Here is a 57,671-nt window from a genome sequence, read left to right on the forward strand (position 1 = left end):
GGAAACAAAGGCAGAGATGTCACGCTTTAGAGCCTTTCAAACCCGCATAAATCAAGGCTTTTTTCGTGGGTGTCAAAGGGTACGCGATACATTTATCCTTTTCCCCCGGAAACGGCGTTCTAAATGCGTACAAACACCCCAAATCCACCCAAAGGAGGAACCATGTCAGACAACCGAAAATACTACTACCTCAAGCTGAAAGAGAATTACTTTGACGAGGACGCCATTGTGCTGCTGGAAAGTATGCAGGACGGTATCCTCTATTCCAACATCCTCTTGAAACTGTACCTGAAATCGCTGAAAAACGGCGGGAAGTTGCAGCTTGATGAAAATATCCCCTACACCGCGCAGATGATTGCCACCATTACCCGTCAGCAAGTCGGCACCGTAGAACGGGCCTTGCAGATTTTTATGAAGCTGGGGCTTGTGGAGCCGTTACAGAACGGCGCACTGTATATGAGCAACATTGAACTACTGATCGGCCAATCCTCTACCGAGGGGGAGCGAAAACGGCGGGCAAGGCTGGCTTTGCAGGAGCAGAAAGCCTTGCCAAAGGCCGGGGCGGACAAATGTCCACCATATCAAGCGGACATTTGTCCGCCAGAGATAGAGATAGAGAAAGAGATAGAAAAAGAGAGAGAGCGAGAGTTAGATACGGGACAACCCGCCCGCGCCGCCTATGGCCGGTATGAAAATGTTTTTCTTTCGCAATCGGAACTGGACGGGCTGAAAGCAGACCTGCCCGGCAAATGGGACTATTACATTGACCGGCTATCCTGCCATATCGCGTCCAGCGGCAAGCGATACAAGAGCCATGCCGCCACCATCTACAAATGGGCGCAGGAGGACGCAACTAAGAAAGCCCCGAAAAAGGGCATACCAGACTACTCATGCAAGGAGGGCGAGAGTTTATGAAGAACGAAATCAACGCTGTTTTGGAGAATATGACGGCCACCACCCCGGAGCCGGAGGACTACACCGGCGAGGACGGTTTGCTGTACTGCGGCAAGTGCCGCAAGCCGAAAGAAGCCTATTTTGCGCCGGATAAGGCCGCTATCTTCGGGCGCGACCGCCACCCGGCAGAGTGCGACTGCCAGAAAACCGCCCGCGAGGAACGGGAAGCCGCCGAAAAGCGGCGCAGGCACCTTGACACCGTGGAAGAACTGAAACGCCGGGGCTTTACCGACCCCGCCATGCGGGACTGGACTTTCGAGAATGACAACGGCAGGAACCCGCAGGCCGGGCTTGCCCGCCGGTATGTGGAGCATTGGGAGGATATGCGGACAGACAATATCGGCTGCCTGTTCTGGGGCGGCGTAGGAACCGGGAAAAGCTACCTTGCGGGCTGTATCGCAAACGCCCTCATGGAGAAAGAAATCCCCGTCCACATGACGAACTTTGCCCTGATCCTCAATGACCTTGCCGCCAGCTTTGAGGGGCGCAACGAGTACATTTCCCGCCTTTGCCGCTATCCGCTGCTGATCCTTGACGACTTTGGCATGGAACGCGGCACCGACTACGGGCTGGAACAGGTTTTCAATGTGATTGACAGCCGTTACCGCAGCGGCAAGCCGCTGATCGTCACGACCAACCTCACGCTGGACGACCTGCGAAACCCGGAGGACACCGCCCATTCCCGGATTTATGACCGGCTGCTTTCCATGTGCGTCCCGGTACGCTTTACCGGCGACAACTTCCGGCAGGAAACCGCCAAGCGGAAAATGGAGAGCATGAAGAAACTGATTACCGACTGAAAGGAGTATTGCCTATGGCAGATAACAAGCAGCACGACACCCGCACCGCCCGCCGCCCCGACTGCGTGACGGAAATCCGCATGGGCAATTCCGTCCTTGTCGTGTCCGGCTATTTCAAGAAAGATACCACGACCACCGCCGCCGACAAAATGGCGCGGGTACTGGAAGCGGAAGCCGCTGCTACGCAAAAACCGGCAATTTGACCGACTGTAAAGAAGCAAATTTAACGCTTTTGCCGCTGTACAGCCCCCGCTGTTCCGTGGTACAATGAAACCACGGAATAGTGGGGCTGGCTGTCGGAAACGGAGGATTTTATGTTAAGACAAGCCACCCAAAACCTCATTACCGCCCTTTATCCGAGATTGTCCCATGAGGACGAGCTGCAAGGCGAGAGTAATTCCATATCGAACCAAAAAAGGATACTCGAAACCTACGCAAAACAGAACGGCTTTACCAATCTGCGCTGGTACACCGACGACGGTTATTCCGGCGCGAACTTCCAGCGGCCCGGATTTCAAGCCATGCTTGCGGACATTGAAGCCGGGAAAGTTGGTACGGTCATTGTCAAGGACATGAGCCGGTTAGGGCGAAACTACTTGCAGGTAGGGTTTTACACGGAAATGCTGTTCCCTCAAAAGGGCGTGCGTTTTATCGCTGTCAACGACAATGTGGACAGCGCAAACGGCGGCATGGACAATGATTTTACCCCTCTGCGAAATCTGTTCAACGAATGGCTGGTGAGAGATACGAGCAAGAAAATCAAGGCAGTTAAAAGAGCAAAAGGCATGAGCGGCAAGCCCGTTACCAGCAAGCCGGTGTATGGCTACCTCATGGACGAGGACGAGAACTATATCGTTGACGAGGAAACCGCGCCGGTTGTCCAGCAGATTTACCAGCTTTGCCTTGCGGGGAACGGCCCGACCAAGATTGCCCGTATGCTGACGGAACAGCAAATCCCCACGCCGGGGACGCTGGAATACCGCAGGACAGGCAGCACACGCCGCTACCACCCCGGCTATGAGTGTAAATGGGCGACGAACACCGTCGTTCATATCCTCGAAAACCGGGAGTACACCGGCTGTCTGGTAAACTTCAAGACGGAAAAGCCCTCTTACAAGACCAAGCACAGCGTAGAAAATCCCATTGAGAAGCAGGCCATTTTTGAGAACCACCATGAGCCGATTATTGACACGGAAACATGGGAGCGTGTGCAGGAGTTACGCAAGCAGCGCAAACGCCCGAACCGCTATGACGAAGTGGGGCTGTTCTCTGGTATGCTGTTCTGCGCCGACTGCGGCCATGTGATGTACCAGCAGCGGTATCAGAACAAGAACCGCAAGCAGGACTGTTACATCTGCGGCAGCTACAAGAAGCGCACCCGCGACTGTACGGCGCACTTTATCCGCACCGACCTGCTGACCGCCGGTGTCCTCTCCAATCTCCGGCAAGTGACGGAGTATGCTGCCAGGCACGAGAGCCGTTTTGTAAAGCTGCTGATCCAGCAGAACGAAATCGGCGGCAAGAGAAAGACCGCCGCAGCCACCAAGCAGCTTGAACAGGCGCAGGAGCGGATTGCCGAAGTGAGCCGCATTATCAAGCGGCTGTATGAGGACAATGTGAACGGCAAAATCAGCGACGAGCGTTTCATGGAACTGTCGGCAGACTATGAGCAGGAGCAGCGGGAACTGAAAGACCGCACCGCCGCATTGCAGGCGGAACTGGACAAGTCGCAGGCGGCCACCGTTAACGCCGAGAAATTCATGGGGATTGTCCGCAAGCACCTTGCCTTTGAGGAATTGACACCCACCCTCTTGCGGGAAATGATTGAGAAAATCGTCGTGCATGAGTGCAGCTATGACGAGAACGGCACCCGCAGGCAGGACATTGAGATTTATTACAGCTTTGTCGGCAAAATTGACTTGCCCGAAGCCTAACGCCCGACCTATCCGACACAATGGCCAAGTGCCGGATAGGAACGGCAAAATTTTTTACACTTCTATTACTTCTTTATCGCACATCAGCAAAAGTGGAAGTGATGTAGCATTTGGTTTCATTTTTAGTAAAGAATATATTTCTAAACGCCCAGCCAGTCATGATTTTATTCGAGTGTTATATACTACTTTGCTAAACCGGCAGCCAAACATTAACGAAATTACTTATTGGCAACAGCAGATTTCTCAAGGAATGAGCTACTATGGAATTTTTTCCGGTTTTTCAAATTCCGTTGAATTCCGCGGACTTTGTCAGCAGTTTGGCATCGACGCAGGAAATTATATTTCACCTGAGGTTGTAGACCAGAATCCACCTGTTACGGCTTTTGTTGTGCGAATGTACACAATATGCCTAGACAGAAATTTTGACTCAATCGGATTATATGACTGGACGAATCGTTTGATTAATCAGGGCGAGAAGGGAAAAAATATTGTCCGTGGATTCTTTCTTAGTCAGGAATTTCTGGCGAAGCAACATTCGAACGAGGAATATGTAACATTATTGTACCGTACAATATTTAACCGTATGCCTGACGAGATTGGATTTCAAGACTGGTGTCATCGCTTGGCTGATGGATATAGCCGGGAAAAAGTTTTGGATGGATTTCTTTACAGTAGTGAATTTTCGGAACTCTGCCAACACTATGGTATCCTAAGCTAATTTGATGATGTTGGATTGGGGAAGTGTTAATAAATCTGAGATCGTTCCAAAATTTATGTTTTTAAACATTGAAATAATATAGTTTAGTCGTTGTGAAGGTCATAACCCGTTTTTCCAGTTTTGACCTTCACATATATTATAATTCCGCTTTTGCTAGTATCAAGCAAGGCCACCAAGGTGTAACCATCTAACAAAACCGTACATAGAAAAATCTACAGCCGATATTATAGGTAATCAGCAACCATTCTTGAAACAGTGTAAAACCACCGCAATGTCCAACTACGACATAAGTGATTCCTATTACAAGCAAGACATCAAATTGTTTATTCCGCTCCATCGCGTTTTTCTTCCCTTTTCTCTAGATTAATCATTTCCAACAATCAATAAATGGTTCTATCTTTAAGTGATGTGTATATAAAAGCACGTTTTGTATTAATGTCTCACGTAATAATTGGATATACCGATGCGGTGGGATCTTCCGCAATTATCCGTTTTTTCCTTGTCTCATATCGCATAGTTTTGCTTCCAGCAATTCTCTAATACATTTACCGTACATAGTACGTTTTACCATTTCGAGTCTGCTGTTGATTCCCTTTACAAAACCATAGCTATAATCATAGGCTACCGCATTTTCAACGGCGTCCATACCGTTTTCCAAACCTTTAGCAAAACTGCGTAATTCTTTTATCTTACTCTTTTTATACTTATCAATGAAACAGGCATGTCTGCTTACACAGACATTACCATGAATGAAAGTCGATGTATATTACGGTAAAAATGTACTCCTGTTCCGGAGAAACGGATACCGGAAGTCCGGAACTATGCTACCGTGAGTTCGGAACAGGAATACTGCACTTAATTGATTGTTACCTGCGAATTTACTCGCTTAATGTCGGATCCACCCCATATACTTCCCGCATGGATCTGTAATTCGTAGGATCTGTCGGGATAATGTTGATCTTGTATGCATCATGTTTGATGCGATCCAGTATTGCTTCCGAGAGGGGGCTGTCATCACCTCCAAGCTGATCATACCAGCCATTACAATCATACTGGAAACAGAAGATGGTAGATGATTTCCTATGTCTCCTATGGAGGAGTTCCAGAATGTCATGCTGCTCGGATTCAGTGGGCTTCAGCAGAAGCCATTCATCGATGATCAACAGAACCGGGTTGGCATATTTCCCCTGGATCTTCTTGTATGTGCCATCATTACGTGCCATCTCAAGTTCCAAAAGCAGATCCGGAAGCCGGACATATTTCGTCTTGTAACGCTGCTTGCAGGCTTCCATCCCAAATGCACAGGCCAGGTAGGTCTTTCCACTTCCGGTAGCACCGGTAATAAAGAGGTTCCTGTGTTCTGTGATATATTCACAAGTTGCAAGTCGTTCGATCAAAGAACGGTTCAACCTGCGCCCAGAAGTATAGTTGATATCCCCAATGTATGCGTCCGGCTGGTCGAACCCGGCATTGTGGATCAGTCGTTTCAGGCTGTTGCTCTTACGGTTGCTGTATTCAATATCCACCAGCATCCCGAAGCGATCCTCAAAGGAGAGCTCCTTCATCCTGGGATCCTCCATCTGGGTGAGAAATGCATCTGACATAGAGGTCAGGCGCATTTCAATACGTTTATCTATGGTGCTTTGTGTAGTCATGATTCCTTACCTCCTGTAGTAATCAGCGCCTCTTGTAAGCGCGTGGCTGCTTTTCCCTGAATCCGTATGTCTATCGGTTGCCACCCCTCTGTCCGGCATCTCTGCCTGGTCGTTTCCGGTATCAAGGATGTTCTTGATACTCTTATAGCTGGGAGTGGCCGTAAAGGAGAGTGCTTTTCGGCAGGTAGCTTCCAACCGATCGACAGAATACTTGTCGGCCAGTTTCAAAAACCCCATACAGCTGCGGTAGGACCGTTGTTCTACACATTTGGAGGTAAGGATCGCATCTACTACCTGACAGGTACTGGAACCGATCCGCTCCACCCATTTGCAGAATCGGTCGCCGTTCCATTCAAGGTACTGCTGGTGGGAAGGCGGCATATGCTCTGTAATTGTGCTGTACTGCCCCTTGCGCCCATAAAGGCGACGGTGGGATGCAATCCGGTTGTGGTTGTAAAAAATTTCAATGGTTTTATCTGTAACTCTCACATCAACTTTGTGCTTTATATATTCATGTGGAACTGAATATAGCATTCCGGCAAAGGATATGTGATAATTGAACTGAACGGTGGCTTGTTTCCATTCCGCCAGTTCATATGGGGGGCAGGTAAAGGTGCCAGCAATGGCATTTCTTCATCGCGGAAGATCTCGTACCGGCTACCCTGTTTCTTTTGGAAAGGGCGGTGACTGAAATCTTCCAGTTTTTGTCGGATCGCCCGGTTTAACTCACTGAGCGAGAAGAACTGCTCATTACGCAGGGCTGCAGTGATTCATGTGGAGATATTACCTACACTGCCCTCGGCATTGGGCTTGTCCTTTGGAGCCCGGACGCGTGCTGGAATGATCGCAGTTCCATAGTGTTCGGCCATCTCCTGATAGACGGCAGTTATCCGGCATGAGAATCCTGGCGACACCGCCAAAGTACTCGTACATATGCACATGTGCAGCGATCCATGATGGCTGCTTTTCATCCATGAATGCCTCTACGTATGAATACTGGCTGTAGGTCATAACTCCTACGAAAATGTGCGTATCCATGATTTGGCCGGTATCCGGATCTATGATATGTGCCGGATCAACAGCCCAATCTACCTCAACCTGTTCCGCAGGCTTACGATTGATAGGCATGGTGGCACGACGCTTCTGCTCGTCCTACTGGATGTAAAAGCAGAACTGAGAGCACATAAGTGGCTCGTCTCCGGAGAGGCGGCATTCCTCAAAGGACTCTGTCCAAAGGAGCTTCTTGTTCACCCCATTGCGGAGAAGTTCTCTGCGGATATGCTCGTAGTCAGGCATCCGCTTTGCTGTGGCAGGTTTTGTTTTTGAATCTGGAAAAAGCAGCTTACCCAGAACTGGATCTGTTAGTTTAGGATCCAGAGGCCATAAAAGATTCTGCTCCCTTGCTGCCTTCAGCACCTTGTTGACGGTTGTCTTAGACGCATTGCAGCTAAGGGCGATGTTGGCTTGGCTGAGACCTAATCCGGATAACCGGATGATCTCTCGGTACTTGGTCATAAATGGTGACCTCCTCCTATAATGTATTTACGCTTCAAAACGCATGGATACATTATAAAGGAAATAGGTATCATTTAGCCGGAATCCCGGTATCCGATGCCCGGAATTGCGGTATCCATCAAAACGGATTTATGGTACTGCGCTTCCGGAACAGCAGTTCAGAATCGCCCGGAATACTCATACTCACACATGACATGCTCGACGGCTCAGAAATCAAAAATTGAATTATATGGTGAGAATTACATCTTCATAAACAATTTAGGGTATTCACTTTATTTTTCCAACAGTTTTTCTAATTATAAAACAGTATATTAACATAACCCCCATTATACCTCCAAAATAAATACCCAAATCACAAAATGAATTATTAACTCTTGGCAATAAAACAAACAATTTCCCTTCAATCAAATATATTGGATAAGAATAGGTTCCTAACTTTGAAAGAAATCCGTATTTCAAGTCAAATCTTATAATCAACTTTACAACAATTATCATAAGTAAAACTAGCAAAAGATTTTGCAATTGAAAAGAAACCTTGGCAAATACGGCACAGCCGTAAATTATCAAAACAGGCAATATCAAAAATATATAAGTACATTTGCGAACTCTCACACGATCATTACAATAATGTATGATCATTGCCGCAACAACACCTAGGGGAAAAGAAAAAGCATTTTGTTGAAATTGCCAAGAACAGCTGTCAAAATAGGAACTATTCTCCAAAATAAAGCTAGCCAGTAGCAACATAAAAAAGCATCTAATTATGTTGTTAACTTCAAATTTAAATAGAATATAAAATATAAAATACCATATAATAAGCAGACTCATATACCACATGGTTGCATCCATGTCTCTGTTAAAATCTACCATCAAAAGATTTTTCAATAATATACTGGTATCCTTTCCTTTTATTAAGATAAAATAACAAATAGTAACAATCCAGTATGGAGTAAAAATCTTTGCAATTTTATCATTCCAATAATTCTGATGAATTCCTTTTTCATTAAAGGACATAAAAAGACCATAACCAGATAAAAACAAAAAAAATACAGACACCACCTGTCCCCAAAATATTACGAATATACTCGTTAATATTAAAATAATTGCCTAGTATATGGGTTAATAGGATACAAAAAATAGAAAATCCTTTAAGTAAATTTGATTCCGCTTTTGATATTAGCATAATAACCTCTTACGTCCATCAATTTCTTTTTTCTAAGAATGCATTCCTAGCTTAAGTTATCTAATACAGTTCTTTAACAATATTAATTCTGAATTATTCATGAGGATATAATCCCCATCATATAATTCAATTTTTGATTTTTGAACCGTCGAGCATGACATGTGAAGGCAAGTTTTTATGATAAAGGGTATAGTATCCCTGTATTCATCAAATTCACATGTTCTGCTATCAAGGTTCGGTGTAACTGTTATTCCAGCTTTGGCTGCCCCCCCCTGACATTCTCCAGTGTTTCGTATAATTCACCTTTATAAGGGCAACTGCTACAAAGCTTGAATGTTATATTTCTTGCTGAATGTACTACCTTAGCGGCAATCTTCAGCAATTTTAAGCGAATGGTATTTATCTGCTGTTTTCTCATGGATGCTGATAAGGCCAGTCGTTTAAACCAATTAAATATTGTTGTATACCAGTGCATGGATCTGGAGACGGTTTGCATTTACGATTTTTGATGAGCTGCTTGCCGCCGCGAAATCAAAACCGTTCTTGCTTTCCTTGATATAGTTTGCCATTATGCCACGCTTACAGTAGAACTTGACTACTTTTTCTGGTTCAGAATCCATGTTTGCTACGATAAATGTGTACATGTGGACCACCTACTCCGTAGGTTTTTCGACCTTGCATACAACGCGGCATGGGTATTCCCAAGATTTTACCTGAAAAAGGAACTCACCATAACAGACCATATATGAGACCATATCCTTTTGAGTGATTTCTGTAAGCTGCTCATCTATACAAGAGGCAAGTTCACGCAGGATGCTATTTTCTTTCAGATGGATCGCATAGAAAACACTATTTGTTTCACATTGATGACAAAGCTCCGGTTTTGTAAATCCGCTGTCTCCTCTCATCAGCAGGGGAAGGTCCGGGTAATCAGTACCAAATTCATTAAGTAGGGGCTGCAAGAATTCCATAACACCAGTTAATGAGTAATCAGTTCCATTACGAAATTTTATTTTCAGAAGATCGCCGTTAATTCCATCATAACAGACCAATGGATGGTATCCATGATTCTGATAGTAGAAGTTAAACCCTTCGCCTTCCTGATGACCATAAGTATTTAAGAGTGTAGAATCCGATCAAGAAAAAGCTTTTCTGGTTTCTTGACAGAATATACAACTTTTCTAAAACGTCGCATCAGATCATAGAACTGCTGCAAAGTGGATTCATCCATCCGGTTGAAAAATCTCGACAGAGTCGGCTGTGAAGCAAATGCTTTCTTTGCCAGAATAGCCGTCAGTATTGGATCATTGGTAAGCTCATCGGCACAGTCATTGGTTTTGAACTCCTTTTTTATAATATCACAAAGCCAAGTTTGAAAGCAAACTCTTTTATCAGGAGTAGACCTGCATCGGAGGATTAATCACCTCCTTCAAAATTTATTTTCAAATATTTATTGCTTACTAATGCAGTGTCGTTTAAACTAGTCATAAAGAACTTCTTCTTTGTTTTTATTTGGCTTAGATACCTAAATTTTAACAAACTTGAAGTTCTGTTTCTCTGGAAATATCTTCACCCGTTAAGTGAAAGTATAAAAAAAATAAGTAACTATTTGGCATTGACCTTAGTAAATGAATTGACCTGAATAATTCAGGTTAATTAATATAAAATATCTTTAATCGTAAACAGAAAGTATTTCAACAAAAAATTATAAATATTGTCAAGTTTTTTTATTTGCGATTTTTGCAATTATCATTTTTTTATAATATTGAAATTCTTTTCTCTTCCAAAAGCATATAACCATTACTATATTCGGTATTATCAAGCAAACTATTATTTTTACAATAAATGATTTTATTCCCGATCCGTTTATAAAATCAGTAATTTGAATTGTAATCAACCCATTTATAATAAATACTATCGTGTTTATTATATATTTGATAAAATATCCTTTTATTGGTTGCTCAAATCCATATTTATATAAAATGTATGGTTCTATCCAAAAGGCAACAGCCAGCGTGCTTACCATCGTCCCTAAAAACACACCAACAATACCGAATATACGTGCTAAAAGTATAGAGACAACCAAATTCACAAAGGATTCTACCAATGCTTTATAACGATCATACCAAAACAATCCTAATGCATCCCTAAATCGAAGAACAACTTGACGCATTCCGGATAGGTAAAAATTCACCAATAAAATCAATACCATTTGTTTATTCAAAAGATATTCTTTTCCGAAACAAAGCTCTATAAAGGGATTGATTAACCCCCCCAGGCAAATCGATGAAAATGAAAAAATCCAAAAATTTGCAAAATCTAGTAACTGGAATACGCGAAATACTTTTCCTTTATCCTCAGTAGCGCCTAGATTTCCTATACTAGATGTAATAGAGGAAAGCACTTGTCCAATTACCTGTGTAAGAGTGTTGATCACCATACGATAATTGGAATAGATTCCTGTACTTGTTAATCCACCAAAAACAGTCAACAAAATATTATCGGTTCCATTAACAATTGCTCCCCCTAATCGATGCATAAACATCGCTTTAATATTTCGAAAAATTTCTATTCGTTCTTCTCGCGGCAGTTCTTCTTTCATCACCTCCCTAATATGTGGAAACATCCTGTCTGCTTTCCGTGCCAACCCCCAATTCACTAAAAATGTTATGCTAACCTGTACGCACAAATAAATTATAAAATTATGACAAACGATCAGTACAATAATCTGTACCAAACTCTGAACACAAGAAAATCCATACTGGTAAATCGAACAAATATAATTCAATTGATTTGCTTCAATAATAGCTCTTTTATAAGAAAAGAAATAATTCAACACCAAATTCAATACATATAGTACATAAATCAATTGGACATTTTGGAAACCATCTGGAATATCCCCTATCAAGTATTGCACAAACGGGGCCAAGCCAAATCCTACAACGGCTACAAAAATCCCTATTTTTTTATATAAGCCTTGATAAAGTTTCATTAACTGTTTTTGCTTCTTTATGTCATTTCTGGCAACGGGCTCATACATGAAAAATATTATTGCCCCTCCAATACCCAGCTCAGACAGTGACAATAAAGTTAAAATATCGCCAAACAGCCCGCTGGCCCCTAAATATGCTTTATCCAAGGTTCTAGTAAAAACCATCCGGCACAAAAATGTGAGTAACGTGCTGGCCGTTTGCCCGCCTAAACTTACAGCCGCATTTCGAATCGAGTTTTCTGTACGCATTTTCATTCCTTTTCTGCTATATAAAGTCCCCTGCATTTCCTTTTATATTAACATTTAATTCAGGTTCTCTGATTTTAACATAGCTTCATATTTAGGAGACTCCAAAAATTGTTGCACTAGCTGTTCACGCGATACTCCAGACCCTAGAGCTTCTATTTCCTCTTTAATATCGCCTTGATCTTCTATATCCTGATTCCAACATACCTGGTAAAGCATTGAAAGGAACTGTTCATCACTCAAATTGCGAGCCTTTGCTTCATCACTGTCCATAAATTGTCTTAACATTTCAGCAGCAGAGACTCTGTTTTCCTGCCAGTATTGGTACCAATGTTTTATCCCGTTCAAATCTGCCTGTCGGCCAAGCACCTCCGAATACAGCTTTTGCAAATACGCTCCATAATGATTCTCTGCAATCCAAACATCTTCTACATTTAAATCCAATCCATTAGATGGCATCATTTTTATCTTAATATTCAGTTTTTCTTCAGGGGTAATCATAGTAATTTTCTTGGTAATGTTCAAAACACGATCAACACCTGCATTTTCAAACACTCGCATAGTTATATCCTCCAGAGCAGACACATGTATCGTTGCTAAAGCATCTTCCCTAGACTTCACAGCGCTAATATCCATAGTAATATCCACACACCCTATAGTTGAGAAATTTAACAATTGTAATCCATAAGATTCTTCTTTATTAGTTAAGCACCTTACCGAAAAACTATCCTCCTTGGATGCGAATGAATAACCTGCGCTCTGCCATGCATTAATAATCGCCATATTATTATTTGACACTGCCAAAAAATAGGACGGTGTCGCATCTAATAAAGTCATAGTTTTCAACAATTCACTATATTCAAATAGTTCTTTCGTACGTTTAATAATGTAAATCTCACTTCCTGGTGTTTCTCCTATAAAGTCCGAGTACACTTTATATTTCAGCTCGTTAGATCCTAACCCCTCTTTCCAATACTCCATAGAGCATAGCGCCTCATCTTCTACACCAACAAACAAAATCGGACTGTCCGCATGAAGTAAAACGATATCGTTCACCACTTGCTTTACCTCGTGCATTCGATCAATTCCATCTCTGTATTCATTTTCCAAATATTGATATGACAAAGAAGATACTTTTAAAACGGTTCCCGTTTCTGTAAAACAACGAAATTCAACAATTGAGCAACCTGAACTTAGCTCTAGCGGTATTTCTAGATGTAGATATCCGTTTTCAAAGTCATCCCATTCAAGCACTTTTTCATATAAAGGATATATATTCCCGTCTACATAAATACTAAATACCGCCAACTGAGATTTCACACCTTCTAGAATTTCTATATCTGCATTAACCTCATATTTTCCTTGGTAAATTTCTTCTACAACATTACGAAATAGATACCCCTCTATACCATTGGACTGCATTTCAGAAGCTTCTTCGGAAATATTATTCGCCGATACTGCGTTTTCCAGTCCGATTTCATAACGTATCGGTCCATTGCTTTTCCATTGTTCAATCGCTTCCTTATTATCCTTGCAAGTCAAAAAATATGTATCGTCTGTTTTATCCAAAATCACATAATCCTGCATAATTTCTTCTCTCATTTCCGCTCCAGTATGCAGTAATATATATTCGGCATCATCAACCTTATCCAATTCATGATAGTCTAAAGCAACTATATTAAGATCTGACATGATATATTTATATCTATAAATATTCCAATACATAGCCCCACTGCTAGTGTCATCTAACAAATAGTAAATATTTTCCTCATCTACATATTCCATTACTCTCTCTGCCAGCTTATAAAGATCGAGCACAAAATCCTTTTGACTGTTTATAAGTGAGACGATATTAAAATAACTAAATCCAAGCCAGAGGCTCCCCACTATACCCACGGCAATTATTTTAAAACCTCTTTTATGACGCAAAAGAAACGTTATTCCCCCGCCTAAAAGAGTTGATATCACCCCTACGCTTATAGTATATTTAACAGCTGACGATACTCCTGGAATCTTTGGAAACTGTACTATTCCAACTATCGAATTTTCTGAACATGCAGCAATCCCATACCGTCCAATATAATAATATAAAATCATTGCACTACAAAGATGAAATGCTATTAACCCAATACTTGTCCACGAAAATTTTTTCCATCTACTAACACCATAAATGCCATAGAGAAGGACAGGGGCAATAACATATTCGCTATATCTTCCATATAGTAATGTGTCAATCCGTGCAGGCTCAATAGTAGAAATCGCGCTAATCCCCACGGCAGCCAATACGGATAAGAGCAGAAAAATTCTGCTCACTGTATAACGACAATTTTCTTTTTTTATAATCTGCTTTATACCATCAGCAACGTCTTTAACCAAACAAATCATGCCCCAGTAAAACAGAAAAAAAGTTGAACACCCCAAATAAAAGAATCTACCCAAAAAATTAACGACTAAGCTAAAAATTCCCTCCATCGAAAACATATATGAAAGCTTACTTACCTGACCCGTAAAATCATTTTTACCCACATTACTTGCATTCGCATATACATCCTGAATAATTGTACTTTTACAAAGACTGCTCAAAGCTAATGCAACAATTGCGCTGACAATTATAACACTTCCGATTTTCCAGTTCACTTGCTTGCTAAATAGCAAAATTATTATTGCAATCCCAAAAGCAATAATAATCCCTAAACTCCTCTGATGAATTACATATAAAAAAATAACGCATACTCCTAAAAAAACAGCTTTCCATAAACGAGGCCGTTCTTCTAATGAAAGGAACAAATCATATGCAAGCAAGAAAAAAAATGTCAAAGTAATTTCAACAAATGTAAGCTGTACATAAAAAATGTATGCGCTATATAAACTTATCACAAAGCAGCTGCAAAGCAAATATACTCTCTTAACATTCGGAATCAATCGCCGTCCGATCCGGAATAGCAGCCCAAAAATACCGATCAACAAAATCACATTGATACAGACCGCTCCTCGAAATCTCCATATAGGGTTTTTTATTAAATATAATGGTGTCAGTAAAAAACCATATCCATAAGAATAATAAGGAGCCAGCTGCATAACTCCCGACCAATCCTGCCCCGCAAAATAGGCTGCCGAAGCCCAATACCCCACCTCATCAGGGACTATTAGAGGACTATACGCACTACGAATATTCCATATAGAAAAAAGAAAAATCAAGGCAGAAAAAAAGAAAAAGAAAATTTTTTCGGTTCGGTTTAACTTCATTTGACTATTCATGTTTCTTATCATCACTTTCCCCAAATTTTTTTCACTTTTCTCATCGGCTTATACAGTTTAAAAATTATAAGCAACATCCACAATTTCGTACTAACCGTAAAAAAAGAACTGCGAAAAAAGAGCCGCCAATTTTTCTTCCATTCCGCAATCAACCTATCATAATACAATCTATGATCATTTAAATTTTCAGATTGAGCCAGTTTATGCAAATTATACACAATACGATCCAAATAGAACAATCTTCCCCTCACTTCTAAATCCGGGTAATCTTTTCGAATAATTTGGTACAGCTGCCAAGCCTGCTCCGTATTAGCATAGTATTTTGAACTAAAAGAGCTTCCTGTTATGCTGTCTTCTCGGATACGATAAAAATATCCCGGAATTCCCAAATGAACAACACAATCACATTGCAGCAAAACCCGATACGTAACTAATATATCTTCAAAAATAACATTCTCAGGAAATTGTATGTTTTCAAAAAAGGATCTCTTATAAAGCTTCCCCCAAGAATTGCTATCCAGATCCTCCCTCAACAACATCCGCGAGAATGCATCTTTTCCTGTCATTTTTATGCTAGACTCCAACAAGTATACCGGCGTCTGAAAGTCTTCCGAATAATAAAGTATTACGCCGGTGCAAACTACATCCGCATTGTTTTCACGACTTGCTCGATATAGTTTTACTAAAATTCCTTCTATTAAAAAATCATCGCTGTCTACAAACAATAGAAATTCTCCTCGTGCCTGTTTAATCCCAGCATTACGAGCAGAACTTGATCCCCCATTTCTCTTATGAATAACGAATATTCTATTATCCTGTTCGGCATACAAATCACAAATAGCACCTGATTGATCTGTCGACCCATCATCCACCAAAATCAACTCCCACAGAACGTCTGACTGTCGTTGAATAGAATGAATACACGTCTCCAAATAGTTCTCCACATTATATACTGGTACGATTATGCTGATCATACCAGCCTCATATTTTTCCATCAGTACCACTTTCTCCCTCTTTGTATTTCATCTATGTAGACAGCCCTTTATCCACCGTAAGGGGCGGTACAACTTCCATGGAATCAACCGAATTCCCCACTTTGTCTCGCAATCCCAGTAGGGGCTGGTTAAAATTTCTCTTTTACAGTTTATCACTTCTTTTTGAAGGGAGCGGTAGTAATGCTTCCACTCTTCTTCTACTTTTTTCCGAGAAAGATACATATAATTTTCCGTTACTGCACGTAGATAATAGACCCGGCCTTGGGCTTCTAGCTCCGGGTACTGCTCTTGCACAAATCGGTATGTTTCCTCTGCAAAGCGTGTTAAATTTATTCGTCCTTTGTTAAATGCTGAGTTGGTAATACTTCCTAGCCTTCTTCGATATCTGTATCCAGGGCGTCCTGTATGAGCAATTTTATCGCACTGGATAAGAAGACGATAGGTAACTGGCATATCTTCAAACTGTTCCCCAACCGGATAACGAATCCCATCCCAAATACTATGAGGATATAATTTTGCCCACGCATTGCTATCAAGTCCGTCACGCAGCAACATACGTCTGAACGCTTCTACCCCGGTCATACAAAAAGGAGATGGATAACAGTATAACTCCTTTTGCTCTCTATCTGAAAAAGAGACAGCGCCGGTGCAGACCATATTGGCTCCTGTCTTTCTGACAGCCTCTATCATTTCTCCAACCACATCTGCCTCTAAACAGTCATCGCTGTCTAAAAAGGTAATGTATTGACCAGTACAAACATCAATCCCTACATTTCTTGCCTCAGACAGCCCGCCATTCTTCTTATGAATAACACGAATCCAAGGATATTGGGAAGCATATGCCTCACAGATTTTTCCCGAACGATCTGTTGAACCATCGTTTACCAATATCAGCTCCATTGTAGGATAGGACTGTCTCAGAACGCTATCTATACATTCTTCCAGATAGGCTTCCACATTATAAATAGGCACAATAATCGAAACCAACGTCTCCATCATTTGCTCACACCTCCTGCTTATTTACAGTCTGTTCTAAAAAGCATCCTAACCTCCGGGCCAATATTTTATTATCATGCTGATTCAAAAACAAATTTCGCACCTCCGGCTGAAATCCAGAGATAGTTTGCTCCCGGAAAAAATTTGAGATATTTATTACAAAATCCTCAGCCTGATTACATCTGAAAACGCCTTTTACCCCCTCAACCTCATAACCTTCTAAGGCCTCATCTGTCGCAAAAATAGTTTTTCCGTACATCATGGCTTCTGCCGTCTTCACCTTCATACCATCACCATACAAAATCGGCATTACTATTGCCGGAAAAGAATAATAATATTCAGACAAGTCGTTCACAGTACCCACTACCCGAACTTGCTCATTCTCCAATTCACTCCGCATCGATTCAAAATTTTTACCTACGATGACAAGTTTATATTCCCTTAATTTGGACATAACATTTTGTATAAACCATCGGATCCCATGTAAATTGGGAGGAAAAAGAGATCCAACAAAAAGTAATTCCTTTTCTCGAAATTCTGACTGCACACGTGCGAAATCAAATATATCTTGAAATGTAATCGGTAACAACATTCCTGCTGCTTTACCATATTCTTTTTTTAATAAATCAGAATCCCTGCGATTTAGACACACAATAGAATCTGCATTCTTGACAGCATATCTTTCATTACGCATTGCTGCCCAATAGCGAGGATAGTTACCCCAGCCACCATGAAGCACCAAATTTTTATAATAATATTTATCAATATTCTGCATAAGTACAACTCTTTTTACACCATGGGGAACATAACGCATCATATATCCGAACAGCCCCGACTCAAAAACAACCACTTGGACATCTGTTGTCTTTAAATATTGTTTTAACTTTTTTTCGTTATTATATGTTACAATACTATTTCCTCGTAAAAAAGTTGTCCATCGTTCCTTTCGCGAAGAGCTCATATGAATATTATAAATATTTCCCCTTACCGTCTCTATCATTTGGTCAGTAAAAATACATAGTTTCACATTGTCTTCACCAAAATATTCCAAAAGCAACTGGTAATTTTGCAAGCATCTTAATAGTCCTCCGCTGTGAGTCTCTTGCAAAAAATTTCCGATTGCCATATATAAAACCTTCATTTAGCCCTTAATCTCCTCTTCACGCCTTATCTTTGTTATAATCACATCTTTCTTTTTCTTCCAAAATAAACTTCCGAAATCGCTGAGCACATACAGCCGTATCATATTTTTCAATAAAGAGTTTCCTAACAGACAAATTCACTCCTCTAAATTGGGGATCCTGTAATACCTTGTTTATTGTTGTGACAAAATCCTCCTTGGTACTACATTCAAAAATACCTTCAACGCCTTCTGTTTCATAACCTTCTAGTGCTTCCTTAGTCGCTATAATTGTTTTTCCATACATCATAGCCTCAGCTGTTTTCACTTTCATTCCATCCCCCCAGAAGATGGGCATAACAACAACATCTGCCTGCTCATAAAACTGCGCAGTATTATCAACTGTACCGACCACTCTAACATTTTCACATTCCAATTCTTCTCGGCATTTTTCCATTCCTTTTCCCACTATAGATAGTATTCCATTCACTTTTGGCATTACATTTTTTACGAACCATACAATTCCCTGATAGTTAGGAGGAAAATTACTTCCAACGAAAAGAAGATTCTTACCATTTTTTGGCACATCTACATCAATTTCACCTGGAAAGTGATCTTCAAACGAGATAGGAAGCACTAAATCCACACCTCGGTGATAAATCTTACGTATCAACATACGATCTCGTTCATTAAGACACAAAATCTGATCAGAATATCTTATCATCCTCGTTTCATTATACCAACACGCAAAAAAACGCGGAAGTGTCAACACACTTTTATGAATAACCCTATTCCACGCATAATTTTTTTCTATGTTATGCATAAACAGAATCGTTCTAATCTCTGGCTTTAAGCGCTTTTCAACCCCCCACCAAAAAGAAGCCTCAAAAAAAACAGCATCTATGTCCAGACTATTAATATATTCTGCGACTTCCTCTTCTATCCTTTTCCCCATCTCTACCCGTAAGCAAAGACAATTATAAACTACAGACCATTGGCTTCTTTTTTGCCAAACATAATTCCTATTATCCTGCGCTTGCTTACGTTTACAATTATTCGAGATAATAACCGTATAGACAGAATCCGGGCCTAATATTTTAGTTAATAAATTATAGTGCCTTCTAGCCTCAATTACACCTCCATAATTTAATTCACCAAATATATCCATTTGTGTAACCATCACAATTTTCATTAATCCGCTCCTAGCTTTAAATCACTTTAATTCAAAAGCTTTTCTCGAAATTTAGTAAAAAAGAGTTTGCCAAATATCCTCGCACTCCAATATAAAAAATGTGGTGAAAGGAACATAATCAGTGCACAAGCTTTTTCAATTCCTTTTCCTGCCTTATTTTTCAAATAAGCTTTCAGCTGAAAGAACTGGATATCTTTAATCTGATTAAACAAATTTTTATCTCTATAGCCGCAAAAAATCATATTCATTAGAATCCACAATCTTACTCTTACCCACCGGTAATTAATCGCATCTTTCACAGTCTGCGTTTCATTCTTTGTTAGGTTCTTCATTCGCCTAGCAGCTTCCAGAGAAGATGCTTTACGAATATCAAAACAATGCTCCTCATACATTTTTCTCATGGCAGATTGATCATTCCGCACATAATAATAAGTAGGTTCACAAGAATAATACCCACTCGTGCAAAACATTAAATACTGACAAATCCATAGCATATCCTCAGAAATCGATATATCAGGAGATAAGCGTAATTGCTCACGATTAATAATATCGCGCAAAAAGATTTTGTTCCACAAATATCCGCCAATATAACTATCACACACGGTTTCTTCAAATAATTGTTCCCTCGTTAAAACAGTATTCGCTCCCCATGACTTTTGCCGTTTATTTTCCGCCGAAACATTGTATAAAGCAGTAATTCCAATGTCTCTGCCTGCAATCGCGTTATACAAGTTCTCAATGTGGTTTTCTTTAATGTAATCATCCGCATCTACAAAGGTAACATACTTTCCACTAACAATGTCCAACCCACTATTTCTGGCAGCAGAGACACCACTATTTTCTTGGGAAACGAAGATAATTCTTGAGTCTTTCAGAGCATACTCTCGACTAATTGTTGGACTATTATCTGTTGAACCATCATCTATTATAACGACTTCTAAATTCTTATATGTTTGTGCACAAATAGAAGCAAGGCACCGATCCAAAAAAGGTCCTGCATTATACACTGGCACAATAACTGATACTTTGTATTCATTCGTCATTTGTAGCCAATTCCCCCGATAAACATGTATAAAAAATCTCTGCGTATTGTGCCCCTATTACATGATAATCAAACTCGGCTGCTGTCTCTACGGATTTTTTACATATTTTTTCATAATAATCTTCATTGAATAGTAATGATCGAATTGCATCGGCAATGGCGTGGCTATCTCGTTCCGGCACTAATATACCATTCTCACCATTTGTGATAATATCTTTTATTCCTCCAGACAGACTTGCAACTACAGGCAAGCCTGATGCCATTGCTTCTAATATAACCACTCCAAATCCTTCCTTGGCTCCACTCTCTGTCGTAATAGAAGGGGCAACAAAAATGTCCGAGGAGGCATATATTTTCGTCAATTCTTCATGTGTCTTTGCCCCTAAAAACTGTATTTTATTTCCTTGTTCCGCCGCCTGTTCTTTCAAAATAGATTCTAAAGGCCCTCCTCCTACTATTACCAGCAGAGCATCAATTTCTTTTACGGCTTCTATCAAATAGGTGATACCTTTAATCTTATCAAGTCTCCCCACAAATAAGATCACCTTTTTTCCGTCTTGCGAAAACAAATTGTCTACCGCATGTCTCTTTCCAAAATACTCTGTCCAACACCCCATAGGAATTATGCTGGTTTTATCATTGTAGTACAGACAGTTGATCTCTTTTTTCAAATGTTGGGATACCGTGGTTATTGCTTCCGCTTTTCGCAAGCACCTCTTTTTCAAGCAACCTACAAGTCCCCTATTCATCTCTCTGACATCTGTTCCATGTCCTGTTACTACATAAGGTTTACCAAAAAAACTCTGAATAATCCCCTGCGGAATCAGCCAATTCGCTTGAATAATATCATAGTCTTTTTTAATTTTTAAAATCTTTGCCCATAAAGCTAGTAAAAGACATGGTACTAATAATGCTCTTATTTTTTTTTCTTTTATTCGCGGGACGATTGCCCCCGGATAACATAGTGTTTGAAGGCGACTTATCGGGAAATACTGGTATCGTATCACGTTAACGCCTTCCATTTTTTCCATTTTTTCTGCTCCTGGAGCACCCGGAGCAAGAACGGTTACATTAAAATAAGGAGTCAAAGACTTTGCCAAATCCAAAATAAATCGTGGCTCTGTATCTCCTTTCCATCGCGGAAAAGTAGAAGCAGTCATTAAAAGATTATATCTTCCTTCTCTCATACCCCTTACATCACTCCATATCCTATAGAGTGTGCTCCATTCACAATGCGTCTTCCTACACTATCGTAAATTATATCTGTATCTTCGAACTGTTCTAAATGGTAACAATTTCTCCCATCAATAACTATCGGTTTCCGCATATACTCGCTGTATTTATGCACATCTAGGCGTTTAATCTCTTCCCAATCCGTGAAAATCATACATAAATCTGAATTTGTAAGTGCTTCTTCAATGGTATCGCAATATACAATACCTTCCGGAAAACGCTTTTTAAAATTTTCACTGCCTACTGGATCCCACGCCTGTATTTTACACTCCTCATCCATAAGAATGGGAATGTTCACTAACGAAGGGGCCTCTCTCAAATCATCCGTACCAGGTTTAAACGTGAGGCCCAAAACTGATATCGTCAATCCTTTTAACTCCCGATAAAATTTTCTTGCTTTCTTAATCATTCGCAATTTCTGGTTGTCATTGACTTCAATCGCGGCTTTTATCGTTTTCATTTCATAGTCGTGAAAATTGGCAAACCAATGTAAAGCTTTTGTATCTTTAGGGAAACAAGATCCACCGTATCCAATTCCTGCATGTAAGAACTTATTTCCAATACGTGAGTCAAATCCCATACCGGTTGCGACATCTTCTATATCTGCACCAACCAACTCACATAGGTTAGCAATCTCATTAATATACGAAATTTTCAACGCTAAAAAATCGTTTGAAGCATATTTTATCATTTCTGCACTTTTACGGTTGGTTATAAGTAAAGGGGCAGAGAAATCCTGATAAACCTTTTTTAGAATATTTGCGACGAAGTCTTCCTCCGTTCCAATGATAATTCTAGAAGGGTAAAGTGTATCTTTCACAGCTGTTCCTTGTGCCAAAAATTCTGGATTTGAAGCCACAAAAACACGGATCCCTGCCCGTACACGTTCCTCGAAATAGACTTCCAGCCGATCATTCGTTCCAATTGGTACCGTAGACTTAACTACAACCACACAATCCTTCACAACATTTTCCGCAATCTGATCAGCAACAGAATAAACATATTTTAAATTAGCAGAACCATCTCTTTTCTCTGGAGTACCTACCCCTATAAAAATCACATCCGCCGTGCTGTATGCTTGCATATAATCGGTGGTATAACACAAGCGCTGTTTATTTTTTTGCATCAGCTCTTCTAAGCCATCTTCGTAAATTGGAGATATTCCTTGGTTCATCAAAGCAATTTTCGCTTCATCCACATCAACGCATGTCACTTCATGACCATTTTCGGCCAAACAAACTCCTGTAACTAAACCAACATATCCAGTTCCTGCTACCGCAATCTTCATTCTTCTTCTGTCTTTTTCCTTTCTAACTCTGACTGTGCATAATCTAAACGTTTTACACGATACTGGATATCCTCCAACAATTTCCGGTTTGCCGCGATAATATCAGCTTGTAGCCCAACAATAAATGTGGACACACCACAAAGCATTAAAGTACTTGATAAAATCAGCGACTGGATATGCCCTGCACTGTCCCCGATAAACATAAAGTATAAAAAACGCACCCCTACTGCAAAGCCCACCAAAAAAACAATCGAACCGATTAAAGTGAAACAGATCAACGGCCGATACATCAAAAAAGCTCGAAAAATAGTCAACACGGATTTTTTTATATAACCAAACATACTGCTAAATAACCTAGATGGACGCAACTCCTCATTTGTGCGAATAGGTACCGAAGTTATCGCCATTTTGTTTCTTCCTGCCTGTACAATAGTCTCTAAAGTATACGTATATTCATTTACTACATTCATCCGCATAGCTGCTTCTCGGCTATAGGCCCGAAAACCACTTGGCGCATCCGGAATATCTGTTTTTGACGCTTTCCGAACCACCCAGCTGCCAAAATGCTGCAGCTTCTTTTTCAGAGGTGAAAAGTGCTCCGTCTGGTCTATCGGTCGTTCTCCAATCACCATATCTGCTTGTCCATGCAAAATAGGCTGGATTAGCTTCTCGATATCCTCTCCGCAATACTGATTATCTGCATCTGTATTTACGATAATATCAGCTCCATTTCGAAGACAGGCATCTAGGCCCGCTATAAAACCTTTAGCCAAACCTTTATTCTTTTTAAAACTGACTATATGGTGAACCCCCCATTCGCGTGCCACCTGTACCGTATTATCTCTGCTTCCATCGTTGATAATTAAATATTCTATTTTATCTACCCCATCAATTTGCTTCGGTAAATCATTTAATGCGATTTTTAATGTTTCTTCTTCATTATAACATGGTATCTGTATAATAAGCTTCATGCTTTTACTCCTTTGCATAATATCTTATTCAGTATAACATAGTCCCATATAAAAATCTATATCAGTCTTAAATTTCCAAGTCTATAAAAGCAATCTAAAAGCCTCTTTAGTTTTTAGAAGTTGTTAATGTTTGTAATCCATTGACCTCGGACCCATAGCCAGTAATAAAAAAGCGCGGCAAAAGCAGGCCGATACCAATGGTAACAACCTGACCTAATATAGAGTAAAATAGATTTTTTATTCCTCGATCTCGGTTCAATGGCTTCCTCTTCCCTGGATTGTATTTCTGCAAAGACCTGATTCCTTCGAAACACAGTTGCAAGATCTACAAAACAGCATTTCACCTATCCATTCATCCGTGCAAAATCCCTCACAACTTCTTTCGCGATCCTCTGCCTACTCCTCCTCTTCCACCCGTTCCCGTCTCAAAAACCGCTTCAAATCCTCCATCTGCCTCAGCCGCCAAAACTTCTCCCGGTACAGCCAGTCCGCCTTCCAGCGCACATGCAAAGGCATCCGTCTGACATATTCGTTCTCCTGCCAGCAGGGAAAGGCCGCCTGCATGGCGTCGGCTGTTTTGGACGCCAGATCTTCTCTCCCGCACTGCAGATAACGCATTCCGCCCAGCAGCAGCAGATGCAGCCACCAAAGATACTCCACTTCCGCCGGAAACGTTTTCTCCAATTCGCTTCTCAACCGCTCTGCCGCTGAAAAAATACAGTCCATTTTTTCCTGATATCCGGTCTGGCGCATGATGGATGCCGCGCTCTGTTCATAGTGATACACTTTCTGAGGCGTATAGCCAATCTTCAAGGTGCGCAGCGCCAGCAGCGGAATTGTCGCCAGATCTTCATAAATGATCCCCTTCGGAAAACGCAGCGCCTCTCGGCCCTCTTCTGCCTCCCACAGGCTTCTTCTCATCCACTTATTCCAGGGGCACGGCCTGGTCAGCAAAAATTCCTCCTTGGTTAAAGCGCCTTCCTGACGCACCGGCAGCACGGCTTCCAGAGCCGAATAAGGGCGCTCCTCCCGGTCCTCGGAATCTTCCCAGCCGTCAAACAAGAGGACATCCCAGCCGGACCGCTTCACTTTCCTCCAAAGCATCCCCAGGCAATTCTCTCTCAGCCAGTCGTCGCTGTCCACCCAGGTCACATACTCCCCGCAGGCAGCTTCAAGCCCGGCATTTCTGGCGCCGGCAACTCCCTGATTTTCCTGAAAGATCAGTTTGACTTTTTCCGGATACCGCCTCCGGTAATCTTCCAATATCCGTCGGCTGGCATCCGTAGACCCATCGTCCACCAGGATGATCTCATATTCCTCCAGATCCTGGCGCAGCAAGCTTTCCACACAGCGCCGGAGTGTCCCCTCCCGGTTATAGACCGGGACCAGAATACTTAGCCTCATTCTCTGCTCCTTATCAAACGTTCCCACTGTTCACGGGAAATCTGGTTATCCAAATGCTGCTGCTCCGCTTTCCGGCGGAACTGCTCCAGCAGCTCCGGCTTACTCAGGATCTCTCTCAGCCCCTTTTCCATGCCTTCTTCCGAGTTTTCACAGACCAAACCACATCCGGTCAGGCCGATCAGCCGGGAAGATGAGGTGGTTTCTGTGGTCAAAACCGGCAGCCCTAGCGTCTTTGCTTCGTCAAATACCATGGGCGCCGCCTCGTGAAACGAAGGCAGAAACAGGGCGTCCGCCCGTTTCATGTAGCAGTAGGGATTTTCTTTTTGCCCCAATAAATGGATCCGTTCGGAAAGTCCAGCGAGCCTGATCGCCTCCTCCAACTCCTCCCGGCACGGACCGTCTCCGATCACGTACCAGTGGAGGGCCGGATAGTCCGGCATGACCCGCTTCATCACTTTGAGAGCCCGCATATGACCTTTCTCCGGCGTAATCCGGGACACGGAAATGAGGTTTGTCTGTTCCGGCAGAAAACCTTCCACCGGTTCCTGCGCCAGCCTTCGGATCAGCCCGTAGTCCGTGCAGTTGTACACGATCTGCGTCCGGTCCGCCAAATCCGGCATCACCCGAAGAAACGCATCCCGGCAGCCTCTTGAGACGCAGGCGATCCGGTCAAACTTCCGGTAAATTCTCCGGTTTCCCCTGGTGTTTCCTCCGTAATGCTCAAAGTCACAGTGGACAAACGTCGCCTTCTGCGAAGCTTCCACTTTGTTCAGTACAAACGCATTGCAGCCGATTGCAAAGGCCCGGCTGGAATTATCTTGGGCAAACGCCACCGCCGTGTCATAGCCGGACAAGGCCGGTACTGTCGAAAACACGCACCGCCGGGGAAATGCGTTCCCAAACAGGCGGCTCCACAGTACAAAAAATCCGCGGAACAGCGCCCCCTTCTTGGATTTCTTTTGCAGTTCCGACTGTGGGATTCCCAGCAGCGGCAATAGTCCCTCCGACGGCAATAGCCGCACATCGGAAGGAACATCTTTCAAATACGGCCCCCAGGGATAAAACAACAGCAAATCAACTGCATAATCGCCGTGAATTTCCCGAAGCAGATTGACCAGCGCTTTCGGGATCCCCCCATGGTCCAGATTATTACACACAAACAGGATCCGTTTCATTGTGCCTCCCAATACTTTTCTGCAGAACGCGTCTGTAACCTGCGAAATCCTATCATCCTTTCAAGCGCCGGAACAGTCCCGGCATCCGGCTCTTAATCAGATGCACGGCTCTTCCCACCGCCAGACATCCGGCAGTCCATCTCTTCTTCAGACAAAATGCCAAAGCAGCCATCCCAGCGCCTTCCGGCGAAGCATACTCCATCAACTCTCGATACAGACGGCTCCTATAGACCCCATTCAAAAACAAAACCCGGTCCTTATGTCCCATGTTTGCCTGGACATCCAGATTTCGTTCCAATGCCGAGAGCAGATACCGCAGCCAAAAACCGGCAAGCAGCTTTCTCACATCCGGGGTATCCCTCTTCCAGCTTTTTTGCTGGTCAAACAAACCTTCCACCCGCCTCATGGCGATCGCATAATAATCCGGCAAAAAACGTCTGGTCAGACTGGTTTCGGGTCTCAAATTATAATGAGTGAGCGCCGTTCCCAATACATTGAGGGATCTAAGATTCTGAAAAAATATCAGATTGAACATAATGTCTTCGTTAAAGGCCTGCACAGGAATCGGGGCATCCAACGCTCTCCAGACATCCGTCCGGTATGCTTTGTTCCAAAAATATCCGTACAGGCTCTTCGCTTCCAAAAGCAGCGTCACCTGGCGAACCTGTCCAGAGTTGTCGCATGTGCCGGGAGGAACCGTGATTTTCCGGCTGGAGATCAGGCGGTCGCTTTCATCCCTGCTGTCCTCCAGCACGCCCCAAACCACGGCGTCCGCCGGATGTTTTCTTAGAGAAGCCTCCGCTTGTTCCATCAGACGGCTCTCATAGGTATCGTCCGCGTCCAAAAACAGCAGATAGGCCCCGCAGGCCTCCCGAATCCCGGCGTCCCTTGCGCGGGAAGCGCCCACGTTGGGATCCAGGGCAAGAATTCGGATTCGCTGATCGGTCTCTGCCAGCCGCTCCGCCAGCAGCAGTCCGCCATCCTCCGAGGCATCGTCCACCAGCAAAAGTTCAAAATCGGAAAAAGTCTGCTCAATGACTGAGCAGACGGCTTTCCTCAACGTTTTTTCCGCATTGTAAAACGGAAGGATGACACTGAAAAACGGTTTCTTTTCCATGATTGTCTCATCCTCCTCTACCGCTTTGCCTTTAGAGCGGCAAAAACCTTTACATTCTTTGTCTTTACAAGGGTGATCGCCTTCGCCTCCAGAAGAGTCAGCGTCACACATTTCCAGCGGATGGGAAGCAGCATCAGCTTCATCATGCGAGAGCGCGGCACAGCCAGTTTCAGGGAATGCCGGACATTGTTCGACGTAATCCAGTTTCTCACCAACTTCCGCTTTTCCCGGTAACTCTTTCTGCAATTGGGGTTGGTCAAATTTTCCAGGCATCCAATGAACCGTTCAATGTAGCGGCGGGCCACCATCTCGCGGCTTGGCGCATCGTTCACTCCCCAATGGCGGTAAAGCTCCTTCATCCAGCCGTGTTCTTCCTCCCGCTTTTCATACATCCCTTCCCGGTAAGCTGCGGTCTCCGACTCGGCCCGTTCCCGGATAAAATGATAATATTGCCTGGAGGTAACCGTAACCCTTTCGATATCCCGGATCACGGACAGGATAAACGGAAAATCATCCCAGAAGGTGGGCGGAAAACGAAAATGTCCCGATTCAATGTATTCCCGCTGCCACAATTTGTTCCACGGCGAATATAACTGGTTTTTGTCAAACAGCCGGTAAGCATTTTCATGGAATTCCTGGGCGTTGGAAAAGACTGAGTCTGCGACAAAAAAATCATCCGTACGGAATTTCCCCGGCTGATAGTAAGTGTCAATATAAAATCCGGCGACCACCAGCTGGGCATGATCCCGCTCTGCCAGGGAAACCATATCCGCCAGCATATCCGGCTCCGCCCAATCGTCCGCATCCATAAAATAAAGATACTTTCCCTGCGCCGTATCGATAGCCAGGTTTCGGGCGCTGGGCGCGCCTCCGTTTTCTTTGTGGAAGACCCGGATCCGCGGATCCGATTCGGCATAGGTGTCGCAAATCGCCCCGCTGCGATCAGGACTTCCGTCGTCCACAATCAAAAATTCCCATTCCGGCAGCGTCTGCTTCTGAATGCTTTCGATGGCCCGCCCCACGTAGGCTTCCACCTTGTAGACCGGCATAATCACGCTGACCATGATTTGTTTTGTCATTTCTGCCATTCCTTTTCAACCAGCCGAAAGGCCGACGCAATTACTTTATCCATGTCATAGTAACGGTATTCCGCCAGACGGCCGCCAAAAAGCATTCCCTCTTCCGCCTCGGCAAGTTCCTGATATTTTTGATACAGACTCTGATTTTTTTCATCGTTGACCGGGTAATAGGGCTCGTCGCCCTCCTTCCACTCAGCCGGATATTCTCTGGTGATGACGGTCTTCGGCTGTTTGCCGAAGTCAAAATGCTTGTGCTCAATGATCCGGGTGAACGGCGTCTCCCGATCCGTGTAATTGACCACGGCCACCCCCTGATAATTCTCTTCGTCCAGCACCTCGTCCTCAAAGCGCAGGCTCCGGTATTCCAGACGGCCGAACCGGTAATCATACAGGGAATCTAAGGTTCCGGTATACAATACCTTATCTCCCAAGGCCCGGTAGGCTTCCCTGTTTTCATTAAAGTCGGTTTCAAATCGGAAATCACAGCCCTCAAAAAGCACCTTGATCAGCCCGTTATAGCCTCCCACCGGGATTCCCTGATATTTATCATTAAAATAATTATTGTCATAGGTAAAACGAACCGGCAGGCGGCGGATGATAAAGGCAGGAAGATCCCGGCAGTCCCGTCCCCATTGTTTCTCCGTGTAGCCTTTGACCAGTTTCTGGTAGAGATCCGTACCCACCAGGCGGATTGCCTGCTCTTCCAGATTGGCGGGCTCGCCGTCCACTGCTCCCCGCTGCTTCTCAATCATGGCCTCCGCCTCCGCCGGAGTACGAATGCCCCAGAGGCGGTTGAACGTATTCATATTGAAGGGCATATTGTACATCTCCCCGTGGTAATTTGCCATGGGAGAGTTGGTGAAGCGGTTGAACTCCACTAGATTGTTCACAAAATCCCAAACTTTTTGATCCGAGGTGTGGAAAATATGGGCGCCGAAACGGTGAACCGGGATCCCCTCGATCTCCTCGCAGTAGAGGTTCCCGCCGAGCTGCCCCCGTTTTTCCAGTACCAGGCAGGTCTTCCCCCTTCGTGTGGCATGCCAGGCAAATACTCCGCCGAATAGGCCTCCGCCTACAATCACATAATCATACTTTTTCTTCATGCTGATGCCTCTCGTCCTCCTCCGAGAACGCCTCCGTGCTGTCGCTGGCTTTAAACAGCACAAGGATCGTCTGGAAAATAATTTTAATATCATTCCACAAGCTGAAATTTTCAATATACATCAGATCTAAGATCAGCTTGTCCTTGGATGTCGTATTGTATTTCCCCATGATCTGGGCGTATCCGGTCAGTCCCGCCTTGACCCGGTGCCGGTACTGAAATTCAGGCAGGCTTTCCGAGTAGGCATAGACATATTCCGTCATCTCCGGCCGGGGGCCCACCAGGCTCATGTCGCCTTTTAAAATATTGAACAGCTGGGGAAGCTCATCCAGGCGGTATTTCCGCAGGAAACGTCCCACCGGGGTGATCCGGTCGTCGTGATCCGTCACCAAATGTTTATCCGCGTCCTCCACCATTGTCCGAAATTTATAGATCGTAAATACTTCGCCGTCCCTGGTGACCCGGCCCTGGCAGAAGAAAATCTTTCCGCCGTCTCCCAGCTTAATGGCCAAAGCACAAAGGATTAAAAACGGGCTGGTGATGACCAGGCCCAAAAGAGCGACCACGATGTCCATGATCCGCTTCACCATCCGCTGCTCCACGGATAACTCCTTAATCTCAGCGGCAATCATCGACACATCGTCCAAAATCACATGGCGGGAATTGATGTTGACCACGTCCACAATCTCCGGATTGTAGTAGACGTTTTTCATCTTCTGATAACAGTATTCCACAATCTCCGTCCTGCGCGAGCTGGGTACGTTATTCAAAAAGACCGTGTCCACTTTTAAAATCTCTTCCCAGATCACCGGATCATCGTAGAGTAAAATGTGTCCCACCTGGTACTGCTTTTTATACTTGTTGATTCCTCTTCTCAAATCGTGGAGCGTTTCCTGCGAATCCGTGATAATCAAACAATTCTCCGGTTTGACAAACGCGAAATAAATTGCATGTCCGCCGTAAGTAAAAACAATGATTAAAAATATCTGCAAAAGGAAGACGACAATCAGAAGTAAAATGTCCTCCTCCAAATATTCCTTGTTATTGGCATCGTTGGTGTTCATGATTATCAACATAATGAAGGTAAAAATATCCGTAAACAACACCGACAGCGTCAGAGAATAAATGATCGGCTTACTTTTCCGCCTGCCAATATCATATCTTCCGTAGATATTGGTCAGCAGCAGGCCGCCGACCACGAAAGTAACCGCCGTGACCGCCGCGGTCCGGGAAGGCACCAGCATCTGCGGATTGTGGATGGAAAGAATGAGGAAAAAGCTTCCCATCAGCATCGCATACAAAATCAACTTCATCGCCAGGACGATGCTCTTCCGGCATTTGTACAATATACTTTTCAAAACGTTTCCTCTTTTTGATTTTCCTGTAATAAAAATGGTCAGAATTTCCGACTATAGTAAGGGTATCACGTTCCGCCCTCTCCGTCAAGTTTAGCCGGGAAAACTTAAGTAAATACTAAGGAGAATCAATCAAAAAAATCCAAGTGGAATTCCTGCTGAAAAGATGGATTTTCCGGTATAAACTTGGTCAGATATGCAGGTATTCCTCTTGCCGTCCGATTTGAAATATGTGCCATTTGCCATATGATAAATATAATTTGGAAAAACCTCAAAAAAGTTAATGACGAGCCGTTCATTCGGCAATAATGATACTAATAAGTAGGATGTCCCATTACAATAGAAGAATTTCACTCGGAATACAGCAAATGATTCGTCATTCGCATGTTGATTCACGCCCCGCATGGAAACTGCCTGACGAATCCCCGGCGTGTTCCCTCGCAATTCTGTTAACTTCTCTCTACAAAATATGACAGATTTTTTAAGAAACCATTAAATCCTCAGAAAGACCTGGTTTTCATCTTGCATTTGAATTCGGGGATTGTTATACTAATGCCGTTAAGATTCACCCGGATTCAAAAGAAAAGGAGCAATACTATGAAATTAAGACACCTGCTGGCCGGTACCGCCTTGTGCATGGCTCTGTTCGCATTTCAAAGCCCGGTATTTGCGGCTCCGGCGGAGCAAAAAGAAGAAAGCATCGCCGAGGGTGTATACGCTGGTGAGGTAAATATTGGAGGACTCAGCAAGGAGAAGGCCAAGGAGGCCGTAGATTCTTACTATCAGGAAATCGCTTCCTCACCTTTTACCGTCACCATGGATACCCAGTCCATCCAGACGACTCTGGCGGAATTGGGGCTCTCCTGGGATTCCCAAAATGCCCTGGACGAGGCAGACCGCCTGGGAAAAAGCGGTCCGATTCTGCAGCGATACAAAACCTTGATGGATATGAAGTACGGCCATGTCGTGCTGGAGGTGCCCTACCAAATCGATGAGGCAAAAGTCCGTGAATTTGTAAAAAGCCAGGTGGCTTCCCACGATACAGAACCCAAGAATGCAACGATCACCCGGAAAAGCGGAAGTTTTATTGTGACGGAGCACACCACCGGGCTGGCCACCGATCAGGAGACCACGGTCAATAATATTCTGACCGCGGTAAAGGAAAATCTTGCTTCCAACATGCAGGTAGCCGCCCAGGTAGAGGTTACGCAGCCATCCCGCACCTATGACGAGCTGAGTTTGATCCAGGACCGGTTGGGAACCTTTTCCACGGATTACAGCGACAGCGTATCCGGGAGAAAAACCAATATTTCCGTTGCCACAGAGCGGCTGAATGGAAAGGTGCTGATGCCGGGCGAGAGCCTGTCCGTCAGCGAAACCATCCTGCCGCGAGAACCGGAAAACGGATATGAGAAGGCAACCCAGTTTAAGGACGGAGACACGGAGGAAGCGTACGGCGGCGGCGTCTGCCAGGTTTCCACGACCCTTTACAACGCCCTTCTCCGGGCGGAGTTAAAGGTTACCTCCCGTTCTCCCCATTCTATGGTTGTATCCTATGTTCCTTATTCTACGGATGCCGCGATTGCTGCGGGTTCAAAGGATCTGGTTTTTGAAAACAATCTGGATCACCCGGTTTATCTGGCCGCCAGCGCCGACGGGAGCACGCTGACTTTCAGTCTTTACGGGGCGGAATACCGGCCGTCCAACCGCAAAGTTGAATTCGAGTCCACCACCGTTTCCAAAAAGGATCCGGAGCCGAAGACCGTCTACGACGCCAATATGTATGAGGGCGAGCAGAAATCCACCGGCACCAACAAGCCGGAAGTCACGGCTTACCTGGAAAAGGTTGTCTACGAGGATGGAAAAGAAGTCAGCCGTACCAAGCTTCACACCGATCATTACAGCGGCGCGTCAAAGACCACGGTAGTGGGCACCAAACCCAAGGAGAGCGTCCCTGCGGTAGTTCCCAGCGAGTCGCCCACGGATAATGCCAACACGCCTTCCGAGGCCCCTTCCGATAATACCAATGGAAACAGCGGAAACAATGGGAATGGAAACGGGAACGGCAATGGCAGCAATGAAGGCGCTGTTGACAGCGGCGGAGAAGCGGAAGAATAGGAACGGAATCAAAGGAAGAACGCAGAAAAGCAAAAATAAAAGAACGACCGGCTGGCCGCGGAAAATATCCGGGATACAGCCGGTCGTTCTTTTATTTCATATGCGGATACAAAATCTCCCGGTCCGGAAGACGGTTTTCCTTGATGGTCCTCTGGCTGATCCAGCGCATCATATTGACCCGGCTTCCGGCTTTGTCGTTGGTTCCGGAACGGCGTCCTCCGCCAAAGGGCTGCTGACCCACCACCGCGCCGGTGGGTTTGTCGTTGATATAGAAATTGCCGGCCGAATGCGTCAGTGCTTTTTCCATCTTGACGACAGCCATCCGGTCGTTGGCATAGATGGCGCCGGAAAGTGCATATCCTGTGCTCTGGTCGCAGAGCGCCAATGTTTCGCCGAGTGTTTCATCCTCATAGACATAGATGGTCAGGACCGGCCCGAAAATTTCCTCCACCATAGTGCGGAAATCCGGCTTCTTTGCCAGTATAATGGTTGGTTCAATAAAGTATCCCACCGAATCGTCCAGATTACCGCCTTCCAAAATTTCACAGTCCGGCGAGCTCTTGGCGAAATCCAGGTACTCTTTCACCTTGGCAAAGGATTTTTCATCGATCACAGCGTTCAGGAAGGCGTGAATATCGCGAACATCCCCGGTTTTCACCAACGTCATGGCCTGGTGAAGTTTCTCCTTGACCTGCGGCCACAGAGAAGCCGGAACATAGGCTCTGGAGGCGGCGGAGCACTTCTGCCCGGCGAACGCGAAGGCCCCGCGGATCAAGCCGCTAACCAGGGCGTCCGGATCCGCGCTGGCATGGGCAAAGACAAAATCCTTACCGCCTGTCTCCCCCACCAGCCGGGGATAAGATTCGTAGTCATCAATATGTTCGCCGACCTGCTTCCAAATGCTGTTGAACACTTCGGTGGAACCAGTGAAATGGAATCCGGCCATCTTCGGATCCGCGACAACGATCCGGCCAAAGTCCGAACCGCGGCTCGGCACAAAATTGATGACGCCGGCCGGCAGTCCCGCTTCCTCAAAAATTTCCATCAGGTAATAGCTGGAAAGCACCGCAGTCGTGGAAGGCTTCCAGACGACCACATTGCCGGCCATGGCAGGAGCCGCGCAGAGATTGCCGCTGATGGAGGTAAAATTAAACGGAGCCAGCGCCGCCACAAATCCGTCCAGAGGCCGGTATTCATTCCGGTTCCAGATTCCATGGGTGTTGACCGGCTGCTCACAATAGATCTCTTCCAGATAATATGCGTTGTAGCGCAGAAAATCCGCCAGCTCGCAGATCACATCAATTTCAGCCTCGTAGACATTTTTACTCTGCTTTAGCATACAGGCGGCCGTCATCTTTTTCCGGTACGGTCCCGTCAGTAAGTCGGCTGCTTTTAGGAAAACCGACGCCCGGTGTTCCCAGGAAAGAGATTCCCATTCTGCTTTTGCCTCCATGGCTGCCTGGACAGCTTCTCTGAGCTCATTCTCACCAGCCAGATGCGTATGGGCCAGCACGTTTCCATGGCAATGGGGCTCCACAGCGTCCAGGATATCCCCTGTGTATATTTTCTTTCCTCCGATCACGCAGGGAATCTCGATCCGATGAGAAGCTTGATACTCCAGCTCCTCACAAAGCTCCTTCCAATCGCCGCTTTCCGCCATGTAGGCTTTTACCGGCTCATTGGCCGGCTTATTTAAATGAAAAAATCCTTGATTCATTGATCCATACCTCCTTCTTTATCTTGTATTCAGTATAACGCATCCGTTGAAAAATAAAAAATTGGGATTATTTATATTGGATAAAAAATTTTTATAAGCTGATTTTTTCTATTGCGTAATTTATAAAAGTCTGCCATACTATTAGAGATGCCTAACATATAACGGATAGAAAACGGATCCAATGTCGGATTGGGAAGAATGGAGTTTTTATGGAGCTAAGACAATTAGAATATATCGAAGCACTCTATCAGTTCAAAAATTTTACCAAGGCGGCCCAGCATCTCCATGTGACACAGCCAACGGTCACCACCGCGGTCAAAAACCTGGAAAAAGAGCTGGGAGTTTTGATTTTCGACCGGTCCGGCGGCAATCTGAGCCTGACTCCGGCCGGGGAAGAGATTCTTCACCGCTCCGAGGTTATTTTGGAGAACGTACAGAAAATCTACGACCGGGCCGCGGTCTCCGACGGTTACCAGCGCCAGGAGCTTTCTCTAGGAATTCCGCCGATTTCCTGCGCCAAAATGTACCCGATGGTGCTCCGGGATTTTGCAAAAGAGGAGCCCAACGTGGACCTGGCGATCCAAGATATCTGCAATCATGAAATCATCCAGCAGATTCAGCAGGGAGGAATTGAGGCCGGATTCCTGATCCGTCAGGACACGCTGCCGGAAGATATGGAATATCTGAATCTGGAAAGCGGCACGCTGCAGGTTCTGCTGTCCCAGAGCCATCCTCTCAGCAGGAAGGATTCCGTCACATTGGAGGACTTGGCCAATGAAGAAATCCTGATGTATGAAAAGGGCACTTCCTACACGGAATACCGGATCCGGGATGAATTTGCCAAAAAGGGAATCTCCATCAATTTCCGGCATTATTTCAAAAACTTTTCCACCATATACGATTTGGTTTCGCAGAACTACGGCATCTCTTTTCTCCTCGAAACCACCTCGCCGGTTCTCTCCAATATGACCGGGATCGTAACGCTCCCCTTCCGGGATCCCATGACCTACCAGATGGGCATGGTGTGGAGCAAAAGCCGTTTCCTCTCCCAATCCTGCCGGAAATTTCTGCATTTTATCTGCGAACAGTATCCAGGGCTGCATTAGTCCACGGAAAAAGGGCCGGATTCCATCGAATCCAGCCCTTTTTTCGTATAAGCACGTATCATCCGGCGACCGGTTAAACTCTCAAGCGCCTTTCCCATCCGCTTTTTTTATTCTGCGCTCCCGTTTATTTCCAGACGTACCCGTATTCCGCCCAATAGTCATCCATATAGGGGATCAGAGCGATGGAATAAATCAGCAGAGCAATCGAGATCACCAGAAATACAATGCTGATAATCATGGAAACCATGGCCATGGTCCTCTTATCCGACTTCAGCCCCAGCGCACCGCAGACGATCCCGGCAATGCACAGAGGAATTGAGAAAAAAGGAGCGCAGCAGGACACAGCGCCCAGAATGCAGAGCACCAAAGATGCAATCGCCAGACCGCCGCTTCTCAGAGGCGGCCGGTCCTCATAATACCCGTAAGAGTCTTGATCCGGCTTGGTAAAGCTGCTATATCCGTAGGTTGAATTTTTCTCTTCATAACCCGAATCATAGGGACGTCCCCCAGACGTGCTGGCCCCATCCGTCCGGGGCGTTTCTTCATAACCGGTTCCATAAGAATAACCGGAGACATAGGGATTTTCTTCCGAATTCTCCTCCGGCTTATATTCGCCCACCGGCATGCCGCATCGGTCACAGCTTTTCGCGTCATCCGGAAGCTTTTTTCCGCAATTCATACAATACATGGATTCTCTCCTATACCGGCGGCCGCCCTCCGGCAGCCCGCTATTCTGCCCGAAATCCAGGCGTTTAAAACTATTATAGAAGAATTTTCTCAAATTATCAATAGAAACTCCCCTGGAAGGAGGTTTTCTCACCAAAGTTTTTGAATTGCTTCCCAAATCGCCTGCCGAAGGGATGGATTCACCAATACCGTTAAGCCCAGAGATACGAGAATGGTTCCCGCCAGGGAAATCAAAAACCGGCCGCAGCCTGACAAAAAACGCAGAAAAACAGGGCTTTTCGCCTGTTCAGGCGCCTTCCCTTCCAATTTTTTCGTGACAACTTTCCAATCGGGCATAAATATTCCTTCCCCGTCAACAGTTTAAAACGGAAATAAAAAAGGATCATCAAAGAAGAACCATGGAATGAAACGAACAGAAAAATTCCAATGACAAATAGAAAAACAGACAGCAATTGATTTTAAAGATAAATAAGGAAGAAAATCACCTATGTGCTCAGATCATAACATAACCCAGCAAAAACTACAAGATCCTTCTATAAAGCCGGAACCAAAAAACCGGCGTTTTTCTCCGGCAGATCCAAGAACCGATCGTCAAATGGGAATAACGGCAGCTTGATATTTGAAATGAAATCACAATTCCCTTTTAAAAAAGAACATTCCGTCCTCTCTCTGAATGAGTTCCCAGCCCTCAGCGCCGAAACGATTCAGTTCCTGTTCAAACTCTTTGGCTGCCGCCTCCATGTTTTTGACGGTCATAGCCGTCTTTGTCGCCATAAGAACCACTTTATACTCATACTTTTTCATGGAATCCTCCTCTCCGGGGAGACCGAAATACCATACCGGGATCCCCGATCTTTTTCCCGCAGTATAAGCATACTTGAAATATCGCCGTAAATCAAGATGCAGTTTGATCTTCCGAAGAAACAATCCTCCCCCATACACGCAAAGATCGGAAGAAGAAAACCGCCTCAGTTTCTTCCCCCGATCTCCCTTGGGCCATGCCTTTTTTGTTTTCCCCTCACTCAATCCGGATCCCGTGGCAGGAAGCTGAGATCCAGCCAGGCGGTTAAGCCGTTTTCTTGGCAAAATTCCCTGTGTAAAGCTGATAATACCGCCCCTTTTGCCCGATCAGCTCATCGTGGGTCCCTCTTTCAATGATCCTTCCCTGCTCCAGTACCATGATGCAGTCGGCATTTCGGACCGTGGATAGGCGATGGGCGATCACGAAGGTGGTCCGGCCTTTCATCAAAGCATCCATGCCGGCCTGCACCAGCGCTTCGGTGCGGGTGTCAATGGAGGAGGTCGCCTCGTCCAGGATTAAAACCGGCGGGTCGGCCGCCGCCGCCCTGGCGATGGCTAAAAGCTGCCGCTGCCCCTGGCTCAGGCTGGCACCGTCCCCGCTCAGCACCGTCTGGTATCCGTCCGGCAGGCGCTCGATGAAGCTGTCTGCATTGGCCAGCCTTGCGGCAGCCACACACTCCTCATCTGTGGCGTCCAGGCGTCCGTAGCGGATATTGTCTAAGACGGTGCCGGTAAACAAATGAGTATCCTGCAGGACAATTCCCAGGGTCCGGCGCAGCGCCGGTTTCTGAATCTTTGAGATGTTCACCCCGTCATAACGGATGGTTCCTTTCTGAATGTCGTAAAACCGGTTGATCAGATTGGTGATCGTGGTTTTCCCTGCCCCGGTGGAGCCCACAAAGGCGATCTTCTGACCCGGTTTCGCGTACAGATTGATGTCCTTTAAAATGGTTTTATCCGCATTATATCCGAAATCCACTCCCTGAAAAACCACGTCCCCCATAAGCTTGGAATAGGTTACGCCCCCGCCGGCATGGGGTTTCCGCCAAGCCCAAAGGCCGGTTCGGTGATCCGCCTCGGCCAACGTACCATCCGGCATCACTTGCGCGTCCACGAAATCCACGCTGCCGTCATCCTTTTCCGGCTCCTGGTCCATCAGCTCAAACGCACGGGCCGCGCCTGCCGACGCCATGACAATCGAATTCATCTGCTGGCTGACCTGGGCAATGGGCTGAGTAAAGTTTTTGCTGAGTCCTACAAAAGCGATGACCGTCCCGACCGTGACGCCAAAGTTCCCGTTTAAAGCCAGCAGGGCTCCGATCGCTGCACAGAGCACATAATTGATATTTCCAATGTTGGCATTGACCGGCATCATCAGATTGGCATAGCGGTTGGCCCTGTCGGCGCTGTCCCTGAGCGCATTGTTCAGTGCCCGAAATTCCTCCTTTGCCTGTTCCTCATGGCAAAACACCTTGATGACCTTCTGTCCGTCCAGCATCTCCTCAATGAATCCGTCCACCGCTCCAAGATCCCCTTGCTGCCTGCCGAAGTACGTGCCCGACAGACCGGAAAGCTTTTTGGTCACCAGGAGCATGATAAAGGACATGGCCAGTGTGAGAATCGTTAGCGGCAGGCTCAAAGAGAGCATCGAAAAAAAGGTAGCCGCCAGTGTCACCGCTCCGTTGATGATTTGAGGTACACTTTGGCTTAAAAACTGCCGTAAAGTATCAATATCGTTGGTGTAAACCGACATGATATCCCCGTGGGCATGGGTATCGAAATAGCGGATCGGCAGCGCTTCCATCCTGGCAAAAAGGTCATTTCTTAAATGTTTCATGGTCCCCTGGCTGACGTTGACCATCAGGCGGTTGTAACCGAAGGCAGCCAGCACGCCGATTCCATAGCAGGCGGCCACCCGTCCTAAAGCGGCAGCCAGCGGTCCAAACTCAGCGGACCCGGACGAAAGCATCGGCAGGATATAGTCGTCCACCAACGATTGGATGAATAACATTCCCTGCAGTGTTGCGGCTGCAGTCAGGATGATGCAGGCCACAACGGCGGCAAACGCCCATTTATAATATTTCAGCATATATCGGATCAGACGGCCGAGAACCCGGTCGGACTTCCGGCCCGCTTCTTTCATTTCTCTCATATTTACGCAGTCTCCTTTCCAGGCTGGTCAAAGTCCCCGCCGCCTTTGCTCTGGGATTCATAGATTTCCCGGTATACGGCGTTACTTTCCAATAAATTCTTGTGGGTGTCAAAACCACTGACCCGTCCGTCCTCCAGAACCAGGATCCGGTCCGCCTCCTGGACGCTGGAGACTCGCTGGCTGATAATCAGTTTGGTGGTGCCGGGAATGGTCTCAGAGAACGCCTGGCGGATCCGGGCGTCCGTGGCGGTGTCCACAGCGCTGGTAGAATCATCCAGGATCAATACCTTCGGCTGTTTCAGCAAAGCCCTGGCGATACAAAGCCTCTGCTTCTGGCCGCCCGACACATTGGTTCCGCCCCGTTCGATATACGTATCGTATTTTTCCGGCAGCTGCTCGATGAACTCATCCGCACATGCAGCCCGGCAGGCCTCCTCACATTCCTTTCTGGTTGCCTTCTCATTGCCCCAGCGCAGATTCTCCAGGATCGTGCCGGAAAAAAGCACATTTTTTTGCAAAACAACGGAGACTTGATTCCGGAGAGCCTCCATATCGTACTCCCGCACATCCCTGCCTCCGACGCAGACCGACCCGCTCTCCACATCGTACAGCCGGCTGATCAGGTTGACCAGACTGCTCTTTCCGGCTCCGGTGCCGCCGATGATGCCGATGGTCTCGCCGGAGCGGATATGAAGGTCAATATCCGCCAGCGCTTTCTTTCCGCTGTTCCTGCGGTAGGAAAAATTTACCTGGTTGAAATCGATGCTGCCGTCGGGGACTTCAGTGACAGGGCTTTCCGGGTTCTGCAGGTCCGGCTTTTCGGTCAGGACCTGGGAGACGCGGCGGACACTGGCGGAACTCATGGTGATCATCACGAAAACCATAGAGAGCATCATCAGCGACATCATAATAGAAAGAATATAGCTGAACAAAGAGGTCAACTCCCCGGTGCTCATGGTTCCGATCACAATATAGTGGGCGCCGAGCCAGGCCACGGCAAGAATACAGCCATAGACCACCAGCATCATGGCAGGATTGTTGAAGGCCAGGAGCCCTTCCGCCTTGACAAACATCCGGTAAAGCTGATCCGCCGCCTTCCCGAATTTTTTGTTCTCGTATTCTTCCCGAACATAGGCTTTCACTACACGGATTGCCGAGACATTCTCCTGTACGCTGGCGTTCAGACCGTCATACGTTTTAAATGCTTCATCGAAAATTTTCATGGTTTTCTTCATAATGATTCCCAGCACCGCAGCCAGGAACAAAATGGCTCCCGCAAAAATCAGACTAAGCCTGACGTTGATCCAAAAACACATCGCCATACTGCAAATCAAAGTCAGCGGCGCGCGCACAGCAATCCGGATCACCATTTGAAAAGCATTTTGAATATTGGTGACATCCGTGGTCATCCGCGTTACCAGGCCTGCGGTGCTGAACCGATCGATGTTGGAAAAAGAAAAGGTCTGAATCCGGTTATAGATACTCTCCCGCAGGTTGCAGGCAAGGCCGGAGGAAGCGGCCGCCGCATATTTTCCGGCCATAGCGCCGAACAGCAGGCTGAAAAATGCCATCACGATCATCAGGGCGCCGTACTGGTATACTTTGGAAAGGTTCCCGGCCTGCAGGCCTTCATCGATGATCCTCGCCGTGATGAACGGCAGTAAAACTTCCATCACGACCTCCAGGCCGGAACAGACCGGGGCCAGAATCGAATCTTTTTTATATTGCTTGATCTCAGCTAAAATGGTACGCATCTCTGCTTTCTTCCTTTCTTTTTATGATCTTCCTCCGGATGCTCACGAATATAGATCAAAATATGGCCCTGGGCAGTGGTCAGACCCAGTTTTGTCATGGATTCGTCCAAGCTCGATACCTCGCTTCCAAACAATTCTGCGCCAAACAATATCCATGCTTTTATTTATAACGGATTTTTGCTTGAAAGGGAAATTCAAATATGTTATTATCAATAAACAATTTTTATTGATAATGATCGATTTATTTTCTATGTTCCAGCGGACGGGCCGTCTTTTTTATTATCGACCGGCTGAAATTTTGGCAAAGGATGCCCTATAGGGATATGGGATAAAAAATTTTGAAGAAATGCAAATATGCTAGAATAGCAGCTGGAATTCGGATCTTTGATCCGGAAACTCAGGATATCCCGAAAAACTCATGAAAGGAATCAGATATGAATACCATACAGTTAGAATGTTTTTTAGCGGTCGTAGACTCTCTCAATTTCACCAAAGCGGCCGAAGCCGTACAGCTGACACAGCCGGCGATCAGCCACCAGATTCAAACCCTGGAAAACGAGCTGGGAACGCCGCTGTTCCTGAGAACAAGCAAACGCGTTGAACTGACAAAAGCTGGCATGCAGTTCATCAGTGATGCCAGCCAGATTTTAAGAATTGCCTCCTCCGCCAAAGCCCGGCTCAGTGATTACGAAGGAAAAGATATGCTCTTCCTGGAGATCGGCTGCCACAGCCAATATGAGCTGGCCTTTCTTCCTCCGGTTCTGCGCCGGCTGATCCAGGAATTTCCCACTCTCCATCCCTCGTTCCGGCTGCTCCCCTTCCGCTCCCTGGACAATCTCCTGGAAAATGACAGCATTCAGGCCATGTTTGACTTTAAAACCATTCGAAAGCCGATTGGAACCTATCAGGAGCTATACAAATGCCCTCTCGTCTGCGTGTGCACTGCGGATCATCCACTGGCCGGGCGGACTTCGCTGACAGAATCGGAACTGGCCGGAAATTTCATTGCCAGCGACCCCAGCAAAGGGCCGGAAGCGCTCCTTCCGATTCAAAGCCGGATCGTGCTAAGCCGCCCCGCCTCCCAGGTTTACTTTGCAGATGGATACGAAAGCGTGGTTGCCCTAATCCGCAGCGGAATCGGTTTTACGGTATTTCCCGATCTTCCCGCTTCCCGTGAAGCCGGACTCTGCTACATCCCGATCCCAAGTCTCGGATGGATTTCCTTCGGGATCTATTACAAATCCCTGAAAGGAAAACCTGTTCTGAAACGCTTCTTTCAGATTTTGGTTGAAAACTTCCGCTCATTCCCATCCAACGGTGATTCCATATGATGAACGCCTTTTATCGCCAACTAGGATTATGAAGAATGATTTTCATCAGACAGATCGGATCACCCAGTTTTATACTTTTCAGTAACTCTACATCTGCTTGACAGGCAAATGCCCTTTCGAAGAGTACCTTACTGTAGCCAGCAGTACATTGGCACCATGTATTTGACTCTAATTTGTCCACTTCCGCAAGCATAGGACAGGGACAAAAATTGATATCAAACATGGTCTCCTCCCTATTCTCGATCTAAGATTCTGTAGTCGGTTTCATAAATGGAACAAAAGACGACCTCCCTTCTCTGCAAAGTGTTTTGATGCACTTCTAATTATAGAGAGGTAGCCGTCTTCTTGACTTCTGAATTCTTGCTCTTAAGAAATAGGGATACATAAATCCATAATAACACGGCGATGATCGCGGTCAATATGGCGATAAAGATTCATTCCATACCGTTGCGTCATTTTGTAACCACTTTGAGGCAACCAAACACGAAATACCCCTTGTAATGTTTCAAATATATCTTGAATCTTTCCGTCAAACAGATACACGATCCATTTACCGCCACTGATCCGCATTATAGGATTCCAAATGCAATCCGGCTCCACCGTCATGCAGATATCACAAATACATTGTACTGGATTTGTAATTGACGGATCATGGAAGAAACGTTCCACAAAAATCGCCCATGCTCTGCATAACACTGGTAAACAGTAGGGATGCCATAAAGCGAACAGGATTCCGCTTTACGGCACCCCTTAAAAATTCCGTCAAGCCGCCTCAAACTGGCTGCGGTAGAGCGCGGCGTAAAAGCCGTTCTGTCTTAAAAGTTCCTCATGGCTGCCCCGCTCCACGATGTCGCCGTCCCGCACCACAAGGATCAGGCCGGCGTTCCGGATTGTGGACAGACGGTGGGCTATCACGAAACTGGTCTTTCCGTGCATGAGACGGGCCATGGCTTTTTGAATTTCCATCTCTGTGCGGGTGTCCACGCTGGAGGTGGCCTCGTCCAGAACCAGGATAGCCGGGTCGGTGAGCATAGCCCGCGCGATCGTCAAAAGCTGCATCTGGCCCTGGGAGATACCGGCGGCCTCGCCGGATAGTATTGTGTCATACCCCTGCGGGAGAGTACGAATAAAATGATCACAGCAGGCGGCCTTGGCAGCCGCCACGATCTCCTCCCGCGTGGCGTCCCGTTTTCCATAGGCAATGTTTTCCGCGATGGTGCCCTCAAAAAGCCAGGTGTCCTGGAGCACCATGCCGATGCGCCTGCGCATCTCCTGCCGGGGCATTTTGGCGATGTCCTGTCCGTCAATGGAGATGGCGCCGCCGTTTAGCTCATAGAAGCGCATCAACAGGTTAACCAGCGTGGTTTTTCCTCCCCCGGTGGGACCGACGATCGCCACCATCTCGTTGGGACGCACCTCCAGATTCAAATTTTGGATCAGCTCCCGCTCAGGCGTATAGCCGAACCGCACGTTCCGGAAAGTTACATGACCCTCAGTGATGGAACTGGCCGCGCCTTCCTCGCCGGGACTCTCCTCTTCCTCATCCAGCAGGGCAAACACCCGCTCCGCGCCCGCGACGGCTGCCTGGAGGGATGTGACGACGTAGGCTGCTCCGGTTACTGGCTCGGAGATCTGGTTTACATACTGTAAAAACGCCTGCACCGTTCCCAGGGTGATGACGCCGCCCAGGGCCATGCGGCCGCCCAGGACCGCGGTAACGATAAAACCCAGCTGCCCCAGCGCACGGATCGTGGGATAGATGGCGAAATCGACAAACTGGGCGTTTCGCTGCGCCCGGTATTGCCGCTGGTTCAGCTCCTCCGCTGCCGAGAGCATCTCCCGCTGCTGATTGAATATCTTTACCACCCGGTTCCCCGCATATACTTCCTCGATCTTTCCGGTCAGCGCGCCCATGGACGCCAGATTTTCCCCGTAGGCCCGCTGGGCCAGCGCAGAGACATAACCGGTAGCCGCCGTGCTGATGGTCAGGGAGACGAGGACCACGAGAAAAAGAGCGGGACTTAAGATCAGCATGGTAATTACCGCAAACAGGATCGTAAAGACCGAGGAGACGAGCTGGGGCAGCCCTTCCTGCATGACAGCGGAAACCTTCTCCAAATCATTGGTCACCCGGCTCATGACTTCGCCTGTCTGATGGGCGTCAAAATAGCGCAGAGGTAGACGGTTTAATTTGGCGCTGATGTCGTTCCGGAAGGAAAGGGTCAGCTCCTCTCCAACGCTGGCAATTATATACTGCTGAACGTAAGACATAAGACCACTGACCAAAGAGGCGGCCGTGATGAAAAGAACAGGCAGAAAAAGCGCCTGCACCGCCGTCGGAATAATCCCCGCCGAACCGTCGTAGGACCGGACGGCAGCCACCAGAGAGTCGATGCCCCTGCCGACCGCAAGGGGTAGCACAGTAAAGGCCGCGGAGCTGAGCAAGGTGGCGGTGACCGCCACAATCAACCTCCTCTTCTGCCGGGCCAGCCGATTCAAAAGCCGCTTAACGGTCGCCCCGGTGTTCTGGGGAATGTCTTCATTGGAAATGTCTTTCTTATTCTTATTTCGATCCATTGATTATGCCTCCTTTCGCTGCATCTGGCTATCCGCAATGTCCCGGTAGACGGGGCAGCGCTCCAACAGCTCTTGGTGCGTTCCCGCGCCCACCAGCCGGCCTTTGTCCAATACCAGGATCTGATCGGCGTCCAGGATGGTGCTGACCCGCTGGGCAATGATCAGCTTGGCGGGTTCCGTCACGCTCTCATGTAGCGCCCTGCGGAGCGCAGTATCCGTCCTTACATCCAGCGCCGAGAAGCTGTCGTCAAATATAAAGATATCAGCCTTCTTTACCAGAGCCCTGGCAATCGAGAGGCGCTGACGCTGTCCGCCGGAAAAGTTGGTTCCGCCCTGGGCCACAGGAGCATTGAGACCGGAGGGGAGCTGTTTCACAAAGTCCTCGGCCTGCGCGATTCGCAGCGCTTCCCACAGTTCCTCGTCGGCAGCATCTTTCCGCCCCATGCGCAGATTCTCTGCAATTGTGCCGCTGAACAAAAATGCCTTTTGAGGTACACAGCCGATTCTCTCCCTCAGATCCTGCTGGGAAAGGATGCGCACATCCACGCCTTTTAGCCGGATACGCCCCGTCTGAGTGTCGTGAAGGCGAAGCAGCAGGTCGGCCAACGTGCTTTTTCCCGAACCGGTGCTTCCGATTACGGCAGTGGTCTGTCCCGGTGCCATGGAAAAGGACAGGTCGCGGATTACCGGCTCCTCAGCGCCTTGGTAGGCGAATGTCACATGATCAAACTCGATTGCCGCGGCTGTCTCGGACGCTTCTTCTGTCGGAAATCCCTTCGCATCGGAGACGGCCGGTTCGGTGTCCAGCATCTCCCGGAGACGCTCCAGGCAGGCGCCGGCCTTGGGCAGCGTGGTCATCACCGAAGCCGCCATAATAAGGTAGGCCATGGTCAAAGTGGAGTATTCCGTCACGGCGGTAATCTGGCCCACCGCCATGGAGCCGCCTAGGACCAGGCCTCCGCCGACACCGAGGATCACCGCCATCAGGGCTCCCATCAGCAGCCACACCACTGGGTTGACCACGGCAAAAAGCCGGTTGAGGCGGATCATATTGCCGGCATAATCCGCAAAGGCCGCGCCCGACCGCTCTTCCTCATACGTCTCGTTGCCGAACGCCCGAATGACACGCACGCCGGTGACAGCCTCTCTTACCACCTGATTGATGCGGTCGAGCCGCGTCTGGATACTGCGGGATAGGGCATTGGACTTTTTTAAAATTACGGCGGCTATTCCGAGCAGCACTGCCATAAAGACCAGCTGGATGACAGACATGACAGGGCTGACCATCGTGGTCATTGCGATGGAGACCGCCACAATGATGGGTGCGGGCACCACCAGTTGGAACACCATGCCCATTGTTCGCTGGAGATTGGTGATATCTGAAGTGGCGCGGGTGATCATGGAAGAAATGCCCACCTCGTCGAACTGCTGAATCGAAAGTTCCTGGCTTTTATTCAGGAGCAGGGAACGCATCTCCCTCCCAAAGAGGGCGCTCAGGTCGCTGGTGACCCAGCTGCCCCATGCCGAAATGCCTGCCGCCAGGATGGTGACAGCCAGCATCTGCCCCCCGGTCCGAAGAATGACAGCCATGTCCCCGTGGAGGATACCCAAATCCACAATGTTAGCGACCAGAGCAGGGATCAGCAGCGTGCCGGCCACCTGGCCCAACAGCAAAAACACGGCTAGAGCGACCTTGCCCTTATGCTGCACCAAAAATCGTTTTAAGTAAAACATGAGGACCTCCTTTGTCAATCCTTGCTTTTTTTATGACAAAGGGTATAATAGACCTTGGAGTCGTTCCAATGTCAAGGAAGAAATTCTGAACTTTTTTTAAATGAAAAATGAAGATTATGATTGAGGGACGAGGGCACATGTCTTGCTCCCTTCCTTTCAAGAAGCGCTGAAACTTATATGAGGTAATCATGAGTGAGAAAAAACAACTTTCCATCCTGGAATTTTCCCGGCTGACGGGAATAAAACGGGACAGTCTGCGGTTCTATGACCAGATCGGCCTTTTGAAGCCAGAGATACGGGGGGCCAATGATTATCGCTATTATACGCGCCGCCAGCTAAGCTCCGCCTACCTGATCGGTAGCCTGCGTCTGTTGGGAGTGGGATTAAAGGATATCAAAGAATACTCCGAGGATCGTACACCGGAAAAAATGCTCGGTCTGTTTGAGGAACAGGAGGCGAGGATCCAGGCGGAAATGGCAAGGCTGCGGGAGACCAGCGAAATTATGAATCAATATGCCGAGATGGCGCAGGAAGCCCTGAACCATAAAGAAAACGAATTTGAGCTTCGGCTGAAAGAGCGGAAAAGAGAACGTATCTTCCTTTGCCCGCCGGTTTCGCCGTCCATGAATGCCGACGAGGGGGAAATTTTTGCCTATGAATACGCCAACAGCCATGGGATCAACCTGGGTCATCCGCTCGGCGTAATGATTACCCGCGAAAATCTCTTTTCCGGGGAGAAGAATCCGGAATACCAATATTATCTCAGAACAGGAAAAAAGGGGAACGCTTGGAAACCGGACGGACTGTACGCAGTGGCCTATGGGAGAAACGGCGGCCAGGAGGCGGATGTCTTTTATCTGCGGCTGTTGGATTACATCCGGGCACAGGACCTGGAACCCATCGGGGGAGCCTATTTCGAGTTCCTGTTGGATGAGATTGCGGTACAAAATCCCGAAGAATATTTTGGCCGTATTGAAATCCCGGTGAAACGCAGGTAGAAAGCCGAATAGGATTTCTCTTCTTCCAGGCCTGTGTTTCAGAAAAACCAGCCAAATCACCGCTGGTTTTCCCGCAGAAAGAAAGACTTCGGGTCAATGGCCCGCATGGTCGCCAGGATCCCGTCCAGGTGGTCGTACTCGTGCTGCAAAAGCTCGGACAAATCCCCCTCAAGCTCCCTCGCACACTCCCGCCATTCTCTGTCCCGATAGGAGATCCGGCAGCGTTTCCATCGCTTTACCTTGACCAAAAGTCCGGGAAACGACATACAGTCATCCATTACTTCCATCTGTTCTGAGTCCGGGAATGTGAGCCGCGGGTTGATCATCAGAACGGGTTCCCCCACATTCATATACAAAACCCGTTTCTTCACCCCGATCTGAGGAGCGGCAATGGCCCGCCCTGCATGGTAAATCCGCCGGAATTCCATCATTGTATCATGGAGATCCGTCTCAAGGCGGCAAATTTCAGGCACCTCCTCCTCTCTCACTTCCTCGCTCGTTTCATAAAGCTGCGGATTTCCCAGCAGCAAAATCGGCTGAATCATGTTGAAGCCTCCCTTTCCGGTGTTTTACGCCTCCACCCCTGGTAATGAAACCGTTGATTTAGTATACCACACAGGAAAAATCTAGGCAACAGACAAAGAAAAGCAGAAAAAGTCAGGCGGAGCTCCGCTTAAATGTGTAAGATAGGATTACAGACAGGAGGTGTTCACATGGAGTGGACGGAGTGCATTCGGAACGCAATCCGCTATATGGAAGACAATATCACAGAAGAGCTCACCATCGAAAATATCGCCAGGCAGGCAATGATATCGCCGTTTTATTTTCAAAAAGGATTTGCCATGCTTTGCGGGATCACGGTTGGGGAGTATATCAAAAAGCGGAGGCTTGCGCTTGCCGGCAGCGAGATTGTTTCGACCGACCGTAAAATTATTGATATTGCCCTCCAATACGGATACGATTCCCCCGAAAGTTTCACCAGAGCTTTCACCCGTTTCCATGGCGCCACACCGACCTCTGTGCGGAAAGGCGAGGCAATGATCAAATCCTTTGCTTCGCTGAAAATCAAACTCACATTAGAAGGAGGTTATACGATGGATTATAAAATCGTAAAAAAGGGACCGTTTTCACTGATCGGGGTTTCGAAGGTATTTTCCTATGAAGGTGCGGAGACGGAAATCCCGAAGTTTTGGGCAGAGTATGTTCAGGCAGGAAAAGATGAGCTTGTCTGCAGCGTGTACGGCGTGTCTATCGATGAAAACATGGACGGCAGCCGGTTTGAATATATGATTGGCGACCAATATGATCCCACGAAGGAAATGGAGGGGGAGTTTGTCACCAAAGTGATACCAGAACACACCTGGGCCGTATTCGCCTGCCGGGGCACCGGATCCCGCTCGATTCCGGATACGAACAAAAAGATTTTTTCCGAGTGGCTGCCCAACTGCAGAGACTATGAGATCGCAGCAGGTTATCATATCGAAATGTACAGCGATCCCGCAGACTTTGAAAAAGGGGTGGAGGATGAAAATTATTACAGTGAAATCTGGATTCCGGTCCGGCCGAAATAAGCGAGGGATGTTTTAGAAACACAGGCAAGGACATCGTCGAAGCCATATCTATGGTTTGTCCTCAGGCACCAGGGCAAGATAACTGCGGGCTTGGTTTTGCAACTCTGGGCCCTTCCTTAAAAAAGATAGCCGGCGGGAGGCCAACATCCCATCGGCTGTCTTTTTCATATTTGATTTCATTTCCTGCTTGCCGGATTCTTTCCGAACCCTCAAGCCTCTCCGACTTCCGTCACCGGAAGCACCAAGACGCTCTGATACCGTTCGTCATGATAGATACACTGAACGCTCTTCCGGGAGGTCTCAGCCATTCCGATGGGGCTGCTCATTCCCGGATTCACGTCATGGCGGGGGAAGCTGCTGTTTGCTACTTCCAGGCGGAACCGATGGCCGGGCGCAAAATACCAGGCCGTATTTCCTACAAAAATCTCGTACTCAACGATCTCGCCCGGTACGATCGGTTCCTCCCAGATCTCTTTGTTTCTCCTCACTGCCTGGGGCGTAACAGTATTCCGGTAACGGGCCCGGACCGCCCCTTCCGTGACATTGATCGGGCGGCCGTCCGGAAAGACGTCGAGAAGCCTGCACATGAAATCCACATCCTCCGCCGTTGTGGAAGCGAACAGCCGGACCTGAACCGGCCCCGCCACAATTAAGCCTTCCTCCAACGTCTCCGAGGTATAGACCAGCACATCCTCCCGTTCCTCGATCTTCGTGTAATCCAAAAGCTCAGGGGAATCTTCCAAACGCCTCAGCCTCGGATCCACTGGCTTCGCCGGCGCCGGATCCTCCGGATCATGAAGGCAGGCGTCACAGTTTCCCACGCCGGCCGCTGACGCCAGACATCCGTTTCCGAAAAGAGTGTTGGCGTGCCCCCGGCTGTCCAGATAGAAAAGAACCTCCCGGCAGTCCGGCGGCCAACAGGGCGCGCTCCTCCACTCGTTTTTCTGCATCACAAAATAATGAACCGGCTTTTCCCAAAATGCTTCCTGATTCGTCCCTTTCATGTAATGATCCATCCAGCGGATCAGCCGTTTTCCCAGCTGCTGGCCGGATCCGCTGTTTTCCTCGCCAAAATCAAATGCTCCGATTCGATGGTCCATCTGGGATCCATGGTTCCATGGGCCGATCAGCAGATACTGATTCTCTCTCATGAATGCACTGCCTCCAAACTCTCTGGCAGCTTGGTAACTTTCAATGGTGGAGTCCTTTAAAAAATCGCACCACCCGGTTAAGTGAAACATGGGCAGATCCCATTTAGAAAAATCAATCGGCCGCCCGATCGACTGCCAATAGGCATAATTTCCAATGTTGCAGGCCGTGTCCACATACTCGTGAACCAGCGGGAAATTTCTGATATTGGCGGCAGGTGTTTGAGCCAGCGGGCGAAACCGGAGTTGTTCCGGCAGGCGCTCTTTGTACTGGTCCAAATCCTTCTGGATTCGTTCCCGTTCTTCGGGCAGCAGCTTCATATTTTCCAGCTGACGCTTTGACTGAGCGTAGACCCAGTTCAGCTTGTTGACCAACGTTGCGGTCCCGCCGTAATTTATATTAAACGGCGCCCAGGACTGGCACTCCCAGGGGGCGATCGCAACCAGGTGGGGCGGCCCCTGGGATGCCGCGGCCAATTGGGCAAACCCGTGGTTCGACAGGCCGATCATCGCCACCTTTTGGTTGCTCCACGGCTGCGTGGCCACCCACTCTACGGTATCGTACCCATCCTGATATTCATTGTTTCCGGTGGCGGTCAGCAGTCCGTCGGACGTCCCGGTGCCCCGCTGGTCCTGGAGAAGCACGCAGTATCCCGCTTCCACAAAAGGTTCCGGCCGCAGCACAGAAGACGCTGCCCCTTCCTTATTCTTATCATAGGGAAGACGGCAGAGAATCGTCGGATACGTCCCGCTCGGATCCGGGCAGAACAGGTTTCCGGTAAGGATCACCCCGTCCCGCATGACAATCGGCATCTCTTTATAAACTCGCATAATCGTTCCTTACTGCTGGTGAAAGTCCTGCGTGTAAGTCCACTCGCCCGGAAACAGCCAGCCGCCGCAGCCTACCTGCACCGTATTGGCATCGATCCCTTTTGCCAGCACATAGGGTGTAATCATGGTGCAGATCGCGTAATACGGGATGATGGTCTCATAGTATTCGATCAGCGCGTCGAACTGATCCTGGGTCATGGCGCCGGTCGCATAGGGAGCGATCAGGGATTGAAGCTTTTCATCCACGATCCCCACGCGGGTGCCGTTGCTGTTGTCCAGGTTCAGGAAATTGTTGAACACGTTGGTTGCATAGTTGTCCGTGCGGGCCTCCGCGATATACATATCGTATTTCCCATACTCCATGTAGATGGAATTATAGGTGGAGCTGTCGTACGGATCGATGGTAAGAGTGATCCCGATTTCCGCAAGGCCCTGCTGGATAATCGTCGCAGCCATCAACATCTGGGAGTCATCCTTGATCGCCAGAGTAAGTTCCAGTCCGGAATCTTTGCCCGCCTGGGCCAGCAGCTCCTTGGCCTTTAAAAGGTCGGCCGCATAGTAAAGACCGCCGTCTTGATACGCATCGTTCCAATCCAGCCACATCGGGCCGCCGAACGTGTAGCAGGCTTCCGCCAATCCTTCGTAGGCGGTCAGCGCAATAGCCTGAGTGTCAATGGCATAGGCAATCGCCTGGCGGACCAGGACGTCGCTGCAGGGGGACTTGTCGGTGCAGTTAAAGCCCAAAAGCTTAATCGAATTATCCTGCACTTCCACAATCTGGGCTGCCTCGTTTTCTTTCAGACGGGCATAGTCGCTGGCAGAGACGTCGTAGAGCACATCGATCTCCCCGGTTTCAAAGTTGATGCCGCGCTGGGAGGGTTCGGACACGACCATGAAAACCATAGTGTTTACATTCTGCTCCCCGTTTCCGGCATTCCAGTAGTCTTTCGCCGCCTCCAGGGTGTAGCTCGTTCCGTTTACATACTCAGAAAGCACATAGGGGCCGGTGCCCACCGGCTGAGTGATCATCCCTTCGCCGTCTGCGCCCGCCGCCTCATAGGCCGCCTGGGTTACCATGTTGGTGCGGAGCATCAAGGTATTGATGATGCCCGGAGTGGAGTCAAAGAATTTCAGTGTCACCGTATAATCGTCCACGGCGGTCAGGGAGTTTAGATCCGCGTGGGCCCAATAGGTTACGGCGTCGGGGTTAACGGCCGCCTGGGTTTCAAAAGAAAATATCACGTCTTTGGCGGTAAAAGGATTTCCCGCGCTGTCACGGACATTTTTCTTTAAATGAATCGTATAGGTCAAAGACGCCTCATCGTACTCAATGGACTCGGCGATCACGCCTTTCCAGTCCTTCCTCTCAACGCCATAGCCGTACTGGCGGAACAGGGGCTGATAAATGTTGGCGTTTGCCAGCCGGTAGGAATTGGTCGTGGCAGAGACATACGGGTGGAACGAGCTGACGCCGGAACTGATCTCCAGCGTGATCTTATCTGCGGTTCCGCTGCCGCCCGCCCCCCCGCTCTGGGACTCCTGGGCGCTCTGCCCCCCTCCCGCCGCCGGATCCGCCGCTGTGGAGCCGGATCCGCAGGATGCAAGGGAAGCAGCCATACACAGGGATAAAAGTACTGCCGTCACTCTTCTTAGCTTCATATGATTTCCTCCTTAAAAATAAGTTCAAGATTGGCCCGGCTTATAAGCTTTCCGCCCCGGCTCCGGTCACCACGTTGCAGGCTACAAAATGCCCTGGGGATATCTCGACCTTTTTCTGGCCGTGTTCACACTGTTTGCAGGCGTAAGGGCAGCGGGCCGCAAAACGGCAGCCGGGCTTTGGGTTAATCGGGGAGGAAACCTCCCCTTTCAGCAGAACCCGTTCCCTCTTGACATGGATATCCGGGACCAAAATCGCAGAAAGCAGCGCTTTGGTGTAAGGGTGCACCGGGTTTTGAAACAGTTCCTTGGACGGGCTCATCTCTACCATCTGCCCCATATACATCACACAGATATCATTGGAAATATACCGGACCACGGAGAGGTCGTGGGTGATGAAGAGGTAAGTCAGCTTCTTGCTTTCCTGCAAATCCTGCAGCAGATTCAGAATCTGGGCCTGAATCGACACGTCCAGGGCGGAGACCGGTTCGTCACAGACAATGAATTTGGGCTCCAGCGCCAGAGAGCGGGCGATTCCCACCCGCTGGCGGCGTCCGCCGTCCAGTTCATGGGGATAAGAATTTCGGAGGCGCTCCGTCAGCCCGACGGTCTCCATCAGGCTGTTTACCCGCTCTTCCATCTCCCCCTTGGCGTACCGGTTCGTCAGCTTCAGTGGGTCCGTCACCGCCTCGCTGACAGTCATCCGGGGATTCAGGGAAGAAAACGGATCCTGAAAAATGATCTGCATATCCTCCCGCAGCTTTTTCAGCCTAGCCCGGTCCACGGAGGTTACATCCTCCCCGCCAAAGAAGATTTTTCCGCCGGTCGGCTCGGTCAAATGAAGGATCGTGCGGCCTAGGGTGGATTTCCCGCAGCCGGATTCTCCGACTACCCCCAAGGTTTTCCCCTGCTCCAGGCAAAAAGAAATCCCGTCTACCGCGTGAAGCTTTCCTCTCGGCGTGTCAAAATATTTTTTTAAATCCTGTACTTCTAGCATCGGCATCTCTCACTCCACCTCCCTTGCCGCCCGGCTCCTCTTTATAAAATCCGTAGCGCTGCCCTGGGGCCTGTTCTCCGCCGCCGCAATATCAATACCCTTATCCTTCTTCCCTGTCATATCTGTCTTGATATCCGCCGCCAATTTCTTGATACACCGGACAAAATGCCCTGGCTCCGCCTCCCGCAGCAAGACGGGCGCTTCCCTGCACACCTCCGAGGCATAAGGGCAGCGCGGCGCAAATTTACAGCCTTTCGGCAAGTCCGCAGGGTTCGGGGGCAGCCCTTTGATGGGCTTCAGCCTGGTCTCGTCCCCAGTCAGGCTTGGAATCGAGTGGAACAGCCCCTCCGTGTACGGATGAAGGCCATGGTCAAAGAGATGTACCTTATCGCCCATCTCCACAATCTCGCCGGCATAGACCACCGCCACCCGGTCGCAGACCTCCGCCACAATCCCCAGGTCGTGGGTAATCATGATCACCGAGGTGCCCAGCTCCTTTTTCAACCGGTTCATCATATGTAAGACCTGGGCCTGGATCGTCACGTCCAGCGCCGTTGTCGGCTCATCCGCCAGCAGCAGCGCCGGGTTACAGCTAAGTGCCATGGCAATCACTACCCGTTGTTTCATCCCTCCGGAAAACTGGTGCGGGTATTCCCCGTAGCGCTCCGCCGGGATTCCGACCATCTCCAGCATTTCACAGACCTTCGTGTAGGCTTCCTTCTTCGACATCTTCCGGTGAAGCCGGAGCGCCTCCAAGATCTGCTCCCCGACCGTGAATACCGGATTCAACGCCGTCATCGGATCCTGAAAGATCATGGAAATCTGACTGCCGCGGATCTTCCTCATCTGATGCTCGGACAGGCTCAAAAGCTCCTGCCCCTTGAATGTAATCGTTCCACTCTTAATCTTGGCAGGCGGATCCGGCAGAATCCGGAGGATCGATTTTACGATCGTGGTCTTCCCTGCGCCGGTCTCCCCCACCAGTCCAATGGTCTCTCCTTTGCTCAGCGTAAAGCTGACTTTGTTTACCGCCTTTATCACTTCCCCGCCGGCCGTATACTGGACGGTAAGGTCTTCCACCTTCAAAAAAGGCTCCATTCTTTCTGTCTCTTCCATCGCTCTCTCCTCAGCTCTTCATTCTTGGATCCAGGGCATCCCGGAGGCCGTCGCCGAACACATTGAGGGCCATCACGTTCAGGAAAATCGTAAGTCCCGGAAATACGCACATGTGCCAGTGATCGCGGATGTAAGTCCGGCCGATCGAAAGCATCGCCCCCCACTCCGGCAGGGGAGGCTGCACGCCCAGGCCGATGAAGCTGAGGGCGGCTGCGTTCAGGATCGCCGTCGCAACATTCATGGTCGACTGGACCAGAAGAGGCGCCATGGCATTGGGGAGCACATGCCGGACAATCGTGTGAAAATCATTGGAGTTGGTGGACTTTGCCGCTTCCACGTACTCCATGCCCCGGATATTCAGGATGGACGCCCTGGTCATTCGGGCAAAGGCCGGCATGGAGGTGATTCCAAGGGCCAGAATGCAGTTGCCTACTCCTGCGCCCAGCGTTGCCGAAAGGGCGATGGCCAGCATCAGATTGGGGATCGCCTGAAATACATCCATCAGGCGCATCAGCAGATCATCCATCCGTTTCCCGTAGAATCCGGCGATGGCGCCGAGAGGAATCCCGATCCCGGCGGCCAGCACCACGGAAAGCACGCCGATCTGAAGAGAATAACGCCCGCCGTAGATCAGGCGGCTTAAGATATCCCGCCCCACTTCATCGGTCCCGCACAGATGCTCCGCGCTGGGCCCTGCCAAGGTTTGATAGAGATTTTGTTCCGTGTAATCGTAGGGCGCGATCAAAGGGGCAAAGACAGCCATCAGCACGAAAAGCAAAAATACTAGGAACCCGGCCGCAGCCAATTTGTTTTTCAAAAGCCGGCGGAGCGTTATCCTCAGCATACTCTCTTTTTTCTTTCCGGATTTTTCCTTAGGTTTTATTTGATCAGCCAATTTTCTTTCCTCCCCGCTTTTTCTTATTGCTGTACTGCGCCTTGATCCGCGGATCAATAAAGGCATACAGCAGATCTACGGCAAGCATCACCAAGGCAAAGACCAGCGCCACGTAGAGCACGCTCCCCCGGACGGCCGGGTAGTCCCTGGCTTTGATGGCATTGACCATATAGGTGCCAAGACCGGGAATTGAGAAAACCGTCTCCGCCACCATGGCTCCGCCCAATTGATGGCCGAACATGGAACCGATCTGGGTAATCACCGGGATCAGGGAATTCCGGAACGCGTGGACGTAGATGACCTTCCATTCTACCTGCCCCTTGGCCCTGGCCGTCACCACATAGTCCTGGCGGATCACTTCCAGCATACTGGAACGCATCTGTCTGGAAATCATGCCGACTCCTCCGATCCCAATGGCCACGCAGGGCAAGATCAAGTATTTTGGCCCGGCGAATCCGCTGGCCGGCAGCCATCGGAGCTTTAAGGCAAACAGGAGGGAGAGCATCAGCCCGAACCAGAAACCCGGCATGGACACCCCTACCAGAGAGACTGCCATCGCTGTGTTGTCTTTCCAGGTGGATTGATTCACCGCGGCGATCACACCCAAGGGGATTCCGAACAGGGCGGCAATGAAAACCGCCAGAGTCGCCACCTTTACTGTGTTGGGAAATCTCTGAATGATCTCCGTGGATACATCGATCTTGGTCTGATAGGACTCGCCTAAGTCGTGATGGACCACGGCCTTGACCACATAATCGAAGAACTGGACAAAGAACGGTTCGTTCAGCCCCATTTCCTCCCGCAGCTCTTCAATCTGTTCTTCGGTCGCATCATCGCTTAAAAGCGATCGGGCCGGGTCGCCGGGACAATACCACATGATTGTAAAAATCAACAAGGTCACGCCCAACAGCACAAAGATCATCGTGAAGAGCCGTTTTAGTATGTACCGTATCATATTCCTCTCCTTACTGCTGCCATCCAGCTGATTGTTGCCTTGATTGTATCATCCGGACCGGCTCTCAAAAACAGACAAAACAACGATAAAAAGTGGACAATTTTTTGTTGTTAAAGAAATGAGTATAACAATATAGACAACAAATATATTTTTTCTTATAATTACGGCGAGGGGGAATTTTACGATGAATTTATTGATTTTAG

49 protein-coding genes and 2 pseudogenes (1 of these 51 running past the window's edge) are annotated in these 57,671 nt (G+C 47.5%); 12 read left to right on the forward strand and 39 right to left on the reverse strand.

The features are described from left to right. The first annotated feature begins 162 nt into the window (after positions 1 to 162). From MUB23_RS16180 to MUB23_RS19905, 6 genes and pseudogenes are all read left to right on the forward strand, one after another. The gene (locus MUB23_RS16180) at positions 163 to 915 is read left to right on the forward strand and encodes a phage replisome organizer N-terminal domain-containing protein (RefSeq protein ID WP_074754406.1); all 753 of its coding nucleotides are present in this window, start codon (positions 163 to 165) and stop codon (positions 913 to 915) included. Continuing rightward, positions 912 to 1,754 carry an ATP-binding protein gene (locus tag MUB23_RS16185; protein WP_074754404.1) on the forward strand — a complete coding sequence of 281 codons (843 nt, stop codon included), beginning with the start codon at positions 912 to 914 and terminating at the stop codon, positions 1,752 to 1,754. Before MUB23_RS16180 ends, MUB23_RS16185 begins: the two co-directional genes overlap by 4 nt. Positions 1,755 to 1,768: 14 nt before the next feature. Beyond that, positions 1,769 to 1,957, forward strand: coding sequence for a transposon-encoded TnpW family protein (locus MUB23_RS16190; protein WP_020995296.1), 189 nt, complete (start codon positions 1,769 to 1,771; stop codon positions 1,955 to 1,957). A 111-nt stretch (positions 1,958 to 2,068) separates the two neighbouring features. After that, entirely contained in the window at positions 2,069 to 3,688 is a 1,620-nt protein-coding gene (locus tag MUB23_RS16195) for a recombinase family protein (RefSeq protein ID WP_074754402.1), read from the forward strand. A 20-nt stretch (positions 3,689 to 3,708) separates the two neighbouring features. Next, positions 3,709 to 3,780: pseudogene (locus tag MUB23_RS20150) on the forward strand (Maff2 family mobile element protein); the annotation flags it as partial. A gap of 26 nt (positions 3,781 to 3,806) precedes the next feature. Then, positions 3,807 to 4,406 carry a DUF4214 domain-containing protein gene (locus tag MUB23_RS19905; RefSeq protein WP_442874118.1) on the forward strand — a complete coding sequence of 200 codons (600 nt, stop codon included), beginning with the start codon at positions 3,807 to 3,809 and terminating at the stop codon, positions 4,404 to 4,406. Between the two features lie 484 nt (positions 4,407 to 4,890). Here the strand turns inward: MUB23_RS19905 and MUB23_RS16205 are convergent, their stop codons facing one another. The 22 genes and pseudogenes from MUB23_RS16205 to MUB23_RS16305 all read right to left on the reverse strand — a co-directional run bounded on the left by MUB23_RS16205 (position 4,891) and on the right by MUB23_RS16305 (position 31,327). Continuing rightward, entirely contained in the window at positions 4,891 to 5,157 is a 267-nt protein-coding gene (locus tag MUB23_RS16205; RefSeq protein ID WP_330641922.1) for a transposase, read from the reverse strand. Between the two features lie 127 nt (positions 5,158 to 5,284). Continuing rightward, the gene (locus MUB23_RS16210) at positions 5,285 to 6,061 is read right to left on the reverse strand and encodes an ATP-binding protein (RefSeq protein WP_244801796.1); all 777 of its coding nucleotides are present in this window, start codon (positions 6,059 to 6,061) and stop codon (positions 5,285 to 5,287) included. Positions 6,062 to 6,067: 6 nt separating this feature from the next. Beyond that, positions 6,068 to 6,685, reverse strand: coding sequence for a Mu transposase domain-containing protein (locus MUB23_RS19910; protein WP_442874119.1), 618 nt, complete (start codon positions 6,683 to 6,685; stop codon positions 6,068 to 6,070). 528 nt (positions 6,686 to 7,213) lie between these two features. Further along, a complete protein-coding gene (locus MUB23_RS19915; protein ID WP_330641918.1) occupies positions 7,214 to 7,576 on the reverse strand; it encodes a hypothetical protein in 363 nt (120 codons plus the stop codon). A 267-nt stretch (positions 7,577 to 7,843) separates the two neighbouring features. Further along, complete coding sequence (locus MUB23_RS16220) at positions 7,844 to 8,680, reverse strand: acyltransferase family protein (protein WP_330641923.1); 837 nt, start codon at positions 8,678 to 8,680, stop codon at positions 7,844 to 7,846. A gap of 326 nt (positions 8,681 to 9,006) precedes the next feature. Continuing rightward, positions 9,007 to 10,247, reverse strand: a pseudogene (locus MUB23_RS16225) (IS1380 family transposase). 229 nt (positions 10,248 to 10,476) lie between these two features. After that, complete coding sequence (locus MUB23_RS16230) at positions 10,477 to 12,006, reverse strand: lipopolysaccharide biosynthesis protein (RefSeq protein ID WP_244801798.1); 1,530 nt, start codon at positions 12,004 to 12,006, stop codon at positions 10,477 to 10,479. A gap of 48 nt (positions 12,007 to 12,054) precedes the next feature. Further along, entirely contained in the window at positions 12,055 to 15,255 is a 3,201-nt protein-coding gene (locus tag MUB23_RS16235; RefSeq protein WP_244801799.1) for a DUF4214 domain-containing protein, read from the reverse strand. 11 nt (positions 15,256 to 15,266) lie between these two features. Then, positions 15,267 to 16,250, reverse strand: a complete 984-nt coding sequence (locus tag MUB23_RS16240; RefSeq protein WP_244801800.1) for a glycosyltransferase family 2 protein — start codon at positions 16,248 to 16,250, stop codon at positions 15,267 to 15,269. A 27-nt stretch (positions 16,251 to 16,277) separates the two neighbouring features. Beyond that, positions 16,278 to 17,249: a glycosyltransferase family 2 protein gene (locus tag MUB23_RS16245; protein WP_244801801.1), complete on the reverse strand. Its 972-nt coding sequence runs from the start codon at positions 17,247 to 17,249 to the stop codon at positions 16,278 to 16,280. A 4-nt stretch (positions 17,250 to 17,253) separates the two neighbouring features. Further along, positions 17,254 to 18,387, reverse strand: coding sequence for a glycosyltransferase (locus MUB23_RS16250; RefSeq protein ID WP_244801802.1), 1,134 nt, complete (start codon positions 18,385 to 18,387; stop codon positions 17,254 to 17,256). 19 nt (positions 18,388 to 18,406) lie between these two features. After that, complete coding sequence (locus MUB23_RS16255; protein WP_244801803.1) at positions 18,407 to 19,558, reverse strand: glycosyltransferase family 4 protein; 1,152 nt, start codon at positions 19,556 to 19,558, stop codon at positions 18,407 to 18,409. Positions 19,559 to 19,584: 26 nt separating this feature from the next. Continuing rightward, positions 19,585 to 20,601 carry a glycosyltransferase family 2 protein gene (locus MUB23_RS16260; protein ID WP_244801804.1) on the reverse strand — a complete coding sequence of 339 codons (1,017 nt, stop codon included), beginning with the start codon at positions 20,599 to 20,601 and terminating at the stop codon, positions 19,585 to 19,587. Next, positions 20,591 to 21,787, reverse strand: coding sequence for a glycosyltransferase (locus MUB23_RS16265; protein ID WP_244801805.1), 1,197 nt, complete (start codon positions 21,785 to 21,787; stop codon positions 20,591 to 20,593). The genes MUB23_RS16260 and MUB23_RS16265 overlap by 11 nt, the downstream gene beginning before the upstream one ends. Positions 21,788 to 21,792: 5 nt before the next feature. Continuing rightward, positions 21,793 to 23,121: a UDP-glucose dehydrogenase family protein gene (locus MUB23_RS16270; RefSeq protein ID WP_244801806.1), complete on the reverse strand. Its 1,329-nt coding sequence runs from the start codon at positions 23,119 to 23,121 to the stop codon at positions 21,793 to 21,795. After that, a complete protein-coding gene (locus tag MUB23_RS16275; RefSeq protein WP_244801807.1) occupies positions 23,118 to 24,092 on the reverse strand; it encodes a glycosyltransferase family 2 protein in 975 nt (324 codons plus the stop codon). The genes MUB23_RS16270 and MUB23_RS16275 overlap by 4 nt, the downstream gene beginning before the upstream one ends. Positions 24,093 to 24,488: 396 nt before the next feature. Beyond that, positions 24,489 to 25,496: a glycosyltransferase family 2 protein gene (locus MUB23_RS16280; protein ID WP_244801808.1), complete on the reverse strand. Its 1,008-nt coding sequence runs from the start codon at positions 25,494 to 25,496 to the stop codon at positions 24,489 to 24,491. Continuing rightward, a complete protein-coding gene (locus MUB23_RS16285; protein WP_244801809.1) occupies positions 25,493 to 26,671 on the reverse strand; it encodes a glycosyltransferase in 1,179 nt (392 codons plus the stop codon). The genes MUB23_RS16280 and MUB23_RS16285 overlap by 4 nt, the downstream gene beginning before the upstream one ends. Positions 26,672 to 26,723: 52 nt before the next feature. Beyond that, positions 26,724 to 27,788: a glycosyltransferase family 2 protein gene (locus MUB23_RS16290; protein ID WP_244801810.1), complete on the reverse strand. Its 1,065-nt coding sequence runs from the start codon at positions 27,786 to 27,788 to the stop codon at positions 26,724 to 26,726. A gap of 17 nt (positions 27,789 to 27,805) precedes the next feature. Beyond that, positions 27,806 to 28,867 carry a glycosyltransferase family 2 protein gene (locus MUB23_RS16295; RefSeq protein ID WP_244801811.1) on the reverse strand — a complete coding sequence of 354 codons (1,062 nt, stop codon included), beginning with the start codon at positions 28,865 to 28,867 and terminating at the stop codon, positions 27,806 to 27,808. Then, entirely contained in the window at positions 28,864 to 29,970 is a 1,107-nt protein-coding gene (gene glf / locus MUB23_RS16300) for a UDP-galactopyranose mutase (protein ID WP_244801812.1), read from the reverse strand. Before glf ends, MUB23_RS16295 begins: the two co-directional genes overlap by 4 nt. Continuing rightward, entirely contained in the window at positions 29,954 to 31,327 is a 1,374-nt protein-coding gene (locus MUB23_RS16305; RefSeq protein WP_244801813.1) for a sugar transferase, read from the reverse strand. The genes glf and MUB23_RS16305 overlap by 17 nt, the downstream gene beginning before the upstream one ends. Positions 31,328 to 31,921: 594 nt before the next feature. On the opposite strand from MUB23_RS16305, the gene MUB23_RS16310 reads away from it, so the two are divergent. After that, entirely contained in the window at positions 31,922 to 33,442 is a 1,521-nt protein-coding gene (locus tag MUB23_RS16310; protein ID WP_244801814.1) for a VanW family protein, read from the forward strand. Between the two features lie 91 nt (positions 33,443 to 33,533). Here MUB23_RS16310 and pruA read toward each other — a convergent pair whose 3' ends face one another. Next, positions 33,534 to 35,159, reverse strand: coding sequence for an L-glutamate gamma-semialdehyde dehydrogenase (gene pruA, locus MUB23_RS16315; protein ID WP_244801815.1), 1,626 nt, complete (start codon positions 35,157 to 35,159; stop codon positions 33,534 to 33,536). Between the two features lie 209 nt (positions 35,160 to 35,368). On the opposite strand from pruA, the gene MUB23_RS16320 reads away from it, so the two are divergent. Then, positions 35,369 to 36,265 (forward strand): LysR family transcriptional regulator, encoded by an 897-nt coding sequence (locus MUB23_RS16320; protein ID WP_244801816.1) that lies wholly within the window; start codon positions 35,369 to 35,371, stop codon positions 36,263 to 36,265. A 124-nt stretch (positions 36,266 to 36,389) separates the two neighbouring features. On the opposite strand, the gene MUB23_RS16325 is transcribed toward MUB23_RS16320, so the two are convergent. The 5 genes from MUB23_RS16325 to MUB23_RS16345 form a co-directional block, all read right to left on the reverse strand. Further along, positions 36,390 to 36,953 carry a DUF4190 domain-containing protein gene (locus MUB23_RS16325; RefSeq protein ID WP_244801817.1) on the reverse strand — a complete coding sequence of 188 codons (564 nt, stop codon included), beginning with the start codon at positions 36,951 to 36,953 and terminating at the stop codon, positions 36,390 to 36,392. 128 nt (positions 36,954 to 37,081) lie between these two features. Continuing rightward, positions 37,082 to 37,288, reverse strand: a complete 207-nt coding sequence (locus tag MUB23_RS16330) for a hypothetical protein (RefSeq protein ID WP_244801818.1) — start codon at positions 37,286 to 37,288, stop codon at positions 37,082 to 37,084. A gap of 294 nt (positions 37,289 to 37,582) precedes the next feature. After that, complete coding sequence (locus tag MUB23_RS16335) at positions 37,583 to 37,756, reverse strand: DUF4177 domain-containing protein (protein ID WP_244801819.1); 174 nt, start codon at positions 37,754 to 37,756, stop codon at positions 37,583 to 37,585. A 262-nt stretch (positions 37,757 to 38,018) separates the two neighbouring features. Beyond that, positions 38,019 to 39,905: an ABC transporter ATP-binding protein gene (locus MUB23_RS16340; protein WP_244801820.1), complete on the reverse strand. Its 1,887-nt coding sequence runs from the start codon at positions 39,903 to 39,905 to the stop codon at positions 38,019 to 38,021. A 2-nt stretch (positions 39,906 to 39,907) separates the two neighbouring features. After that, complete coding sequence (locus MUB23_RS16345; protein WP_244801821.1) at positions 39,908 to 41,659, reverse strand: ABC transporter ATP-binding protein; 1,752 nt, start codon at positions 41,657 to 41,659, stop codon at positions 39,908 to 39,910. A 434-nt stretch (positions 41,660 to 42,093) separates the two neighbouring features. Here MUB23_RS16345 and MUB23_RS16350 point away from each other — a divergent pair, with 434 nt between their 5' ends. Further along, positions 42,094 to 42,990 (forward strand): LysR family transcriptional regulator, encoded by an 897-nt coding sequence (locus MUB23_RS16350; protein WP_244801822.1) that lies wholly within the window; start codon positions 42,094 to 42,096, stop codon positions 42,988 to 42,990. Positions 42,991 to 43,000: 10 nt separating this feature from the next. Here the strand turns inward: MUB23_RS16350 and MUB23_RS20055 are convergent, their stop codons facing one another. The 4 genes from MUB23_RS20055 to MUB23_RS16370 form a co-directional block, all read right to left on the reverse strand. Next, entirely contained in the window at positions 43,001 to 43,213 is a 213-nt protein-coding gene (locus tag MUB23_RS20055) for a DUF6144 family protein (protein ID WP_280515835.1), read from the reverse strand. Positions 43,214 to 43,356: 143 nt separating this feature from the next. Beyond that, the gene (locus tag MUB23_RS20060) at positions 43,357 to 43,686 is read right to left on the reverse strand and encodes a GyrI-like domain-containing protein (protein ID WP_334302806.1); all 330 of its coding nucleotides are present in this window, start codon (positions 43,684 to 43,686) and stop codon (positions 43,357 to 43,359) included. A gap of 66 nt (positions 43,687 to 43,752) precedes the next feature. After that, a complete protein-coding gene (locus tag MUB23_RS16365) occupies positions 43,753 to 45,567 on the reverse strand; it encodes an ABC transporter ATP-binding protein (protein ID WP_244801823.1) in 1,815 nt (604 codons plus the stop codon). Positions 45,568 to 45,570: 3 nt separating this feature from the next. Continuing rightward, on the reverse strand, positions 45,571 to 47,301 hold the full coding sequence (locus tag MUB23_RS16370; protein WP_244801824.1) for an ABC transporter ATP-binding protein: 1,731 nt from the start codon (positions 47,299 to 47,301) through the stop codon (positions 45,571 to 45,573). 188 nt (positions 47,302 to 47,489) lie between these two features. On the opposite strand from MUB23_RS16370, the gene MUB23_RS16375 reads away from it, so the two are divergent. After that, positions 47,490 to 48,299 (forward strand): MerR family transcriptional regulator, encoded by an 810-nt coding sequence (locus tag MUB23_RS16375; protein WP_244801825.1) that lies wholly within the window; start codon positions 47,490 to 47,492, stop codon positions 48,297 to 48,299. A gap of 56 nt (positions 48,300 to 48,355) precedes the next feature. Here MUB23_RS16375 and MUB23_RS16380 read toward each other — a convergent pair whose 3' ends face one another. Next, positions 48,356 to 48,844: a peptide deformylase gene (locus tag MUB23_RS16380; RefSeq protein ID WP_244801826.1), complete on the reverse strand. Its 489-nt coding sequence runs from the start codon at positions 48,842 to 48,844 to the stop codon at positions 48,356 to 48,358. Positions 48,845 to 49,012: 168 nt separating this feature from the next. Between MUB23_RS16380 and MUB23_RS16385 the strand changes: the two genes are divergently transcribed. Further along, entirely contained in the window at positions 49,013 to 49,870 is an 858-nt protein-coding gene (locus MUB23_RS16385) for an AraC family transcriptional regulator (RefSeq protein ID WP_244801827.1), read from the forward strand. 209 nt (positions 49,871 to 50,079) lie between these two features. On the opposite strand, the gene MUB23_RS16390 is transcribed toward MUB23_RS16385, so the two are convergent. From MUB23_RS16390 to MUB23_RS16415, 6 genes are read right to left on the reverse strand one after another with little or no spacing between them, the layout of a single operon-like run. Then, entirely contained in the window at positions 50,080 to 51,849 is a 1,770-nt protein-coding gene (locus tag MUB23_RS16390; RefSeq protein ID WP_244801828.1) for a CocE/NonD family hydrolase, read from the reverse strand. Positions 51,850 to 51,858: 9 nt separating this feature from the next. Then, positions 51,859 to 53,508 carry an ABC transporter substrate-binding protein gene (locus MUB23_RS16395; RefSeq protein WP_244801829.1) on the reverse strand — a complete coding sequence of 550 codons (1,650 nt, stop codon included), beginning with the start codon at positions 53,506 to 53,508 and terminating at the stop codon, positions 51,859 to 51,861. A 40-nt stretch (positions 53,509 to 53,548) separates the two neighbouring features. Further along, positions 53,549 to 54,508, reverse strand: a complete 960-nt coding sequence (locus MUB23_RS16400; protein ID WP_244801830.1) for an ABC transporter ATP-binding protein — start codon at positions 54,506 to 54,508, stop codon at positions 53,549 to 53,551. 3 nt (positions 54,509 to 54,511) lie between these two features. Further along, positions 54,512 to 55,618: an ABC transporter ATP-binding protein gene (locus MUB23_RS16405; protein ID WP_244801831.1), complete on the reverse strand. Its 1,107-nt coding sequence runs from the start codon at positions 55,616 to 55,618 to the stop codon at positions 54,512 to 54,514. A gap of 10 nt (positions 55,619 to 55,628) precedes the next feature. Further along, complete coding sequence (locus MUB23_RS16410; protein ID WP_244801832.1) at positions 55,629 to 56,513, reverse strand: ABC transporter permease; 885 nt, start codon at positions 56,511 to 56,513, stop codon at positions 55,629 to 55,631. After that, positions 56,506 to 57,468, reverse strand: coding sequence for an ABC transporter permease (locus MUB23_RS16415; RefSeq protein WP_244801833.1), 963 nt, complete (start codon positions 57,466 to 57,468; stop codon positions 56,506 to 56,508). The genes MUB23_RS16410 and MUB23_RS16415 overlap by 8 nt, the downstream gene beginning before the upstream one ends. 184 nt (positions 57,469 to 57,652) lie before the next feature. Here MUB23_RS16415 and MUB23_RS16420 point away from each other — a divergent pair, with 184 nt between their 5' ends. Further along, positions 57,653 to 57,671, forward strand: the beginning of a protein-coding gene (locus MUB23_RS16420; protein WP_244801834.1) for a helix-turn-helix transcriptional regulator. 1,607 nt of this gene lie beyond the right edge of the window; only the first 19 of its 1,626 coding nucleotides appear in the window; its start codon is at positions 57,653 to 57,655; its stop codon lies off the right edge, out of view.

This window comes from Cuneatibacter sp. NSJ-177, from assembly GCF_022867805.1.
GTDB lineage: Bacteria > Bacillota > Clostridia > Lachnospirales > Lachnospiraceae > Pseudolachnospira.

Coding starts and splice junctions, on each gene's coding strand:
- MUB23_RS16370 (WP_244801824.1), bottom strand. CDS start 47,301: ATGTTTTACTTAAAACGATTTTTGGTGCAGCATAAGGGCAAGGTCGCT.
- MUB23_RS16290 (WP_244801810.1), bottom strand. CDS start 27,788: ATGGAAAAGAAACCGTTTTTCAGTGTCATCCTTCCGTTTTACAATGCG.
- MUB23_RS16195 (WP_074754402.1), top strand. CDS start 2,069: ATGTTAAGACAAGCCACCCAAAACCTCATTACCGCCCTTTATCCGAGA.
- MUB23_RS16390 (WP_244801828.1), bottom strand. CDS start 51,849: ATGCGAGTTTATAAAGAGATGCCGATTGTCATGCGGGACGGGGTGATC.
- MUB23_RS16320 (WP_244801816.1), top strand. CDS start 35,369: ATGGAGCTAAGACAATTAGAATATATCGAAGCACTCTATCAGTTCAAA.
- MUB23_RS16310 (WP_244801814.1), top strand. CDS start 31,922: ATGAAATTAAGACACCTGCTGGCCGGTACCGCCTTGTGCATGGCTCTG.
- MUB23_RS16260 (WP_244801804.1), bottom strand. CDS start 20,601: ATGACGAATGAATACAAAGTATCAGTTATTGTGCCAGTGTATAATGCA.
- MUB23_RS16180 (WP_074754406.1), top strand. CDS start 163: ATGTCAGACAACCGAAAATACTACTACCTCAAGCTGAAAGAGAATTAC.
- MUB23_RS16330 (WP_244801818.1), bottom strand. CDS start 37,288: ATGCCCGATTGGAAAGTTGTCACGAAAAAATTGGAAGGGAAGGCGCCT.
- MUB23_RS16405 (WP_244801831.1), bottom strand. CDS start 55,618: ATGGAAGAGACAGAAAGAATGGAGCCTTTTTTGAAGGTGGAAGACCTT.
- MUB23_RS19915 (WP_330641918.1), bottom strand. CDS start 7,576: ATGACCAAGTACCGAGAGATCATCCGGTTATCCGGATTAGGTCTCAGC.
- MUB23_RS16365 (WP_244801823.1), bottom strand. CDS start 45,567: ATGGATCGAAATAAGAATAAGAAAGACATTTCCAATGAAGACATTCCC.
- MUB23_RS16395 (WP_244801829.1), bottom strand. CDS start 53,508: ATGAAGCTAAGAAGAGTGACGGCAGTACTTTTATCCCTGTGTATGGCT.
- MUB23_RS16325 (WP_244801817.1), bottom strand. CDS start 36,953: ATGTATTGTATGAATTGCGGAAAAAAGCTTCCGGATGACGCGAAAAGC.
- MUB23_RS16230 (WP_244801798.1), bottom strand. CDS start 12,006: ATGAAAATGCGTACAGAAAACTCGATTCGAAATGCGGCTGTAAGTTTA.
- MUB23_RS16255 (WP_244801803.1), bottom strand. CDS start 19,558: ATGAAAATTGTGATGGTTACACAAATGGATATATTTGGTGAATTAAAT.
- MUB23_RS16250 (WP_244801802.1), bottom strand. CDS start 18,387: ATGAAGGTTTTATATATGGCAATCGGAAATTTTTTGCAAGAGACTCAC.
- MUB23_RS16235 (WP_244801799.1), bottom strand. CDS start 15,255: ATGAATAGTCAAATGAAGTTAAACCGAACCGAAAAAATTTTCTTTTTC.
- MUB23_RS20055 (WP_280515835.1), bottom strand. CDS start 43,213: ATGTTTGATATCAATTTTTGTCCCTGTCCTATGCTTGCGGAAGTGGAC.
- MUB23_RS16340 (WP_244801820.1), bottom strand. CDS start 39,905: ATGAGAGAAATGAAAGAAGCGGGCCGGAAGTCCGACCGGGTTCTCGGC.
- pruA (WP_244801815.1), bottom strand. CDS start 35,159: ATGAATCAAGGATTTTTTCATTTAAATAAGCCGGCCAATGAGCCGGTA.
- MUB23_RS16295 (WP_244801811.1), bottom strand. CDS start 28,867: ATGACAAAACAAATCATGGTCAGCGTGATTATGCCGGTCTACAAGGTG.
- MUB23_RS16275 (WP_244801807.1), bottom strand. CDS start 24,092: ATGAAGCTTATTATACAGATACCATGTTATAATGAAGAAGAAACATTA.
- MUB23_RS16350 (WP_244801822.1), top strand. CDS start 42,094: ATGAATACCATACAGTTAGAATGTTTTTTAGCGGTCGTAGACTCTCTC.
- MUB23_RS16345 (WP_244801821.1), bottom strand. CDS start 41,659: ATGCGTACCATTTTAGCTGAGATCAAGCAATATAAAAAAGATTCGATT.
- MUB23_RS16210 (WP_244801796.1), bottom strand. CDS start 6,061: ATGACTACACAAAGCACCATAGATAAACGTATTGAAATGCGCCTGACC.
- MUB23_RS16185 (WP_074754404.1), top strand. CDS start 912: ATGAAGAACGAAATCAACGCTGTTTTGGAGAATATGACGGCCACCACC.
- MUB23_RS16280 (WP_244801808.1), bottom strand. CDS start 25,496: ATGAGGCTAAGTATTCTGGTCCCGGTCTATAACCGGGAGGGGACACTC.
- MUB23_RS16240 (WP_244801800.1), bottom strand. CDS start 16,250: ATGGAAAAATATGAGGCTGGTATGATCAGCATAATCGTACCAGTATAT.
- MUB23_RS16385 (WP_244801827.1), top strand. CDS start 49,013: ATGGAGTGGACGGAGTGCATTCGGAACGCAATCCGCTATATGGAAGAC.
- MUB23_RS16335 (WP_244801819.1), bottom strand. CDS start 37,756: ATGAAAAAGTATGAGTATAAAGTGGTTCTTATGGCGACAAAGACGGCT.
- MUB23_RS16270 (WP_244801806.1), bottom strand. CDS start 23,121: ATGAAGATTGCGGTAGCAGGAACTGGATATGTTGGTTTAGTTACAGGA.
- MUB23_RS16190 (WP_020995296.1), top strand. CDS start 1,769: ATGGCAGATAACAAGCAGCACGACACCCGCACCGCCCGCCGCCCCGAC.
- MUB23_RS16285 (WP_244801809.1), bottom strand. CDS start 26,671: ATGAAACGGATCCTGTTTGTGTGTAATAATCTGGACCATGGGGGGATC.
- MUB23_RS16380 (WP_244801826.1), bottom strand. CDS start 48,844: ATGATTCAGCCGATTTTGCTGCTGGGAAATCCGCAGCTTTATGAAACG.
- MUB23_RS16415 (WP_244801833.1), bottom strand. CDS start 57,468: ATGATACGGTACATACTAAAACGGCTCTTCACGATGATCTTTGTGCTG.
- MUB23_RS16265 (WP_244801805.1), bottom strand. CDS start 21,787: ATGAGAGAAGGAAGATATAATCTTTTAATGACTGCTTCTACTTTTCCG.
- MUB23_RS16400 (WP_244801830.1), bottom strand. CDS start 54,508: ATGCCGATGCTAGAAGTACAGGATTTAAAAAAATATTTTGACACGCCG.
- MUB23_RS16375 (WP_244801825.1), top strand. CDS start 47,490: ATGAGTGAGAAAAAACAACTTTCCATCCTGGAATTTTCCCGGCTGACG.
- MUB23_RS16245 (WP_244801801.1), bottom strand. CDS start 17,249: ATGATGGAGACGTTGGTTTCGATTATTGTGCCTATTTATAATGTGGAA.
- glf (WP_244801812.1), bottom strand. CDS start 29,970: ATGAAGAAAAAGTATGATTATGTGATTGTAGGCGGAGGCCTATTCGGC.